This window comes from Rhizobium sp. C4 (assembly GCF_021026315.1).
GTDB lineage: Bacteria > Pseudomonadota > Alphaproteobacteria > Rhizobiales > Rhizobiaceae > Ensifer_A.
This window is the reverse complement of sequence record NZ_JAJNCX010000009.1, coordinates 164,930-217,140: the sequence shown is the minus strand read 5'-3', so window position 1 is coordinate 217,140 and position 52,211 is coordinate 164,930. Positions and strand designations below refer to the sequence as shown.

50 protein-coding genes (1 of these 50 cut by a window edge) are annotated in these 52,211 nt (G+C 62.2%); 15 read left to right on the top strand and 35 right to left on the bottom strand.

The window, feature by feature from the left end:
* Nucleotides 1-158 precede the first annotated feature (158 nt).
* Nucleotides 159-1,151, bottom strand: coding sequence for a UDP-glucose 4-epimerase GalE (gene galE / locus LQK84_RS16850; RefSeq protein WP_230829875.1), 993 nt, complete (start codon nt 1,149-1,151; stop codon nt 159-161).
* 194 nt (nt 1,152-1,345) lie between these two features.
* Here galE and LQK84_RS16845 point away from each other — a divergent pair, with 194 nt between their 5' ends.
* On the top strand, nt 1,346-1,762 hold the full coding sequence (locus LQK84_RS16845) for a beta-lactamase hydrolase domain-containing protein (RefSeq protein ID WP_230829874.1): 417 nt from the start codon (nt 1,346-1,348) through the stop codon (nt 1,760-1,762).
* Nucleotides 1,763-1,929: 167 nt separating this feature from the next.
* Entirely contained in the window at nt 1,930-3,027 is a 1,098-nt protein-coding gene (locus LQK84_RS16840; RefSeq protein WP_230829873.1) for a hypothetical protein, read from the top strand.
* Here LQK84_RS16840 and LQK84_RS16835 read toward each other — a convergent pair.
* The 7 genes from LQK84_RS16835 to LQK84_RS16805 form a co-directional block, all read right to left on the bottom strand.
* Complete coding sequence (locus tag LQK84_RS16835) at nt 2,977-4,203, bottom strand: glycosyltransferase (RefSeq protein WP_230829872.1); 1,227 nt, start codon at nt 4,201-4,203, stop codon at nt 2,977-2,979. The genes LQK84_RS16840 and LQK84_RS16835 overlap by 51 nt on opposite strands.
* A complete protein-coding gene (locus LQK84_RS16830; RefSeq protein WP_230829871.1) occupies nt 4,200-5,042 on the bottom strand; it encodes an NAD-dependent epimerase/dehydratase family protein in 843 nt (280 codons plus the stop codon). The genes LQK84_RS16835 and LQK84_RS16830 overlap by 4 nt, the downstream gene beginning before the upstream one ends.
* Before the next feature lie 191 nt (nt 5,043-5,233).
* Nucleotides 5,234-6,406: a glycosyltransferase family A protein gene (locus LQK84_RS16825; RefSeq protein WP_330166418.1), complete on the bottom strand. Its 1,173-nt coding sequence runs from the start codon at nt 6,404-6,406 to the stop codon at nt 5,234-5,236.
* A 109-nt stretch (nt 6,407-6,515) separates the two neighbouring features.
* Nucleotides 6,516-7,745 (bottom strand): class I SAM-dependent methyltransferase, encoded by a 1,230-nt coding sequence (locus LQK84_RS16820; RefSeq protein WP_230829870.1) that lies wholly within the window; start codon nt 7,743-7,745, stop codon nt 6,516-6,518.
* Complete coding sequence (locus LQK84_RS16815; protein WP_230829869.1) at nt 7,742-8,308, bottom strand: dTDP-4-dehydrorhamnose 3,5-epimerase family protein; 567 nt, start codon at nt 8,306-8,308, stop codon at nt 7,742-7,744. The genes LQK84_RS16820 and LQK84_RS16815 overlap by 4 nt, the downstream gene beginning before the upstream one ends.
* 4 nt (nt 8,309-8,312) lie before the next feature.
* Nucleotides 8,313-9,083, bottom strand: a complete 771-nt coding sequence (gene rfbF / locus LQK84_RS16810) for a glucose-1-phosphate cytidylyltransferase (RefSeq protein ID WP_230829868.1) — start codon at nt 9,081-9,083, stop codon at nt 8,313-8,315.
* A gap of 131 nt (nt 9,084-9,214) precedes the next feature.
* Entirely contained in the window at nt 9,215-10,183 is a 969-nt protein-coding gene (locus tag LQK84_RS16805) for a nucleoside recognition domain-containing protein (RefSeq protein WP_230829893.1), read from the bottom strand.
* Nucleotides 10,184-10,310: 127 nt separating this feature from the next.
* On the opposite strand from LQK84_RS16805, the gene LQK84_RS16800 reads away from it, so the two are divergent.
* From LQK84_RS16800 to LQK84_RS16785, 4 genes are read left to right on the top strand one after another with little or no spacing between them, the layout of a single operon-like run.
* A complete protein-coding gene (locus LQK84_RS16800) occupies nt 10,311-10,763 on the top strand; it encodes an Lrp/AsnC family transcriptional regulator (protein WP_230829892.1) in 453 nt (150 codons plus the stop codon).
* Nucleotides 10,764-10,810: 47 nt separating this feature from the next.
* Nucleotides 10,811-11,125, top strand: coding sequence for an ArsR/SmtB family transcription factor (locus LQK84_RS16795; protein ID WP_230829867.1), 315 nt, complete (start codon nt 10,811-10,813; stop codon nt 11,123-11,125).
* Nucleotides 11,122-11,481, top strand: coding sequence for an SRPBCC family protein (locus tag LQK84_RS16790; RefSeq protein WP_230829866.1), 360 nt, complete (start codon nt 11,122-11,124; stop codon nt 11,479-11,481). The genes LQK84_RS16795 and LQK84_RS16790 overlap by 4 nt, the downstream gene beginning before the upstream one ends.
* A 42-nt stretch (nt 11,482-11,523) precedes the next feature.
* Entirely contained in the window at nt 11,524-12,138 is a 615-nt protein-coding gene (locus LQK84_RS16785) for an ATP-dependent Clp protease proteolytic subunit (RefSeq protein WP_230829865.1), read from the top strand.
* A 34-nt stretch (nt 12,139-12,172) separates the two neighbouring features.
* Here the strand turns inward: LQK84_RS16785 and LQK84_RS16780 are convergent, their stop codons facing one another.
* The 7 genes from LQK84_RS16780 to mscL form a co-directional block, all read right to left on the bottom strand.
* The gene (locus tag LQK84_RS16780; RefSeq protein ID WP_230829891.1) at nt 12,173-12,934 is read right to left on the bottom strand and encodes an ABC transporter ATP-binding protein; all 762 of its coding nucleotides are present in this window, start codon (nt 12,932-12,934) and stop codon (nt 12,173-12,175) included.
* Nucleotides 12,935-12,939: 5 nt separating this feature from the next.
* Nucleotides 12,940-13,716, bottom strand: coding sequence for an ABC transporter ATP-binding protein (locus LQK84_RS16775; protein ID WP_230829864.1), 777 nt, complete (start codon nt 13,714-13,716; stop codon nt 12,940-12,942).
* Nucleotides 13,717-13,721: 5 nt separating this feature from the next.
* Nucleotides 13,722-14,873, bottom strand: a complete 1,152-nt coding sequence (locus LQK84_RS16770; protein ID WP_230829863.1) for a branched-chain amino acid ABC transporter permease — start codon at nt 14,871-14,873, stop codon at nt 13,722-13,724.
* A gap of 3 nt (nt 14,874-14,876) precedes the next feature.
* A complete protein-coding gene (locus tag LQK84_RS16765) occupies nt 14,877-15,902 on the bottom strand; it encodes a branched-chain amino acid ABC transporter permease (protein ID WP_230829862.1) in 1,026 nt (341 codons plus the stop codon).
* Nucleotides 15,903-16,084: 182 nt separating this feature from the next.
* A complete protein-coding gene (locus LQK84_RS16760; protein WP_269072147.1) occupies nt 16,085-17,434 on the bottom strand; it encodes a substrate-binding protein in 1,350 nt (449 codons plus the stop codon).
* Nucleotides 17,435-17,589: 155 nt separating this feature from the next.
* A complete protein-coding gene (locus tag LQK84_RS16755) occupies nt 17,590-18,756 on the bottom strand; it encodes a pyridoxal phosphate-dependent aminotransferase (RefSeq protein WP_230829861.1) in 1,167 nt (388 codons plus the stop codon).
* A 427-nt stretch (nt 18,757-19,183) separates the two neighbouring features.
* Complete coding sequence (mscL, locus tag LQK84_RS16750) at nt 19,184-19,603, bottom strand: large conductance mechanosensitive channel protein MscL (RefSeq protein WP_230829860.1); 420 nt, start codon at nt 19,601-19,603, stop codon at nt 19,184-19,186.
* 196 nt (nt 19,604-19,799) lie between these two features.
* Here mscL and LQK84_RS16745 point away from each other — a divergent pair, with 196 nt between their 5' ends.
* Nucleotides 19,800-23,294, top strand: a complete 3,495-nt coding sequence (locus LQK84_RS16745; RefSeq protein WP_230829889.1) for a PAS domain-containing hybrid sensor histidine kinase/response regulator — start codon at nt 19,800-19,802, stop codon at nt 23,292-23,294.
* Between the two features lies 1 nt (nt 23,295).
* On the opposite strand, the gene LQK84_RS16740 is transcribed toward LQK84_RS16745, so the two are convergent.
* The 9 genes from LQK84_RS16740 to LQK84_RS16700 form a co-directional block, all read right to left on the bottom strand.
* Nucleotides 23,296-23,562, bottom strand: coding sequence for a hypothetical protein (locus LQK84_RS16740; RefSeq protein WP_230829859.1), 267 nt, complete (start codon nt 23,560-23,562; stop codon nt 23,296-23,298).
* Between the two features lie 195 nt (nt 23,563-23,757).
* A complete protein-coding gene (locus tag LQK84_RS16735) occupies nt 23,758-24,195 on the bottom strand; it encodes a hypothetical protein (protein ID WP_230829858.1) in 438 nt (145 codons plus the stop codon).
* A gap of 326 nt (nt 24,196-24,521) precedes the next feature.
* Nucleotides 24,522-24,950, bottom strand: a complete 429-nt coding sequence (locus tag LQK84_RS16730; RefSeq protein ID WP_230829857.1) for a hypothetical protein — start codon at nt 24,948-24,950, stop codon at nt 24,522-24,524.
* A gap of 468 nt (nt 24,951-25,418) precedes the next feature.
* Nucleotides 25,419-25,844, bottom strand: coding sequence for a hypothetical protein (locus LQK84_RS16725; protein ID WP_230829856.1), 426 nt, complete (start codon nt 25,842-25,844; stop codon nt 25,419-25,421).
* Between the two features lie 362 nt (nt 25,845-26,206).
* Nucleotides 26,207-26,632: a hypothetical protein gene (locus tag LQK84_RS16720; protein ID WP_230829855.1), complete on the bottom strand. Its 426-nt coding sequence runs from the start codon at nt 26,630-26,632 to the stop codon at nt 26,207-26,209.
* 457 nt (nt 26,633-27,089) lie between these two features.
* Entirely contained in the window at nt 27,090-29,306 is a 2,217-nt protein-coding gene (locus LQK84_RS16715; protein WP_230829854.1) for a 3-hydroxyacyl-CoA dehydrogenase NAD-binding domain-containing protein, read from the bottom strand.
* A 46-nt stretch (nt 29,307-29,352) separates the two neighbouring features.
* Nucleotides 29,353-29,550 carry a hypothetical protein gene (locus tag LQK84_RS16710; protein WP_230829853.1) on the bottom strand — a complete coding sequence of 66 codons (198 nt, stop codon included), beginning with the start codon at nt 29,548-29,550 and terminating at the stop codon, nt 29,353-29,355.
* A gap of 26 nt (nt 29,551-29,576) precedes the next feature.
* The gene (locus LQK84_RS16705) at nt 29,577-30,785 is read right to left on the bottom strand and encodes an acetyl-CoA C-acetyltransferase (protein ID WP_230829852.1); all 1,209 of its coding nucleotides are present in this window, start codon (nt 30,783-30,785) and stop codon (nt 29,577-29,579) included.
* Between the two features lie 149 nt (nt 30,786-30,934).
* Nucleotides 30,935-32,731 carry an acyl-CoA dehydrogenase C-terminal domain-containing protein gene (locus LQK84_RS16700; RefSeq protein WP_230829851.1) on the bottom strand — a complete coding sequence of 599 codons (1,797 nt, stop codon included), beginning with the start codon at nt 32,729-32,731 and terminating at the stop codon, nt 30,935-30,937.
* 376 nt (nt 32,732-33,107) lie between these two features.
* Between LQK84_RS16700 and LQK84_RS16695 the strand changes: the two genes are divergently transcribed.
* The 3 genes from LQK84_RS16695 to LQK84_RS16685 all read left to right on the top strand — a co-directional run bounded on the left by LQK84_RS16695 (nt 33,108) and on the right by LQK84_RS16685 (nt 38,710).
* The gene (locus LQK84_RS16695) at nt 33,108-36,785 is read left to right on the top strand and encodes an SEL1-like repeat protein (RefSeq protein WP_230829850.1); all 3,678 of its coding nucleotides are present in this window, start codon (nt 33,108-33,110) and stop codon (nt 36,783-36,785) included.
* A 189-nt stretch (nt 36,786-36,974) separates the two neighbouring features.
* Complete coding sequence (locus LQK84_RS16690; RefSeq protein ID WP_230829849.1) at nt 36,975-37,898, top strand: sulfite exporter TauE/SafE family protein; 924 nt, start codon at nt 36,975-36,977, stop codon at nt 37,896-37,898.
* Complete coding sequence (locus LQK84_RS16685; RefSeq protein ID WP_442966972.1) at nt 37,895-38,710, top strand: TIGR02186 family protein; 816 nt, start codon at nt 37,895-37,897, stop codon at nt 38,708-38,710. Before LQK84_RS16690 ends, LQK84_RS16685 begins: the two co-directional genes overlap by 4 nt.
* Nucleotides 38,711-38,712: 2 nt before the next feature.
* Here LQK84_RS16685 and pdeM read toward each other — a convergent pair whose 3' ends face one another.
* From pdeM to LQK84_RS16650, 7 genes are all read right to left on the bottom strand, one after another.
* On the bottom strand, nt 38,713-39,432 hold the full coding sequence (gene pdeM, locus LQK84_RS16680) for a ligase-associated DNA damage response endonuclease PdeM (protein WP_230829848.1): 720 nt from the start codon (nt 39,430-39,432) through the stop codon (nt 38,713-38,715).
* A 39-nt stretch (nt 39,433-39,471) separates the two neighbouring features.
* Nucleotides 39,472-42,003: a ligase-associated DNA damage response DEXH box helicase gene (locus LQK84_RS16675; RefSeq protein WP_230829847.1), complete on the bottom strand. Its 2,532-nt coding sequence runs from the start codon at nt 42,001-42,003 to the stop codon at nt 39,472-39,474.
* Nucleotides 42,004-42,033: 30 nt separating this feature from the next.
* Nucleotides 42,034-42,447: a tellurite resistance TerB family protein gene (locus LQK84_RS16670; protein ID WP_230829887.1), complete on the bottom strand. Its 414-nt coding sequence runs from the start codon at nt 42,445-42,447 to the stop codon at nt 42,034-42,036.
* Nucleotides 42,448-42,566: 119 nt separating this feature from the next.
* Nucleotides 42,567-43,265: a thermonuclease family protein gene (locus LQK84_RS16665; protein ID WP_230829846.1), complete on the bottom strand. Its 699-nt coding sequence runs from the start codon at nt 43,263-43,265 to the stop codon at nt 42,567-42,569.
* An 11-nt stretch (nt 43,266-43,276) separates the two neighbouring features.
* Nucleotides 43,277-43,942 carry a S24 family peptidase gene (locus LQK84_RS16660; RefSeq protein WP_230829845.1) on the bottom strand — a complete coding sequence of 222 codons (666 nt, stop codon included), beginning with the start codon at nt 43,940-43,942 and terminating at the stop codon, nt 43,277-43,279.
* Nucleotides 43,943-44,091: 149 nt separating this feature from the next.
* Nucleotides 44,092-44,745, bottom strand: a complete 654-nt coding sequence (locus tag LQK84_RS16655; protein WP_230829844.1) for a response regulator — start codon at nt 44,743-44,745, stop codon at nt 44,092-44,094.
* A gap of 87 nt (nt 44,746-44,832) precedes the next feature.
* On the bottom strand, nt 44,833-45,255 hold the full coding sequence (locus LQK84_RS16650; RefSeq protein WP_230829843.1) for a hypothetical protein: 423 nt from the start codon (nt 45,253-45,255) through the stop codon (nt 44,833-44,835).
* 75 nt (nt 45,256-45,330) lie between these two features.
* Here LQK84_RS16650 and LQK84_RS16645 point away from each other — a divergent pair, with 75 nt between their 5' ends.
* Nucleotides 45,331-45,678, top strand: coding sequence for a DUF952 domain-containing protein (locus tag LQK84_RS16645; RefSeq protein ID WP_230829842.1), 348 nt, complete (start codon nt 45,331-45,333; stop codon nt 45,676-45,678).
* On the top strand, nt 45,675-46,766 hold the full coding sequence (locus LQK84_RS16640; protein ID WP_230829841.1) for a quinone-dependent dihydroorotate dehydrogenase: 1,092 nt from the start codon (nt 45,675-45,677) through the stop codon (nt 46,764-46,766). The genes LQK84_RS16645 and LQK84_RS16640 overlap by 4 nt, the downstream gene beginning before the upstream one ends.
* A gap of 188 nt (nt 46,767-46,954) precedes the next feature.
* On the opposite strand, the gene LQK84_RS16635 is transcribed toward LQK84_RS16640, so the two are convergent.
* The 3 genes from LQK84_RS16635 to LQK84_RS16625 are packed head-to-tail and all read right to left on the bottom strand — an operon-like array spanning nt 46,955 to nt 49,113.
* Nucleotides 46,955-48,289, bottom strand: coding sequence for an MATE family efflux transporter (locus LQK84_RS16635; protein WP_230829840.1), 1,335 nt, complete (start codon nt 48,287-48,289; stop codon nt 46,955-46,957).
* A 54-nt stretch (nt 48,290-48,343) separates the two neighbouring features.
* Complete coding sequence (locus LQK84_RS16630; RefSeq protein ID WP_230829839.1) at nt 48,344-48,847, bottom strand: CAP domain-containing protein; 504 nt, start codon at nt 48,845-48,847, stop codon at nt 48,344-48,346.
* Nucleotides 48,847-49,113 carry a DUF6460 domain-containing protein gene (locus LQK84_RS16625; RefSeq protein WP_230829838.1) on the bottom strand — a complete coding sequence of 89 codons (267 nt, stop codon included), beginning with the start codon at nt 49,111-49,113 and terminating at the stop codon, nt 48,847-48,849. Before LQK84_RS16625 ends, LQK84_RS16630 begins: the two co-directional genes overlap by 1 nt.
* Nucleotides 49,114-49,275: 162 nt before the next feature.
* On the opposite strand from LQK84_RS16625, the gene LQK84_RS16620 reads away from it, so the two are divergent.
* The 3 genes from LQK84_RS16620 to LQK84_RS16610 all read left to right on the top strand — a co-directional run bounded on the left by LQK84_RS16620 (nt 49,276) and on the right by LQK84_RS16610 (nt 51,651).
* Nucleotides 49,276-50,223, top strand: a complete 948-nt coding sequence (locus tag LQK84_RS16620) for a methyltransferase domain-containing protein (RefSeq protein WP_230829837.1) — start codon at nt 49,276-49,278, stop codon at nt 50,221-50,223.
* 122 nt (nt 50,224-50,345) lie between these two features.
* Nucleotides 50,346-50,984, top strand: a complete 639-nt coding sequence (locus LQK84_RS16615; protein WP_230829836.1) for a YitT family protein — start codon at nt 50,346-50,348, stop codon at nt 50,982-50,984.
* 22 nt (nt 50,985-51,006) lie between these two features.
* The gene (locus LQK84_RS16610; protein WP_230829835.1) at nt 51,007-51,651 is read left to right on the top strand and encodes a YitT family protein; all 645 of its coding nucleotides are present in this window, start codon (nt 51,007-51,009) and stop codon (nt 51,649-51,651) included.
* Nucleotides 51,652-51,694: 43 nt separating this feature from the next.
* On the opposite strand, the gene LQK84_RS16605 is transcribed toward LQK84_RS16610, so the two are convergent.
* Nucleotides 51,695-52,211, bottom strand: the 3' portion of a protein-coding gene (locus LQK84_RS16605) for a transporter substrate-binding domain-containing protein (RefSeq protein ID WP_230829834.1). 266 nt of this gene lie beyond the right edge of the window; the window shows 517 of its 783 coding nt (coding positions 267-783); its start codon lies off the right edge, out of view — the gene reads right to left on this strand; the stop codon is at nt 51,695-51,697.

Here is a 52,211-nt window from a genome sequence, read left to right as displayed (position 1 = left end):
CGCCACCCTGCGGCATCAGAGCATCTACAAAACTGAACTGACCTTCCCGACGAACTGACATCCCACCGCCTCCAGCCGCTGCAGAACCAGTGAATCATATCAGTGGAATTTTGCAACGGTCCCTCAAGGGGAGAGGACGAGCGGCAGTGCGCGTCACCTCAATACGAATTCTTCTTCCGCAGGTGATCTTCCCAGGCGAGCGCCGAGGAGATGATCTCTTCGAGATTGTCATGCACCGGCTGCCAGCCGAGCTCCTGCTTGGCGACGGTCGGGTTGGCGACGATCAGCACGGCGTCGCCGGCACGGCGGGGGCCGAAGCCGATGTTGAAATCGCGGCCAACGACCTTCTTCATGGTGTCGAGCACTTCGAGAACCGAGAAACCGCGACCATAGCCGCAATTGGCAACCAGCGAGTCGCCGCCGGCGCGCATGCGCTGCAGCGCCTTCAGATGTGCATTCGCCAGATCCGTCACATGGATATAGTCACGCACGCAGGTGCCGTCCGGGGTCGGATAGTCGGTGCCGAAGACGTCGATCTTCTCGCACTGGCCGGTCACGACCTGGCTTGCGACCTTGATCAGATGCGTGGCGCCGGGCGTCGACTGGCCCGTGCGCCCTTTGGGGTCGGCACCGGCAACGTTGAAATAGCGCAGCGCCGTATAGATGAAATCATGGGCTGCGGCGGTGTCGCGCAGCATGATCTCGGTCATCAGCTTGGAGCTGCCATAGGGCGATTCCGGCGACAGCCGCACGGTTTCGGAGACCGGCTCTGAGCCGTCCGGCGTGCCATAGACTGCGGCCGTCGAAGAGAAGACAAAATGCCTGATGCCCGTTTTAACCGCCCAGGCGATCAGCGCGCGCGATTTGACCGTGTTGTTCTCATAATAGCCAAGCGGATCGCTGACAGATTCAGGCACCACAATGGAGCCGGCGAAATGAATGATGGCGTCGATCTTGTTTTCCGCAGCAATCCGGTCGAGGACCGCCGTGTCTGCAATATCGCCCTCGTAGAACTTCGCCTCCGGCGCGATCGCCCAGCGATACCCGGTGGAGAGACGGTCGATCACCACGACGTCCTCGCCGGCGTCTATCAGCGCCCAGACCATGTGGCTGCCGATGTAACCAGCGCCGCCCGTGACCAGAACCGCCATGTCTATCTCCGCGTTCGATTCGATTGCGTGGCACGATAGCCTGTGAAAGCCCTCGCGCAACAGCAATTTCGGCCGCGGCTGCAATACGAAGATGCACACCGGATACCGACTTCCCATACGATGCGGCTTGAAATGGATATAAAATATTATATATAAAAAGAACCCCGCAGATACCGCGTTGAAAGTTCTCATTCATGGCAGCCAACCCCTCGCAAGCTCAGCCTGGCCTCCTCGGCCGGATCGTTGCAGCACTCTTCAGAAAAGGAAGCAGCCCCTCGATGCGCCAGATCGACAGCAACTATTTCGTCGCCGGCCAGATTTCGACGGACCACCTCGCCCCGTTGAAGGAGGCCGGCTTCTCCGCAGTCTGCTGCATGCGGCCGGACGGGGAAGGCTTCGGCCAGCCCGCCTTTTCGGAAATCGAAGCGGCCGCGAAGGCTCTGGGCATGAACGCCTACTATCTGCCCGTTGCCGGCGGATCGATGCCGATGCAGCACGCCTCGAAGCTCAAGGCCGTGCTGCGCGAGGAGAAGGGCAAGATCCTCGGCTATTGCGCATCAGGCGGCCGCTCGACCATGCTCTATCAGCTCGCCCGGCAGGCGGCGGCATAAACAGCCTCAGACCATCACTAGTTTCGCTCAAGCTAGCGAATTTAGACAGGGTTTGTTCAGGCGCGCGCCGGACACGGGACAGGACCGCACCCTCCCCGCCATCCTGGCAGCGCGCCTGAACGGTTCCGGGCCGCCCAAACCAATCGACGCCCGGCGCGGAGACGCCCATGCCTCGCCTGTCGGTTCTGATTCCGCCTCCCCAAGCGTCCGAAAGCGGTCTGGCGAACCTTGTCGGCGTTCTTCTGGCCGACACCTCGCTCGATCTCGAAATCATCACGCCTGAGCACGATGCCCTGTCCGCAATCGAGGACCCGCGCCTGCGGCTTCTGCCGGCCATGCCCGCAGGCACGCCGCAGCAAACGATTTGGTCAGCGCTCGTCGAGGCCTCGGCTGGCGAGTGGGTGACGCTGGTCAAGCCGGACGACATGCTGGAACCGGAGCTTGCCATCATGGTCGGCTTCGTCGCCGAGGCCAATCCTGTTGCCGACGCGCTTTCCTGGCACACGCTGCAGATCGACGCGACCGATCCGCCGGACAGGCGTTTCTCCGTCGGCGTGCCGAGCCAGTATGCGATCGTCAACATCGACAAGACGGTGATGCTGAAGGCGTTCTTCATGTGGGAGAACAGCCTGAATGTGCCCCGCATGCCCTTCGGGCTCTTTCACGGCGCGCTGAAACGTCCGCTCGCCCTTTCCATCGTCGAAAGCCTTGCCGCTTCAGGCCGCGTTTCACTGCTGCCTGCCGCCGAATGGTCGGCGCGGACCATTTTCATGGCCAACGAGATCGCCTTCTGCGAACGGCCGATGTCGGTCATCGCCAGGCAAGGCTTTGCCTTCGACCCGGCGGGCCAGCCGACCCCGGACTTTCCCTTCCATGCCGGCATCGGCGAGACCGCCGGTATTGCCGAAGTCCAGAATGCCGTCTTCATGGAGATGGGCGCGCCCTGGGGTCCCGGCGCTGAAGAGGCCTTTCTCCGCGCCGCCACGATCGATTGCCTTCTCGAAATCGACGAAGAGACCTTTGCCGCGAAATGCGAGGCCTATGACAAGGCCTTCCGTTCATGGGATGGCGGTCGGCACGCGCATCTCTTCCAGCCCTATTATGCCGGACCGCAGCAGCCGGATATCCGGCGCGGGCTGCACGGCAACATGCTGATGGTCGATCGCTTCATCGGCAGGGCTCGCACGGCGCAGGACTTCTACCGCGTCATGCGCTCATTTCTCGCGCCCGTCCGCCTCATCTGCGGCGCCGGCGCGGCGATTTAGCGCTTCGTCCTTCGGAAAACAGTCGAGAAAGTGCCTGAGGCTGCCTTTGGACGGCTTGCCTTCGGCAATCGTCGCCCCCTTCGGAAAGCTGCCGAGGAACCAGTCCAGCGGACCCGCGCCCAAAACGGCAGCGAAATCGGGAAGATGCCTGGGTCGCGCCATCAAATCAGCGTAAGCCACGGCGAACGCATTGCGCGAGACTTCGGGGCGGAAGCGCCGGGCGGCTTCCAGTGCTGCTGCATCGCCCAATTCTTCGCGCAGGCGTGGTTCGGCAAGAAGACGGGTGAGCGCCCCGACACATTGCTCCACGCTGCCGGCGACAAGCCCGGTGACACCATCAGTGACGATCGCACGCTCGGCCGGATTATCGAGAACGAGCGGCGTGAGGCCTGCCGACATCGCCTCGACCAGCGCATTTTCCGCCGTGCCGAAATGCTCGCGATCCAGCGGGTAGAAGAAGAAGTCGAGACCGGCCAGCGCTTCTGCCGGATCGTCCGTCTGCCCCATCATCACCACCCGTTCGGGATGGCGCATGGCGGCATGCGCGCGGGCCGGGCCACCTTCCGGGTCAAAGGCTCCATAGACGGCAATCTCGAAATCCGGCCCTTCGACGGCGTCGACGATCGAGAAGAAATCCGGGCTCATCTTCACGAAATCGACCGTTCCCAGATAGCCCCCGCGCAACGCCCCGCGCCGGCTCCTCCGCTTTGGCGGATGATCGAGCCCGAAGCCGCTGCCGATGACGCGAAGGTCACCTTTTGCCGGGCGCACAAGGGAACAGGCTGACGTATAGACGAAGATATCGGCGGCTTCCGTCAGTGCCTCCGCAATCAGCGGCGGGGCGAGGCCCGAGATATGCGACCAGAAAAGATAGCGGCCCTGCGGCAGCGGCAGGCGAGCCAGCGCTTCATAGAGCCGTGGGTGGTTCCAGAACTCGATCTGGACGATATCCGCCTCCGCAAGCAGCGCCAGCAATGCCTCCTTCGCCGGCGCTTCGATGACGCGCGCGCCGGTGGCGATGATGGCGTCGGCATAGCGACGGTCACGCGCGGGTTCCAGCAGGATATAGGCATGATCCGCCGCCCGTGGATCGACCGCGCGAATGGCCGCATGCGCCTTGCCGACGCCGCCGCCGAGATGCGCGGCAAGGTGCAAGACCCTGATCGCCCCCGTCATTGCGGGGCCTGCCAGTTGCAGACGCCGACGACGGCTGCGGGATCATGCGCTGGAACAGGATCGCTCGAGAAGATCAGCAAATCGCGCCGTCCGTACATGTCGGCGATCCGTTCGGCGAACAGACGAATGGTGGTCGGGCGGCCAGAGCAGATGTTGACGACGCCCTCCTGCCCCGTGTCGGCAATCGCCGCGATCATCCGGCCTGCATCGGATACGTGGAGATAGTCGCGCAACTGCGTGCCGGCGGAGAGCCGGGCATGCTCGCCGCGGGCGATACAGTCGTGGATATAGGGAGCAAGCCGCCCCGGCTGCTCGAACTCTCCATGGAGATGGAAGAGCCGAGCCCAGGTGAAGCGCTGGCCGGCAAGTTTCGCATGCCGTCTCAGCGCGAAATAGGTGGCGAGCTTGGCCGAAGAATAGATCGTCGAGGGGCCGAGCGGCGCATCGGGCTGGATGCGGGTGGACGGCAGGCGATATTCCATGCAGGTGCCGAGCCCGATGACGTGGCCGACGCCGGCGCGCGCGGCCGCACGCGCCATGACGATGCTGCCCACAGTGCAGATGAAGTTGTAACGCGAGCGCTGATAGGTCTGCGGATCGACATACCAGGCGGCGTGGATCAGCGTGTCTTGACCGACAAGCGCCCTCGCCCACCAGTCTTCCCGCTCGGCAAAGAGATCGCGCGTCAGAACGACGTTGACATTGCTGGTCGAAATCCCGGCGCGAAGCATGCTGCCGGGGCGGACGGCGACCGTCACGTCATGACCGGCGGCAAGGAGGTGCTTGAGGATCTGCCGCCCCACAAAACCGCTCGCGCCGGTGAGGAAGACCTTGCTCATGGGCGCCCGTCGACGGTGAGTGTCCGGCAGGGATGCGATCTGCGATCTGCAATCCGACTACCGTGTTTGCGCATGGTCCCGTCATTCCTTGGCGAAGGCCGGCGCGATCTGCATTTCCGGCCCATGACTGATCTCATGGATGGATAGTCCGCCTGTCTTGCCCGAGACTGGCACGCCCTGCTTGCAAAGCGTCACAAGGCGATCGGAATCTCCTCTGGCAGGGTCATCATCCCAGCTGCAGCATCGTAAAGCGCGCGCGGCGTTGAAGCTCCGGCGAAATGTTCGCCGACATGGACGAGAAGCGGCGTGACACCGGTGAAAGTCGGACCGGCGGTTTCACGAGGCTCAATATAAACGGGCTGAAAGAACGGTAGGAAGCGGCCGTGCTGCCAGGCTCTGAAACCCGCCTCATAGCGGGCGCGGATGATCTCGAAATCCTCCCGTGTGGCGGCCGACTGGCAATCGAGCGCACAGGAACGGGCAAAGTTTTCTTCCCAGCCATCATACTTCAGTCCGTAAGTTGTTCTGAACCAATGCTGACTGACGCCGACAGAGGCCGTGACGCCATAGGCGGAGGGGAAGGGGAAATCCGCCATGTGCGGATCGTTATCCATGTTGCGGCCGAGATCCGCCATGAACTCGGCATGGCGGCGCGCATTGTCGTCAACGCGGCCAATCGAGGCGGAATTGCTCGTCGGACAGGTGCCGAGCACGGAGAAAGGCCGCTCGGAAAAAATGAAGCGCCGCGCCGTTGCGATGATCTTGAAGGCGCTGTCCTGATCCACGACGGGATGCTCGAAATAGCGGTTGCCGAAGCGGGTGCGGTTTTTCTCGACGAGGTCGCGACGCACGGTGGCGTGATAGGCGGAGAACATGAAGGTGGGGACGCGGCCTGCGCCTTCCCAGCCGAAGGTCTTGCGCATCAGGTCGTCGCGGGCGACCTCGACGATCCGGCAGCCGGTCGGGATGGCCGTGTGCATTTCCTGTTCCCGGGCGCCCGGCCAGTGAAATGTCAGGCGGTTCCAGGCGATGGCGTCGATATCGGGCACGCGAGCCTCGATGGCTACGATCAGATCCGCGAGGTCGGGGTCGAGATAGTCGTCATCGCCGATGAAGGCCACCCAGCGGCCGGTCGCCGCGGCCATGGTCCGCTCCCAGTTGTCGACCATGGAAAGCGGCTTTTCCTGCGAGCGGAGATAGCGGATGCGGGGATCATCGGCGAGACCTTCGATGAAGGCGTCCATGATCGACGGGTCATCGGAATTGTCGGTGAGGACGAGTTCGATGTCGCGGCGCGTCGAGGCGAGAAGCGCGCGGATCGTCTCCTGAAAATAGAACTGCCGATTGCGCGAAGGAACGCAGATCGAAAGGGCGGGCGCGCTGGTCAGGCCGGAAGCTCCAATGCCACTTTGGGCGCAGCGACTGCACGCTTCTTGCGCGCCTTTGCCGGCGTAGCCACGGGCACCTCCTCGGTCAGTCGTGGATCGTCAGCGTGGGGATTGCCGTCACGAATTTCCCATCCCAGTCTCTGATAGAGGAAAGCTGACGCATGATCTCGTCCTTGAGATTCCATGGCAGTATCACGACCCTTTCCGGACGCAGCGCCATCAGCGCTTCCTCGTCCACGATGCGGATGCGGCTGCCGGGCATGTAATGACCCTGCTTAGCCGGATTCTTGTCGGCAACGGCGGCGATCAGGTCGGTTTTCACGCCCGAGAAGTTCAGGAGCGTGTTGCCCTTGGCCGCCGCACCATAGGCCGCCACGCGCAGCCCCTTGCGGCGCGCATCGATGAGGAATTCGAGCAAGGCGTCACGCACCTGCAGCGCACCCTGCTGCATAGCGGCGTAGGTTTCAGCATGATCGAGACCGGCCGCCCTCTCCTCATCAAGCACAGCCTCGACATTAGCGCTCAAGGCATGCGCGGCGCTTGCGGCCCGGCAGGCAAAGACCCGCAGCGACCCGCCATGCCACGGCGTCTTTTCGATATCGAAGACCCGCAGACCATTGGCCGCGAAGATGCGGGTGACGGCGAGAAGCGAGAGATAGGAGAAATGTTCATGATAAGCCGTGTCGAACTGGTTCTCGGCGATCATGTTGAGGATATGCGGGAACTCGAAGGTCGCCACCCCATCCGGCTTCAGCAGGCGGGCAAAGCCGCTGACGAAATCGTTGATGTCCGGCACATGGGCGAGAACATTGTTGGCTGCCATCAGGTCAGCCTGTTTGCCCTCGGCGACCAGCCTGTCGGCCAGTGCCTGCCCAAAGAAATCCTCGACGATCTCGATGCCCTTGGCGCGGGCCGCGGTCGCAGTGCTCTTCGTCGGCTCGACGCCGAGACAGGCAATGCCGCGCGCCTTCACATATTGCAGCAGATAGCCGTCATTGGCGGCGACCTCGACCACATGCGACTGCGGCCCGAGCCCGAAGCGGGCGACCATTTCGCCGACATAGCGCTCCGCATGCGACAGCCAGCTTTGCGAGAAGGAGGAGAAATAGGCGTAGGTTTCGGAGAAGAAGGTTTCGCGGCCGGCGAAGCCTTCGGTCTGGACCAGAAGGCAGTTGCGGCAGACGCGGATGACCAGTGGATACCAGAGCTCGGGCTTTTCGAGATCCGCTGCCGCCAGATAGGAATTCGACGGCGGGGCCGTGCCAAGGTCGAGGAAGGGGGCGAAATGGTCGCCGCCGCAATGCCGGCATTTCATAGAGCAATTCCTTCAAAGCCGGAGGTTATGCGTGGCAGCGCCTCATCGCGCGGCGAGCGATTGACGACCGGGAGAGGCCAATTGACGCCAAGCGCCGGATCGAGCGCGTCGAGACCACCCTCATGGGCGGCGGCGTAAGGCGCGGAATGCAGATAGATCATCCGCACATCATCCGTCAGCGCCTGGAAACCATGGGCGCAGCCTTGCGGGATCAGCAGCGCACGGCCGTTCTCGGCGGAGAGTTCGAGCGCGACCGACTGCAGATAGGTTGACGATGACTTACGTAGATCGACAGCGACATCAAGGATGCGTCCAGCGATGCAGGAGACGAGTTTCATCTCGGCATGGGGCGGGCTCTGGTAATGCAGGCCGCGCACGGTGCCGGCGCGGGTCGTGCCCGTCTCGTTGATCTGCGCGATGGGACCCGGCCAGCCGGCCTGTACCAGTTCCTCCGGCTCGAAGAGGCGCGAGAGGAAGCCGCGCTCGTCGGCCAGCCTTCGCCGGGTGACGGTGTACACGCCGGCAATCGCCGTTGGCTCGATCAGGAAACGGTTGCCCGACATCGGCTCACCAGGTCTTCCAGGGCGGCGTGCCGTTTTCCCACATGGCTTCCAGCTGGATCTTGTCGCGCAGCGTATCCATCGGCTGCCAGAAACCGTTGTGGAAGAAGGCCTTGAGCTGGCCGTCTTCGGCGAGCCCCGAAAGCGGTTCCGCCTCCCAGGAGGTCTGGTCGCCGGCGATGCGGGAGAGAACCTTGGTGGACAGCACGAAGAAGCCGCCATTGATATAGCCGCCCTCACCCTCCGGCTTTTCGACAAAGCCCTTCACGTCGTCGCCCTCGAACTTGAGCGCGCCAAAGCGGGCGGGCGGGCGGACGGCCGTCACAGTCGCGTCGCGGCCATGGGATTTGTGAAAGCGGATCGTCTCGGCGATATCGACATCGGCCACGCCGTCGCCATAGGTGAAGCAGAAGTCTTCCTCGCCCTCCAGATAGGGCGCGACGCGCTTGAGACGGCCGCCAGTCATCGAGCTCTCGCCCGTATCGACCAGCGTGACGCGCCAGTTTTCGGCGCTCTGGCGGTGGAAGACGAGGCGGTTTTCCGACAGATCGAAGGTGATGTCGGACATGTGCAGGCCGTAATTGGCGAAATATTCCTTGATCACATAGCCCTTGAAGCCGCAGCAGATAATGAAATCGCGGATGCCGTGGCTGTAATAGATCTTCATGATGTGCCAGAGGATCGGCTTGCCGCCGATCTCGATCATCGGCTTGGGCTTCAGATGCGTCTCCTCGGCAATGCGCGAGCCAAGGCCGCCTGCCAGTATCACCGCTTTCATCCGATCCCCCGAGCCAAGGCACTGCATGTCCGGCTGCCGCGGCAGCCTGATTCGCAATCTTGCGCCGAACGCGGGCAAGCGAAACCGCTAAAGCTCGGTTTTACACCGGTAAATCGGGACAGGACGGCGCCTCATCCCTCGGCCGGAGCAGCCACCGGACCACGATAGATGCGCGCGAAGAAGCGCTCGTCTGACATGCGGGCAAGCAGTGCCGCAATGATGGCTGTCGCGGCGATGGCGAAGACGACGCGGCCGACCAGTACGCCCCAGACATCGGCGCCCACGGACATGACGACCAGCGTGTCTTCGATGACGCTATGGGCAAAGCCCATGAAGACGCAGGCGAGAAAGACCTGACGCGGCGAAACGAGGCCGGACTGCGCCTCGCGGATCAGCAGCCCGCCGCCATAGGAGATGCCGAGGAAGAGGCCGACGGCCGTCAGATGTCCCGCCTCGCCCCGGATGCCGGCAAGGCGGAGCAGCGGCGACAGCAGCTTCATCATGAGGCCGAGAATGCCGCTGACCTTCAGGAGATCAAGCCCGATGGTCAGCGCGAAGAGGATGACGAGCATCCAGACCATGGTTTCGCCAAGGCCCCAGAGATAGCTCGCCCAATCGGGGGTGGCGGCAATCGGGATCCAGGTCGGGTTGACCGGAGCGGACATCCAGCCCGTCGCCGTCAGGATATGGTGCAAGATGAACGCATAGAGCAGTCCGCCACCGACGCGCAGCACAGTCGTTGCCAGCATGCCCGGCCCCGCCTTTTCGATGATCTTCTGCTCGATCGGCAGGCCATGGGCGAAGAGGATGAGGGCGGAGAAGATCGTGACATCGGCCACGCTCAGCGAGGAGACCGGAACGAGCGTGAAGATGAGCGGCACCGCGCCCCAGATGCCGACCAGCATGGCAGTGAGCCAGGCGAGGCCGAGTTCCGGCGGCAGGCCGACGAGGTTCATGACCGGTGCGAAGACCGGGGCCACGGCCTTGATGACGCCATAGCGGGAGAGGAGTTCTGTGATGATCGCAATCGGAACCGTGATCTTGACGAGAACCCAATAGATCTCGAGCGTTTCCTTCACCTTCCGGGTGATGACATCCATGATCTGCACTGCGCGGCTCCTTTGCTGACGCCGCCGTCCTAGCAAGAAGCCCTTCGCATTTGCGGTCAAAGATTGCAGCTTTGTGCAATTTTATTGCAAAGTGGCGCCGCCGCTCTATCATCCCGCCATGGACAGGATCGACCGCAAACTTCTGAATCTCATGCAGCGCGACGCGTCACGCACCAATGTCGACATGGCCGACGAGGTGGGCCTCTCGCCCTCCAGCTGTCTGCGCCGTATGCAGCGGCTGCGCACGTCGGGCATCATCGACCGCGTCGTCGCCATCCTCAATCCGGCCAAGGCGGGACGCGGGATCAAGGCGATCGTGACGGTGGAGCTGAAACTGCATGGCGAAGAACACATGCGCCGCTTCCTCGATCTCGCCAGCGCCGAGGAGGCCGTGTCACAAGCCTATGCCGTCACCGGCGAAAGCGATGTCGTGCTGATGCTGCGGCTGAAGGACATGGAAGAGTTTTCCGATCTCTGCGACCGGCTGTTCCGCGACCAGACGAATGTCGCGCGGTTCTTCACGATGATGGTGATCAAGACGGCGAAGGAGGAGACGGCATTGAGGGTTTGACTCATTCGGCCTTGCGAATCACATAAGTCTGCGCTTATGTAATTCCCATGAATGAGAGTGAGATATTCCGGGCGCTGGCCGACCCGACCAGGCGCATGATTTTCGAGAAGCTGGCTGCGGGCGGCATGAATGCCAGCGCGCTGCGCGAGGGCATGGAAATCAGCCAGCCGGCCATGTCGCAGCATCTGGCCGTGTTGAAGGCGGCGCGGCTGGTCCGGCAGGAACGCCAGGGCCGCTTCGTGAACTACGAGGTCGATCCGCATGGGCTGGGGCTCATCGCGCAATGGCTGACCAAATACAAGGCCTATTGGCCGCAGCGTGTGGACGCGTTGCAGGCTCTGCTGAAGGACATGGACCCATGAAATATGGAATGCGCCGACCGGTGGAGAGCCGTGTTGAGCTTACCTTCAATCTGGATGAACCGCCGGAAAAGGTGTGGCGGGCGATCAGCCAGCCGGAATTTCGGGCTCGATGGCTGCCGGCAGAAGCTCTTGCCTTTCAGGAGGCTCTAGCGGAAATTCCGCAGCGGGAGATCAGTTACCTGATGCGGGATGATCAGCCGCCCTTTCTGGAAAGCACGGTGACATTCTCGCTTGTGCCGAGACCGACTGGCGGAACCTGCCTTCAGATCGTTCAGGTGCTGACGAAGGAGAGCCTCGAGCGTCTGAAGCTGGCCGCTGCCAACAATGACGGGCCGCTCCTGATGTTCGCCGCCTAACAATACGTCTTATTTCAAATCTGCTCTGATTGGAGGTTGCCGATGCGCGACACGATGCAGCTCGTCCCTATTGTTGTCGAACAGTCGAGCCGGGGCGAACGCTCCTTCGACATCTATTCCCGTCTGCTCAGGGAGCGGATCATTTTCCTCAATGGCGAGGTCAACGACACTGTTGCGGCACTTGTTTGCGCACAGCTTCTGTTTTTGGAGGCTGAAAACCCCGACCGGCCGATTCATCTCTACATCAATTCGCCGGGCGGCGTGGTGACAAGCGGATTGGCGATGTATGACACGATCCAATATATCCGCGCCCCGGTTCACACACTCTGCATGGGCACGGCCCGCTCCATGGGCTCTTTCCTGCTGATGGCAGGACAGGCAGGGCAACGGGCCGCGCTGCCCAATGCCAGCATCCTCATTCATCAACCGCTCGGCGGCTTTCAGGGCCAAGCCTCCGACATGCTGATCCATGCCGAGGAAATCAAGCGGACGAAGCAGCATCTGACCGGGCTATATGCCGAGCATTGCGGCCGCAGCTACGAGGCGTTTGAAGCCGCCATGGATCGCGACCGCTTCATGACCGCGCAAGAGGCACTGGAATGGGGACTGATCGATAAAATCCTGCGCGTTCGCGAACTGGAGAGCGGCGCAGCGTGACGAGCCTTGTCCAGCTGCGACCCGCCGCCCCGCCTCAAATCGCCAGATAATCGTTCCTCAGCTGTTCGTTCTCCAGCACTTCCTTCGCGGTGCCATCAAAGACCACCTCGCCCGTATCCATGATCACCGCGCGGTCGGAGAGGCGGAGTGCCGCGACCGCGTTCTGCTCGACGATGATCGTGGTGATGCCGAGGTCGCGGATCTGGCGGACGATGCTTTCGATCTCGTGGACGATGACCGGGGCGAGGCCTTCATAGGGCTCGTCGAGGAAGAGGATTTTCAGGTCGCGGGCCAGCGCGCGGGCGACGGCCAGCATCTGCTGTTCGCCGCCCGACATGGTGACGCCTTCCTGGTTGCGGCGTTCGGCAAGGCGGGGGAAGTGGTCGTAGATCTTTTCGATCGACCAGCCCTTCTGGCCAGAGACCTGGGCCAGAACCAGATTTTCCTCGACTGTCAGGCCGCCGATGATGCGGCGGTCTTCGGGCACGAGCTGGATGCCGGCTTGGGCTGCCTGGAAGGCCTTCATCTTGTGGACCGGCTGGCCGTCGAGCCAGATTTCGCCGCTCTTCAGAACCGGGTTCGATGCCCGCGCGAGCGTGCGCAGCGTCGAGGTCTTGCCGGCCCCGTTACGGCCGAGAAGGGAGAGAACCTCCCCCTTCTTCACCTCAAAGGAAACGCCCTGGACGATATAGGATTCGCCATACCAGGCATGAATGTCGCGGACGCTGAAAAACGCCTTTTCGCTCGGGTTCACCACGGTATCGATCTCTCCCCTGAATTCTATTTTTCCGGCCATCACGTTCATCCATGCGCCTCCCCAAGATAGGCTTCCTTGACGCGCGGATTACCCCGGACCTCCTCCGGAAGACCTTCCGCAATCACGGTTCCTTGAGCCAGCACGCTGATCTTGTCGGCGAGCGAAAAGACGACGTGCATGTCATGCTCGATGATGACCTTGGTCATGCCGCGCGCCTTGATGCGCTTGAGCAGTTCGATGGTCATGTTGGTGTCGTGGCGCGCCATGCCGGCGGTCGGCTCGTCGAGAAGCAGCAGTTTCGGCTTCTGGATCAGGCACATGCCAAGCTCCAGCCGCCGCTTGTCGCCGCGCGACAGCGAGCCGGCCAGATGGTTGCGGCGCTCGTAGAGGCCGACATCATGCAGGATTTCCTCGGCCTCCTCGCGCAGCTCCTTCTCGGCGCTCACCGCCCGGATCGCGTTGAAGGTGAAGGCGCCGTCGCGCTTGGCGAAGGCCGGGATCATGACGTTTTCGAGCAGGTTCAGGTCGGCGAAGATTTCGGGCGTCTGGAAGACGCGGGAGACGCCGAGCTGGTTGATCTCATGCGGCTGGTGGCGGTCGAGCGTTTCGCCGTTGAAGACGACATGGCCGTTATCGGGCCGGATGCGGCCGATGCAGACATTGAGCAGCGTCGACTTGCCCGCCCCGTTCGGGCCGATGATGGCGTGGACCTTCCCCTCCTCCACCTGAAGATTGACATTGGTCAGCGCGCGAAGCCCGCCGAAGCTCTTGTTGACGCCGGAAACGTCGAGAACGATGTTCGACTTGGTCGTGGATGTCATGAGCCTCACTCCGCCGGTTGCGCGTGGCCGCTGACGGCCGGTTTGTTGCCATTGCCGCCCTTTTTGAAGAGCGAGGCGATGAGGCGCACGCCTTCCATGATCCCGCCGGGCAGGAAGATGACGATGGCCATGAAGACGAGGCCGAGCGTCAGGCTCCAGCCTTCGCCGACGAAGAGCGAGAGCAGCTTGACGATCGGTTCGCGCAGCGTGTCGGGCAGGAAGTTGAAGACGCTGTTCAGCGCGGTTTCGTTGAAGCCCGAGAAGATGTTCTCGAAATACTTGATGATGGCAGCCCCGATGACCGGGCCGATCAGCGTGCCGACGCCACCCAGGATGGTCATGAGAACCACTTCACCCGAAGCCGTCCACTGCATGCGCTCAGGCCCGGCCAGCGGATCGACCGCCGCCATCAGCGAGCCGGCAAGCCCGGCATAGATGCCGGAGATGACGAAGGCTGCCATCAGATAGGGCCGCGTGTTGAAGCCGGTGTAGCGCATGCGGTTCTGGTTGGACTTGATCGCCTTCAGCATCAGGCCGAAGGGCGAGCGGAAGATGCGCATCGAGATGTAGAAGCCGATGATGAGGGCGGCGGCCGTGAAATAGAAGCCGCCAAGGCCGCCGCCGCTGATTTCCAGGCCGAAGAGCGTGGTGCGCGGCAGGCCGGTGCCGGGCGTGATGAACATGGCGTCGACGATGCGCGGGTCCTTCAGCGTCAGCTGCAGGCCGGTCTCGCCGTTCGTCAGCGGCGTCAGCACGGAATAGGCCATGTTGTAGCTCATCTGCGCGAAGGCGAGCGTCAGGATCGAGAAGTAGATGCCTGAGCGGCGCAGGCTGATGAAGCCGATGATGAGCGCGAAAATGCCGGCGAAGATGATCGACAGGGCTATGGCCGGGATGACGTTCATGGTGAAGAGCTTGAACGACCAGACCGCCGCATAGGAGCCGATGCCGAGAAAAGCCGCATGGCCGAAGGAGAGATAGCCGGTGAGCCCGAAGAGAATGTTGAAGCCGATGGCGAAGAGCCCGAAAATGCAGAACTTTTCGAGGATCGCCGGATAGGCCGCACCGATCGGCTGGAAGAGGATGGGGGCAAGCAGGACCACGGCGGAAAAGCCGAGGAACATGACCCAGTCTTGTCTAGAAAGATTGCCGAACATTGATCAGTCCTCCATCACGCCCTTGCGACCCATCAGCCCGCGCGGCATCGTCAGAAGAATGACGACGGCGACGAGATAGATGATGATCTGGTCGATGCCCGGGATGATGCTCTTGATTTCATTCATGGATGCAAAAGATTGCAGGATGCCGAGCAGGAAGCCGGCAGCCACTGCGCCGCCCAGCGACCCCATGCCGCCGACCACGACGACGACGAAGGACAGAACCAGGAAGTCCATGCCCATGTGATAGTCGGGCGGCAGGATCGGCGTGTACATGACGCCGGCCAGCCCTGCGACGACAGCGGCAATGCCGAAGACGACGGTGAAGCGGCGTTCGATGTCGATGCCAAGCAGGCCGACCGTTTCGCGGTCACGCATGCCGGCGCGCACCACCATGCCGTAGGTGGTGAATTGCAGGAAGGCGAAGACGATGCCGATGATGCCGAGCGAGAAGAAGAGATAGATCAGGCGCCACCACGGATAGGGAATGGCATCGCCCATGCCGAGCAGCATGCCGACCTGTGCGGTACCGGCAAAAGCGGCGGGGGCTGCCTGCGGGATCGGGTTTGCGCCATAGAAATGCTTGATGATTTCCTGAAGCACGATGGCCAGACCGAAGGTCACGAGGATCTGGTCGGCATGCGGACGCTTGTAGAAATGGCGGATCAGGCCGCGCTCCATCACGATGCCGATGATCAGCATGACGGGAATGGCGACGATGATCGAGACCGGAACCGAATAGTTGACCAGAACCTTGCCGTACTCGCCGAGCCAGGCTTCCACGAGCGAGGTCTTGATCTCGGCCGCTGTCCCCCAGGGGGTGAGCTGTGTCGGGTCGAGTGTGACCTTTTCCAGTGTCAGGAGCTTGTTGAACGTGACGGCGCAGAAGGCGCCGAGCATGAAGAGCGCACCATGCGCAAAGTTCACCACGCCGAGCGTGCCGAAAACGAGCGTCAGGCCGAGAGCAATCAGCGCATAGGCGCCGCCCTTGTCCAGCCCGTTCAGAATTTGCAGGATTATCGCATCCATCTGCCGTCACCCTTTTCTCAACGCGCACGACAGCACAGCCGGAATCAAGCCGGCTAAAGATGCGAGGCGCATTGATTTGAGACCTATCGCCGCAAGAGATGCATCCCCGCATCCGCAAGCGGCCTTTCACCATTCAGAAGCGGCGCGGAGGCTTTCGCCCCCGCGCCGGAATGCATGCGGGCTCAGCCGCAGGTCTTGGCGTCGGCCGGGCCGAGATCGCCGCCGAAGATGGCCGGATCGTAGGTGACGTCCTTGGCCGCCACGATCTTCTTGACTTCGAGAAGGTCGTACTTGTCCTTCGGCTTTTCCTTACCCTGTACGACCAGCACGTCCTTGAAGCACTGGTGGTCGCTGTCGCGGTAAAGCGTCTTGCCGTTACCGAGACCGTCGAACTCGAAGCCTTCCAGCGCCTTGATGACGGCCGGTGCGAAGAAGGTGCCGGCGCGTTCGCAGGCATCCGCATAGAGGATCGCCTGCGCATAGGCCGTCTGGGCTGCCTGCGACGGCGGTACGCCATATTCCTTGCCGAAGGACTTTACGAAGGCCTTGGTGCCGTCATTGTCCAGCTTCCAATCCCAGTTCGCCGTGCCGTAAATGCCCTTGATGGCATCGCCGGCGCCCTGCGCCATGAGTTCGGAGAAGAGCGGAACGACGATTTCGAAGTTCTTGCCGTTCACCTGCTTGGCGCGCATGCCGAACTGCACGGCCTGGGTCAGCGAGTTGACCATGTCCTTGCCGTAGTGGTTGAGGATCAGCACGTCTGCGCCCGAGCTCAGAACCGGCGTCAGATACTGCGAGAAGTCGCCGGCGCCGAGCGGGGTGCGAACGGCATTGACCGTCTTCCAGCCCTGCGCTTCCGTGGACTTCTTCATGGACTCTTCCTGGGTCCAGCCCCAGGTGTAGTCGGCGGTCAGGTGATAGGCCTTGCGGTCCTTGCCATAGACTTCGCCGAGAACCGGGCCGAGCGCGACGCCGGACATGTAGGCGTTGAAGAAGTGGCGGAAGCCGTAGCGCTTCTTGTCCTTGCCGGTCGTGTCGTTGGAATGCGTGAGGCAGGACATGAAGATCACGCCCATGTCCTGGCAGAGGCTCTGCACGGCAATCGCTTCAGCCGACGAGGAACCGCCGGTGATCATGATTGCCTTTTCCTTTTCGATCATGCGCTTGGCGCTGTCGCGGGCAGCGTCGGCCTTGGTCTGCGTGTCGCCGCTGACGAAGGTGACCTTCTTGCCGAGAACGCCGTTGCCCTTCAGCGCCTTGGACGAGAAGGTGGGGAGCATGCCGCCATCGCCTTCGCCGTTCAGATGCTTGACGGCGAGCTGATAGGCCTTGAGTTCATCCGCACCTTCGTCGGCATAGGGGCCGGACAGCGGAATGTTGAAACCGAAGACAACGTTTGCGCCGGTTGGCATGTTGCACGAGGCGTCAGCGGCATAGGCGCCGCGCATGAAATGCATCGGCGTCGACAGTGCCAGGCCGCCAACCGCGCCAGCCTTCAAGAGACCACGGCGGTTTATGATTAGTTTCGACATCGGAATCCTCCCAGACGATGTGATCCAACGTCCCTCCTCCGGAACGTGGATCAGATGCTAGCAGGGGAGCGCTTATCCGCAATTGTTCTTAAGTGATAAGACAAAAGTCTTAAAAGCGGCGCAATATTGAAACAGTGCGCCGCAATAAAAGAGCCTCAGAGCGCCGAGATGTATTTGGCGAGCCGGTCTGCCGCGACTTCCATTTGCGCCGGATCGCGCAGGAAGCAGGCGCGGATGAAGGCGCTGCCGCCGGGGCCGAAGGCCGTGCCCGGTGCCAGGCCGACCAGCGCCTTGTCGACAATGTCGAGCGTCGTCACGCGGCTATCCTTGACGCCATCGATCTTGAGGAAGGCATAGAAGGCGCCATCCGGCTTCAGCGTCTCGACGCGGTTTGTCGCGATCAGTGCATCGCAGAGAATATCGCGGCTTTTCGCGGCCTTGGCGAAGTTCTCCCTGATGACGCTGTCGCCCTCTTCCAGCGCCACGGTTGCGCCGCGCTGCATGAATTGCGCCACGCCCGAGGTTGAATATTGGATAAGGTTTTCAACGACCTGCCCCAGTTCTTCCGGGACGACGACCCAGCCGACCCGCCAGCCGGTCATCGACCAGTTCTTGGAGAAGGAATTGACGAAAATGATCCGGTCATCGGCGCGCATGACATCGAGGAAGGAGGCCGCGCGGCCACCATTGTAATGGAAATGCGCATAGATCTCGTCGGCCATGATCCAGAGGTTTCGGCGGCGGGCGATATCGAGAATGGCGCGCAGATCCTCAAGGCTTGCCGTCCAGCCGGTCGGATTGGAGGGCGTGTTGATGAAGATGCCGCGCGTCTTCGGGCCGATGGCGCTTTCGAGCCTGTTGAGATCGAGCTTCCAGCCGCCGCCGGCAAATTCCAGCTCCAGCGGCGTGGCAATCGCGCCCGAGACTTCTAGCGCTGCGGAAATGTTCGGCCAGGAGGGCGTGAGATAGATCATCTCGTCGCCTGGGGCCGCAATCATCTCGGCGGCGATCTTGATCGCATGCATGCCCGAGGCCGTGACGATGAAATTCTCTTGCGTCAGCGTCGTTCCGAAATGGCGGGCATAGTAACGGGCGAGCGCCTGGCGCATTTCCGGAATGCCGCGCTGATATGTGTAGAAGGTTTCGCCGGCAACCAGTGCATCGGCCGCCGCGCGGCTGATGAAATCCGGCGTCGGACTGTCGCCCTCGCCCGCCCAGAGCGGGATCAGCCCCTCGCGACCACGTCCATAGTTGAACACCTCAACGATGCCGCTCTCGGGCGCATTGGCGGAACGGGGGCTCAGGGTCTCGATCAGGCGCATGCTTTTCTCCGGCTGCAATCAGGCGGAGTTTAAGGGGGATTCGGGTTGAAAGCCCAATGATAAATTATGCGGGGCGATCACGCAGGATGATGGGTCAGCCTACGACGGCCGCTCTCCCTCCCCCTTGTGGAGAGGGGCCTTCCTTGCCGCTGGCAAAAAGCGCTTGTGACAATTACCCCCTCTGGCCGCCGCCATCTCCCCCCAACAAGGTTGGTGATGGGGAGAACCGGAACGTGGCACGAGCCTCATCCTGAGGTGCTGCCCGCAGGGCAGCCTCGAAGGATCCTTGCTGAATCGCGAGAGCCCTTCGATGCCTGCGCTGTCGCGCAGGCACCTCAGGGTGAGGGCTTGAGGGTCACAGCAAATACCCTTCTCCCCTCGGGGAGAAGGTGCCGGCAGGCGGATGAGGGTGCTGCCCTCGTTCCGTTCAGCCTCGCGTCTTCAAGAGATCGCGGATTTCGGTCAGCAGCGCGATATCGGCCGGCGGGGCGGCGGGGGCGGAGGGCTTGGCCTCTTCCTTGACGCGCAGGCGGTTGATGCCCTTGACCATGAGGAAGATGATCCAGGCGAGGATCAGGAACTGGATGACGACCGTGATGAAGCTGCCATAGGCGAGAACGGCGCCCTGCTTCTTCGCCTCCACGAGGTTCGTCGCCGTGACGGCGGAACTCAGGCTGATGAAATAGTTCGAGAAATCGATGCCGCCGGTGATTGCGCCAATGATCGGCATGATGAGGTCATCGACCAGCGACGACACGATCTTTCCGAATGCGCCGCCGATGATGACACCGACTGCCAGATCCATGACATTGCCGCGCGCGATAAACGCCTTGAACTCGTCTAACATGTTTCCCCCAACTGATACTGATGGTCGGTAGACCATTTCTTAACCTTGATGCCGGGAAACATTAACACATTCCGGCCGTGCGAAAAGACCCAAAGAGATCAATGCCTGAGCCCTTCGTCTCACTTCAATTGTGACGGGACTTGACCTATGCTCGCGTCGGGGACGCGGAGGACGACGGAATATGGGAACGCAGGCCATGCTGCCGGGCTGGGTGGTTTTCGCCGCAGCGATCGGCTACCTGCTGCTTCTCTTTGCCGTCGCCAGTTTCGGTGACCGTCTCGCAAAACGGCGAAGCACGGCCAAGGGCCGCCCGGTCGTCTATGCGCTCAGTCTTGCCATCTATTGCACGTCGTGGACCTATTTCGGCGGCGTCGGGCTGGCCTCGCAGCGCGGTCTCGAATTCGCGGCGATCTATGTCGGCCCGATCCTTCTCTTCACGCTTGGCCTGCCGCTGCTGCGCCGGATCATCACGCTGGCGAAGTCGGAAAAGATCGTCTCGCCGGCCGACTTCGTCGCCGCGCGCTACGGCAAGAACCCGACGGTGGCGGCCTTTGTCGCGCTGATCTCGCTGATCGGCGCGATCCCCTATATCGCGCTGCAATTGAAGGCGATTTCCAGTTCCGTCTCGGCCATGGTCGGCACGAGCGCCTTTACCGGCACGGATGGCGGCTTTTCCTTTGCCACGCTGCCGCTGCTGGTCACGATCTTCCTCGCCTTCTTCGCCGTGATCTTCGGGACGCGCCACACGGATGCGACGGAGCATCAGGACGGGCTCATTCTCGCCATTGCGACCGAGTCCGTGGTGAAGCTTGTCGCCTTCTGCACAGCCGGCATTTTCATCACCTTCTTCCTCTTCGATGGGCCGACGGCACTCTTCAAGGCGGCGGAAACCAGCGCGCAGGCGATGGGCGCCCTGCACTACCAGACCTCGATCGGGCGCTGGGCGCTGCTGGTCCTGCTCTCGGCCTTCGCGATCATCCTGCTGCCGCGCCAGTTTCATGTGACCGTGGTGGAGAACCGCACGGCGGGCGAGCTGCGCATGGCGGGCGTGCTGTTTCCGCTCTATCTGGTCGCCATCAACATCTTCGTCATCCCGATCGCCATTGCCGGGGTTCTGCTGCTCGGCAAGGCCGGCAATCCGGATCTCTATGTGCTGAACCTGCCGCTTCAGGCGGGTGCTGACGCCGTCTCGCTGATCACGCTGATCGGCGGCTTTTCGGCGGCAACCGCGATGGTCATCGTCGAGACGGTGGCGCTGGCCATCATGGTTTCCAACGATATCGTCATGCCAGTGATCCTGCGGCGGCGGCTCGTCACGCCGAGCCTGCAAAACACCGATTACACGCAATTCCTGCTCAGGGTACGCCGCACCGCGATCTTCGTCGTGCTGCTTGCCGGCTATGCCTATTACACATCGATCGACAGCGCGGCCGCCCTCTCCTCCATCGGGCTTCTCTCCTTTGCTGCCGTGGCGCAGATCGCGCCGTCGCTCTTCGGCGGGCTCGTCTGGTCGCGCGCCAATGCGCGAGGTGCCATTGCCGGCATGTCCGGCGGCTTCTTCATGTGGCTTTATTTCCTGTTCCTGCCGAGCTTCGGCCTGTCGCAGAACGATGTACTCGCCGGACAAATCCTCGGCTTCCTGTTTCCGGGCACGGAAGTCTTCAACGGACCGGGCGCCGACAATCTGGTCAATGCGACGCTGTTGTCGCTGATGGTCAACACGGCCCTCTTCATCGTCGGTTCGCTGACCCGGCATTCCAAGCCGCTTGAGCGCATGCAGGCCGGCGTCTTCATGGCGACCGGGGATGGCCGCAGCACGCAGTGGCGGGGCGGCAAGACGCGTGTGTCTGTCGGCGATCTGAAGGCCGTACTGGCGCGGTATCTCGGCGAAGAGCGCATGCAGCGTTCGTTCAAGACCCACGAGCGGCAGATCGGCTTTGCGCTTGTCGACGCCCAGCCGGCAGACATGGGGCTGGTGCAGTTTTCCGAACAGCTGCTCGCCAGCGCCATCGGCTCGTCCTCCGCACGGCTCGTCTTCTCGCTACTGCTGCAGCGCATGGAAGAACCGTCATCGGAGACCGCGCGTCTGCTCGATCAGGCGTCGGAAGCGCTGCAATATAACCAGGACATGCTGCATACCGCGCTCTCGCAGATGGATCAGGGCATTGCCGTCTTCGATACGTCGAACCGGCTCACGATCTGGAACCGGCGTTTCCGCAAGCTGCTCGACCTGCCCGAACATGTCGGCGAAGTCGGCTTTCCGCTCGCCGATATCGTGGAAATCCTCGAGACCCGCGGCGATGTGAGTTCGTCGGGGCGCGCCGACATGCTGGCGGATTTCAAGACGCTCGACAAACCCTTTTCGCTGGCCCTGAAAAGCGGCCGGATCATCGAGGTGCGCTCCAACCCGATGCCCAGCAAGGGCATGGTGACGACCTATACGGACATTACCCAGCAGGTGGAGGCCGACAAGGCCTTGAAACAGGCGAACGAAACGCTGGAACAGCGCGTGATTGCACGCACCGGCGAACTGATCCGCGTCAACCGCGAACTCGGCATTGCTCGCGCCTCCGCCGAAGAGGCCAATATCGGCAAGACGCGTTTCTTTGCCGCCGCCGGCCATGACATCCTGCAGCCGCTGAATGCGGCACGGCTCTATTCCTCGACGCTGGTGGAGCGCTTCGAGGGCACGCCGGATCGCGACATCGTGCGCAACATCGATTCCTCGCTCGAATCGGTCGAGACGATCCTCGGGGCTGTGCTCGACATTTCGCGGCTCGACACGGGGGCGATGAAGCCGCGCTTTTCGGCCGTGCCGCTTGGCGACTTCCTCCACCGCATCGCCACAGATTTCCAGCCAATCGCCCGCGAAAAGGGGCTGGAGCTTCGCGTTCTGCCGACCAAGCTCACCGTGCGGTCCGACCCGACGCTGTTGCGCCGGCTGGTGCAGAACCTGGTCTCCAACGCGATCAAATACACACCCTCCGGCAAGGTTCTGGTCGGTGCGCGGCGGGTGGGACAGTCGGCCGTCATCCAGGTGGTGGATTCAGGGATCGGCATTCCGCAATCAAAATTCACCACGGTGTTTCAGGAGTTCGTCCGGCTCGACGAGGGCGCGCGCGCTGCGTCCGGGCTGGGGCTCGGGCTTTCGATCGTCGATCGCATCGCCCGGGTTCTCGAACATCCCGTCGAACTGAAGAGCCGTGAAGGCCACGGCACGGATTTCCGCGTTGTCATTCCGCTTGCCGAGCCTGTCGAGGCGCAGGCCGAACCCGCTCCCGCAGCAGCCGACGTGCGGCCGGCCGCGCTCACCGGTCTTTCGGTGCTCTGCATCGACAACGAACGGACGATACTCGACGGCATGGCGCTGCTGCTCCAGGGCTGGGGCTGCACCGTCTCGACCGCGCTTTCCGCCGCGGAAGCGCTTGAGCGGGCGGAAATGACGCGGCCCGGCATCATCATCGCCGATTATCATCTGGACGATGGAACGGGGATCGAGGCGGTGAGCCGGGTCAGGGCGCGCCATGGCGCCGACATCCCTGCCCTGCTGGTCACGGCCGACCGGACGCCAGAGGTGCGCGGCGAAGCCGAACTGCACGAGATCGCCGTGATGCACAAGCCGGTGAAGCCGGCCTCCCTGCGCTCCTATCTGGCGCGCACGGCAGCGATGTTGCGCCTGGCGGCGGAGTGAACTAGTCCTCGAACTTCTTCTCATACGGCATCAGCATGATGGCCGTGGACATGGACGCGCCGCCGAGCAGCAGCGAGAGGGGCGCCGCCACCAGAAGGATTGCGATCGCCGGCATGGAAGAATGCTGGACGCGCGTCCAGAAGCCGCCGATGTCGAAATAGAGAAGGGCTGCGGTCAGGACGAGGCCGATGAAAATGCCGAAGGCGGCATTGATGGCCAGAAAGCGCAGCATCTCGTGATGATCCTTGCGCGCCTCGTGCTGTGTCATTTTCGTTTTCTGGGGCATGGCAGTGCGTTTCGCGATGAAATATTGCCTCCGACATACTCCTTTTGGCCATTATGACGCAATGCGGCAATCATTCGCATCGCAGCATTTGATGTCGCGCCTGAGTCGCCCTCAAAATCAAGAAGCCCCGCAGCGGGGAGCTGCAGGGCCTCTGGGGTCATTCACAATGCAGGTCGATCAACGAAGCACGTATGCCGTCGAGCCGTCAGCGCCCTTGATCTCGCCAATCACGCTGGAGATCTGGACGTTCTTGGCCAGAAGGGCGTTGCGGACTGCCGGAGAGGCCTTGATCTGTTCCTGCAAAGCGGCAACCCGAGCCGGATCTGCGTTGGCACGGTCGCTATACATTTCGCGTTCGGCCTTGTTCAGTTCGCCGAGACGGTAGACGGCAACGTCAGAAGTCTTGGCGGAAACGCGGGAAAGCGTGCCGGCCTGATAGCCGTAGCCATAGGCTTTATGGGCGCCCTCATGTGCGGCCGGAGCGGCAGCGTAGGTGTTTTCAGACACCATCTGGGCAAAAGCCGAATTTTCATTGTCATCAGCCGAAGCCTGAACAGCAAAGAGAGCAGTGGTGGCCAGGACGCCGGCAGCGGCAAAAGCAGTAAACTTGTTCATTTTCATCTCCATACGATTTGGCGGAAAGCCGCCGATTCTTCAATTGCTAACAGATCAATTGAAAGCGCCATCAGAAGCGCATGACCTATTAACGCATTACATTTGGATTAGTTTCAGGCATACCTCATTAATTTCGCGTCATGAACGACGTATTGGATTAAAAATTGGAAACATTTTCTATCATTACAGGATGGTAATGTTCCAATCTCGAGAAAGTGTATTTCCCAGTGATCCAACTGAACTCTTGAACGTATGCTCCGAACCTTCATTCCGGTTCCTCGCGGCAGAGCCGCGAGGCATTGCGACAGTTTCCTGTCTGCTGAGACTTAACGAATGATGTAGGTCGTCGAGCCGTCCAAGGCGCTGATCGAGCCGATCACGTTATGCAGGCTGATGTTGCGTTCCTGCAGGCCACGAAGCACGGACGGGTTCTTGCTGATAGCAGCCTGAAGTGCCTGGACAGCAGCCGGGTCGGCACTGGCGCGGTCATCGTAAGACTGGCGTTCCGAACGGGACAGCTCGCTTACGTAACGGACGCTGACATTGCTTTCATGCGATGCCTTGGCAAGAAATCCCGGATTGTAGCCATAGCCGACAGCTCTGCCGTCGGAAGCGGCAGCAGTCGTGCCATACATGTTGGCGTGGACCATCTGCTCAAAGGCAGAGTTTCCATTTTCCTGAGCGAAGGCCTGGCCCGAAACCAAAGCCGAAACAGTCAGAACGCCAGCGGCGGCGAAAGCAGCAAACTTGTTCATTTAATTCTCCATTCTTCGTCTTAACTGTGCGGACCTCATCCAGATGCGAGCGTCCACGAGGATTTTCGATTTCCCGCTATTCAATCGCGCACTACGCAGTGCGCGACTGAAGGGCGGGGTTTTCGTCGGGAGACCGATCCGTCTGACTTTATGTCTCCGTCTTACACACCCTATTTGGGACATCGAACCGATCGGTTCAATATCAAAATTGGAAACGTATTGTGCACAATTCATGCCTTGAAATGCGGGATCGAACGCCAATGGTTTCGTCAAATGTGGCGATGAAATGTGAAATTAAATCATTGACTTGACAAAATCTCCGCGTCGTTCACCACGCCTTTCCCGTGTGGAGGCGTGCTGCCCTTAAGACCCGCTGGCAATGCCCTCTGGACAAACGAAATCGCCCTCTGCGGCAGGGGGGGACCGCGGAGGGCGCTGGAGGGGTATAAAGATGTCTTGTCAGACGGATTAGCGGACGATGTAGGTCGTCGAGCCGTCAGTTGCGCGCTGTGCACCGATGACATTCTTGAGGCTTACGTTACGGTCCTGAAGACCACGAACGACGTCTGCATTCTGTGCAATTTCGGCCTGGAGAGCCTTGACTGCGGACGGGTCAGCCTTGGCGCGGTCCTGAAAAGAGGACTTTTCAGCCTGCGACAGTTCGTTCGTGTAGCGGACGCTGACGTTGCCGGAGTTCGAAGCCTTGGCAAGGAAGCCCTGGTTGTAGCCGTAGCCGACAGCCTTGTTGCTAGATGCGGCAGGCGAAGACGCTTGGGTGTTGGGGTGGATCATCTGCGGGAAAGCAGTGTCGTTTTCCTGGGCAGCAGCCTGACCAGCGATCAGGGCGGAAAAGGAAAGAATGCCAGCAGCAGCAAAAGCAGTAAACTTGTTCATTTTAATCTCCATTTGAATAGCGGTTCCACGAGGGATCTAACCGCGAGGGGGTTTTGGTTTCCCGCTATTCAATCGTGCACTATTGAGTGCGCGACTGAATGGCGGGGGCCTTGTCAGTTTTCGATCGCTTCGGCGTCTTTGCCGGTGTCACTTTCATCCGCTGACAGGACTTGATATAGCTCATCGAACCAATCGGTTCAATCTCGAAATTGGAAACGCATTGTGCACAATTCGTGCATTTCTGCGGAATTTCATAAATTGAATCATAAACTTAATCAGCTCCGAAAAGCAAAAAACGCCTCCCGCGGCAGTGGAACCGCGGGAGGCGCCTGGAGGGGTGGCTTCGGATGAAACCAACCGGATTAGCGGACGATGTAGGTCGTCGAACCGTCAGCTGCGCGCTGCGCGCCGATCACGTTCTTGAGGTTTACGTTACGGTCCTGAAGACCACGAACGACGTCTGCATTCTGTGCAATTTCGGCCTGGAGGGCCTGGACTGCGGACGGGTCAGCCTTGGCGCGGTCCTGAAAGGATTCCTTTTCAGCCCTCGACAGTTCGCTCGCGTAGCGGATGCTGACGTTGCCGGAGTTCGAAGCCTTGGCAAGGAAGCCCTGGTTGTAACCGTAGCCGACAGCCTTGTTGCTAGATGCGGCAGGCGAAGGCGCGTGGGTGCTGGAGTGGACCATCTGCGGGAATGCAGTGTCGTTTTCCTGGGCAGCAGCCTGACCAGCGATCAGGGCGGAAACGGACAGGACGCCAGCAGCGGCGAAAGCAACAAACTTGTTCATTTTGATCTCCATTACAAATAGCGGTTCCACGAGGGATCTAACCGCGAGGGGGTTTTGGTTTCCCGCTATTCAATCGCGCACTACGCAGTGGGCGACTGAATGGCGGGGGCCGTGTTTCAGAGACGACCGACTGGCGTTGTTGCCGGTGTCGATGTCGTCGTCTGACACCACCTCATATGTATGACCGAACCGTTCGGTTCAATCTCAAAATTGGAGACGTATTGTTTCCAATTCGGAGACTTGAAATCAGGGATCGAACTTATACGGTTCTCTTATCAGATTTTCTCTATTTAGATATTTGTGTTCTTTTTCAATATCTTAATACATGCTTATTTGGCGCCAGTTATTTCGCCGAGCAACGATTTCGGCGGGATTTCTGCCCTATTCCGACCTCATTTGGACACGAAAAAGGCCGCTGGAAGCGGCCTTTTTTATGCGTTTTGCGATTTTTTCAGGCTCAGGCTGCCTGTTTTTTCTCACCATAGGGATTGAAGCGGGCATAGAACGTGTCGCCCGTCTTCGCCATTTCGAGCAGAAGGGGAGTCGGCTTGAAGTGCGGGCCGTACTGAGCGGCGAGCTTTTCTGCCAGATCGACAAACGTCTTCACGCCCATGCCGTCGATGTAGGAGATCGCACCGCCCGTATAGGGCGCGAAACCGAAGCCGAGGATCGAGCCGATATCGGCTTCACGCGGATCGGTGACGATGCCCTCTTCCATGGTGCGGGCCGCTTCCAGAGCGATGGTGACGAGGAAGCGCTGCTTCAGGGTCGTGACATCGATCTTGTCGGGGTCCTGCTGCGGGAAGAGATCCTTGAGGCCGGGCCACATGGATTTCTTGGCGGGCTTGGCCGGATAGTCATAGAAGCCCTTGCCGGCCTTGCGGCCAAGGCGGCCTTCCTTTTCGACCATCTCAGTGATCAGCGCCATGTGGCGCGGATCGACCGACTTCTCGCCGAGATCGGCAATCATCGCCTTCATGATCTTGTAGGAGAGGTCGACCGCCGTTTCGTCGTTCAGCGCCAGCGGGCCGACCGGCATGCCCGCCATCTTGGCCACGTTGTCGATCATGACGGCCGGGATGCCCTCGACGAGCATGTTGTAGGCTTCGTTCATGTAGCGCAGCACGCAGCGGTTCACGTAGAAGCCGCGTGTGTCGTTGACGACGATCGGCGTCTTCTTGATGGCGGCCACGTAGTCGAGCGCAACGGCCAGCGCCTTGTCGCCGGTCTTTTCGCCCATGATGACTTCGGTGAGCATCATCTTGTGCACCGGCGAGAAGAAGTGGATGCCGATGAACTGTTCCGGACGCTTGGAGTTCTCGGCCAATCCCGTGATCGGCAGCGTCGATGTGTTGGAGGCGAAGATCGCGCCGGGCTTCAGCACGGCCTCGACCTGCTCGGTGACGGTCTTCTTGATGCCGCGATCCTCGAACACGGCCTCGATGACGAGGTCGCAATCGGCGATATCGGCATAATCGGCGGTCGGGGTGATGAGGGAGAGCAGCTTCTCGCCCTCTTCCTTGCCGAGCTTGCCCTTCTTCTGGGCCTCGGTGACGAGACCTTCGGACGTTGCCTTTCCCTTGTTGGCCGCTTCGATGTCGCGGTCGATCAGCACGACCTGAATGCCGGCTGCCGCCGTGACATAACCGATGGAAGCGCCCATGAAGCCGGCACCCACGATGCCGACCTTCTTGATTTCGCTCTTTTCAACGCCGGCTGGGCGGCGGGCGCCCTTGTTCAGTTCCTGAAGGGAGACAAACAGCGAGCGGATCATCGAGAAGGCTTCGGTGGTCTGCAGGATATTGGTGAAATAGCGCTGCTCGATGCGCAGGCCCGTATCGATCGGGACCTGGAGACCTTCATAGACGCATTTCACGATGGCGAGCGCTGCCGGATAGTTGCCGGCCGTCTCGCGGCGCAGAATGCCATTGGCGGCGGAGAAGAGCTGGATGCCGTTCGGCGTCCAGACGGCGCCGCCCGGAGCCTTGAAGCCCTTCTTGTCCCAGGGCGCGACCGGATCGACGCCCTTCTTGAGCAATTCCTTGGCGGCGGAGACGAGGTTTTCCGGCTCGACGACTTCGGCAACGAGGCCGACGGCCTTGGCGCGGGAGGCCGAGAAGGACGAGCCCGTCGTCATCGCCTGAAGCGCATCCTGCGCGTTGATCAGGCGCGGCAGGCGCTGTGTGCCGCCGGCACCGGGGAAAATGCCGACTTTCACTTCCGGCAGGCCGATCTTCACCGACGGAGAGTTGGAGGCGACGCGGGCATGGCAGGCGAGCGAAAGCTCGGTCGCGCCGCCCATGCAGGTGCCGTTGATGGCCGAGACCCACGGCTTGCCGTTGGTCTCGATCTTGCGATAGAGCCAGGTCATGCGGCCTGCGGCATCGAAAAGCTTCTGGGCAGCCCCGGCAGGGTCAGCCGCGCGCTCGCGCTCGATGGTCTCGAACATGCCCTTGAGCATGGTGAGATCGGCGCCGCCGGAAAAGGCGTTCTTGCCGGAAGTGAAGACAACGCCCTTGACGTTGGCATCGGCGACGGTGGCGTCGATGATCTTGTCGAGTTCGTCCATCACTTCGACCGTGAAGACGTTCATCGACTTGCCGGGCATGTCCCAGGTGACGAGCGCAATGCCGTCGGCGTCGGTTTCGACCTTGAAGTTTACGTAATTGCTCATGATGGGATCCTCTTCCCTTCGAAATCCAGAAGCCCTTCTCCGTGCATCAGACGCCACGAAGATAGACGAATGTCAAAAACACGAGGCCGATGACGATGAGCGTCACTGCCCAACCCAGTATGGCAGACCGCTTTTCAGAGGCAGCCTGCTTCGCGGTTTTCGCAACCATCGCGGCTTCAAGAGACTTGCTCATGTCGCGCACCTGTTGCTCGAATTCGCGTTCCTGGTTGAAAAGGTCGGGCATCCGTCCTGGCCTCATTCCTCTCGCAGTCAGACGCGCTCGATGATCGTGGCCGTGCCCATGCCCGCACCAATGCAAAGCGTCACGAGCGCGGTGTTCAGATCGCGGCGTTCCATTTCGTCCAGCGCCTGGCCAAGGATCATCGCGCCGGTGGCACCGAGCGGATGGCCGAGCGCAATCGCGCCGCCGGTGACGTTGATCTTGTCATGCGAAATGTCGAAGGCCTGCATGTAGCGCAGGACGACGGCGGCAAAGGCTTCGTTCAGCTCGAACAGATCGATATCGTTGATCGTCATGCCTGCACGCTTCAGGAGCTTTTCGGTGACATCGACCGGACCGGTCAACATGAGCGCCGGTTCCGAGCCGATATTGGCGAAGGCGCGGATGCGGGCGCGGGGCTTGAGGCCCATGGCCTCGCCGCCGGCCTTGGAGCCGAGCAGTACGGCGGCTGCGCCGTCCACGATGCCCGAGGAGTTGCCGGCATGGTGGACGTAGTTGATGCGCTCGACATCCGGATGCGCGTGCAGGCCAACAGCTTCAAAGCCGCCCATCTCGCCCGGCATCTGGAAGGAGGGGTTCAGCGAGCCGAGCGACTGCATCGTCGTGTCGGGACGCATATGCTCGTCCTTGGCGAGGATCGTCAGGCCGTTGATGTCCTTCACGGCGATGACGGACTTGTCGAAATAGCCCTTTTCCCAGGAATTGGCGGCGCGCTTCTGGCTCTCGACGGCATAGGCGTCGACGTCCTCGCGGGAGAAGCCGTATTTGGTGGCGATCAGGTCGGCGGACACGCCCTGCGGCATGAAATAGCCGGGGAAGGCCACGGAGGGATCGACCGGCCAGGAACCGCCGGCCATGCCCATGCCGACGCGCGACATGCTCTCGACGCCGCCGGCAATGACGATATCGTCGGCACCGAAGGCGATCTTGGAGGCGGCGAGGTTCACGGCATCGAGGCCGGAGGCACAGAAGCGCGAGATCTGCACGCCCGGCGCCTTGAAATCGTAGCCTGCTTCAAAGGCGGCAGAACGCGGAATGACCGCGCCGGCTTCCATGACCGGGTCAACGCAGCCGAAGATGATGTCGTCGACGGTGGACGTGTCCAGCCCATTGCGGTCGCGGATGGCTTCCAGCGTGAGCGCGGCGAGACGGGGGGTCGGCACTTCGTGCAGCGCGCCGTCCTTCTTGCCGCGACCGCGCGGCGTGCGCACGGTGTCATAGATAAAGGCTTCGGTCATGATGTCTTCTCCCTTTGTGCATTTCCAGGAAAAGGTGCGAAGCGGTTTTCCTTTGGGAAATGCGAAAAAATGTGCTGGCGGGTACGCCGCCATTCCTCGACATGCAGAAAGGCCCTTGTCTTCAAGGGCCTCTCATTTCTTCACAGAACTCAGAACGCCTCGGCGGCCAGTTCCATCATCGTGTCTGCGCCGGTCTCGATGCGGGTCTTGCGCAGCGCCGTTTCCGGCATGACCTTGTCCATGTAGAAGCGCGCCGTGATCAGCTTGTTCTTAAGGTAGTCTTCGCGCGAAGAATTGCCAGCGGCAAGCTCTTCCTGAGCGACCTTTGCCATCTTCGCCCACATGTAGCCGATGACGACGACGCCGAACATGTGCATGTAGTCATAGGAACCCGCGCCGGCATTGTCGGGCTTGGCCATGGCGTTCTGCATGAACCACATGGTGGACGCCTGAAGGTCGTTGAGGCCCTTCTTCAGCGCCTTGGTGAAGCCGGAGAGCGCTTCGTTGGAGCGGTTTTCCTCGCAGAATGCGCCGATCTCGTTGAACAGCGCCATGACAGCACGGCCGCCGTTGGCCGGCAGCTTGCGGCCGACGAGGTCAAGCGCCTGGATGCCGTTCGCGCCTTCATAGATCATGGCGATTCGGGCGTCACGGACATACTGGCTCATGCCCCATTCTTCGATATAGCCATGGCCACCGAAGACCTGCTGCGCCATGACGGCGTGGTCGAAGCCCTTGTCGGTCATCACGCCCTTGAGGATCGGCGTCATCAGGCCGAGCAGATCGGAGGCGGTTTCGCGAGCCTTGGCGTCATCCGAGCGATGCGCGATGTCGGACTGCAGCGCGGTCCACAGCGCGAAGGCGCGGCCGCCTTCGTTGAAGGCGCGAATGGTCATCAGCGCACGGCGGATATCCGGATGCACGATGATCGGGTCTGCCTTGAGGTTCGGCGCCTTCGGGCCGGAAAGCGAACGGCCCTGGATGCGGTCGCGGGCATATTGCGCGGCATTCTGATAGGCGATCTCACCCATGGACAGGCCCTGAAGGCCGACGCCGAGCCGGGCTTCGTTCATCATGACGAACATGGCGGCGAGGCCCTTGTTCTCCGCACCGATCAGGTAGCCGGTCGCGTCGTCATAGTTCATGACGCAGGTGGCGTTGCCGTGAATGCCCATCTTGTGTTCGAGCGCACCGCAGGCTACGCCGTTGCGGGCACCGAGCGAACCGTCTTCCTTGACCATGAACTTCGGCACGATGAAGAGCGAAATGCCCTTCGTGCCTTCCGGCGCGCCCTCGATGCGGGCGAGAACCAGATGGATGATGTTCTCCGACATGTCGTGTTCGCCGGCGGAGATGAAGATTTTCTGGCCGGAGAGCTTGTAGGACCCGTCAGCCTGCGGAACTGCCTTGGTGCGGAGCAGGCCAAGGTCGGTGCCGCAATGGGGCTCGGTGAGGTTCATCGTGCCGGTCCACGTGCCGGCAACCATGTTCGGTACATAGGTCTGCTTCTGCGCATCCGAGCCGTGCTCGAGGATGGCGGCAATCGCGCCCTGCGTCAGGCCCGGATACATCATCAGTGCCATGTTGGCGGAGATGAGATATTCGGAAACGGCACTGTGCAGGGTGTAGGGCAGGCCCTGGCCACCGAATTCCTCCGGCATGGAGAGACCGAGCCAACCGCCCTGACAATATTGGTCGAAAGCTTCCTTGAAACCCTTCGGCGCCTTCACACTCGCGTCATCGTTGCGAACGCATCCTTCCTGGTCACCGGACAGGTTGACCGGGAACATGACTTCCTCGGCAACCTTGGCGGCTTCGGCGGTGATCGCCTCCAGAAGATCGGGGCCAACGTCGGCAAAGCCGGGCATGTTGGCGTAGCGCTCGATGCCGAGGACATCGTTGAGCACGAAAAGGGTGTCTTGTACGGGGGCTTTGAACACGGGCATGGCAGTCTCCTCGCCTTCCATTGGGTCGTCGTTGCCATTCTCATACAAAATTTTGACGTTTGCGTAAACGTCAAAATCGAACGCGCCGAAAATTTTGCGGCTCCAGCTTGCCGCAAGTCTCGTCAAGGCAAATGGTTAACGAATTATCGAGGGTGATTCTGCGCAAAAGTAAGATTTTAATCTTTGGACATCGGTTAACGGGCTGTTAACGCGGCCTCATCAAATGTAATCATCTCATGCAGGTGATTTGCGCCGATCCGGGATTTTTAAGGTCTTTCGTAGCCGGGAACATCCGCAGTTTCGCCATGACGGGCGCGGCGGGGAGATTTCCCGCGTCCGAAGTGGATCAACGCCAGACGCAATTGAAGCGAGTGGAATGATGAACAGATCAAAATCTGATACGCCTCGTCAGGGAGACCGCGCCTCGAGCGCGCCGGCAGCACCTTTGACCGAGACGGCCACAAGCCGGGTGGAGGAAGCGCGCGGTTCGCTGCTTCGCGCACCGCGGCCCGATGATGCCGGCCGTCTGGCGCGTTCCTCGCAGATCTCGGAAATTCTCGACCGGCAGAAGCTTCTGTCGCGCAATCGTCCGCCACCGCCGGCAGCCGCCAATCTTTCGCTGGCCGACCAGATCCGTGAGCGCCTCCGTTCCCCGGCTGCTCCGGCATCCGCCGCCATCAGCGCGCCGCGCAGCAGCGATCTGCGTCCGAGCGAATACAGGGCCAGCGATTACCGCCAAAGCGAGTATCGCCAGCCTTCGGCCGAACACGCAGCGATCGACATTTCCGAAGCGCTGGCCAAGCTGCGCCACGACCTGAAACAGGATCTGGCTGCCAGCTTCGCGCAGGAAATCGCCAGCCTGCGCAACGAGGTCAAGGAAATCGGCGCATCCGTCGCCGAAAACGGTTATCCGCAGGATCTCTACGCCGACCTGCAGCGGCTTGCCGAAGGCATGGAATATATCGGTGAGGCCACCGAGAACGCCGTGACCAACAGCATGCGCAGCGAGCTCGACTCGATCCGCGCAATGGTCAACGGCATGGCACGCCAGGACGATCTGGCCGTCATCATCGAGCATTTCGACGCGCTCCGCCAGGAAATGGCAGAGGCCGACAAGCGGTCGCAGACACAAAGCCTCGACGTCAAGATCGGCAGCCTTGCCGATGCCATCGAGATGCTGGTGGCGCAGATGTCGAATGCCGACCGCGACATGAACAGCCAGATGCACACGCTGGACGAACGGCTTGCCGACGTCGTGGCCGCCATTGAAGCCAATGCGCAGGCGACCGCCGAGCTTTCTTCCGGCGATGCCGGCTTCGGCTCGCTCGAGGCGCGCATTGCGCAGCTCATCCAGGAGATCGACGCCGTCAACCTGCCGGCGCACGACAATATTGTCGCCGAGCGCATCGAAGGGCTTGCCGCCAGGATGGAAGAGCTTGCCAAGCTGCAGGCCACCGAACATCTCGACCGCCGCTTCGACGAACTGGCAGCGCTTCTCGCCCAGGGTGGTGCTACACCGGCCGGCGAAGACCTCACGGCCATCGTCTCCGACATTTCGCGCAAGATCGACGACATGGCGCGCGGCACCGTCAGCAGCGACCTCGTCAACCGGTTCGACGACCTCGTCAACCGCATCGACAACCTCGATGGCATCGGCGCATCCGGCGGCCTCAGCGAGGAAATCCTCACCTGGCTCGAAGAGCGCATGAACGACATTGCCGCCCGCATTGACGGCAATGTCGCCGCCAAGGGCAATCCGGCCGCCGATCTCGGTGCGCTGGAGGAGCAGATCGCGGCTCTCACCAAGCTGCTGAGCGAACCGCGCGTTGCCGAAGACATCAACACCGCGCAGATGACCAGCCGCATGTCGGCGCTCGAAGACTACATGTCGACGAACGACGAATATATTGTCGAGGCCGCCCGCCAGGCCGCCGAGACGGCGCTGGAAGCCTATGTCCGTAACTTCGCCGGCCAGCCGAGCAGCACGAGCATGCCGCAGGCCGACATCTCGACGATCTCGGACCTCGCCTCCGATCTCCACGCGCTGGAAGCACTGACGCGTTCGGGTGAAGCCCGCAATCAGCAGACCTTCGAGACGCTGCAGCAGACGCTGATGCAGATTGCCGATCGCCTCGACAAGCTGGGTGCATCGACCGAAGCTGCCGCAGCTCCGGCCGCCTCCAAGGCTGCCGCTGCCGTTTCGAGCCGCCCGCGCCTGCGCACCGGCACGGACACGGAAATGTTCAGCAGCGATTTCGACGACGACCTGTTCGACGACGATTTCTCGATTGACAACACCACGACCCGCGATGGCGGCGAGAAGCCGCTGAAGGGCTTCCTTTCCTCGATCGGCAATCGCTTCCGCAAGAACGGTCAGGACCAGAAGGCCGAAGAGCCGCGCCGCACGCTGGATGCAGCTCCGGCCATCGACGCCGCTGACGACATCAGCCCGGATCTTGCCAACCAGCTGCTGGAGCCCGGCTCCGGTGCGCCGGACATCCGCCAGATACTCGAAAAGGTTCGTGCGGTACAGGATGGCAAGCCGGTCAAGAAGGACGGCCTGACGGCTCGCGAAGACGACAACAGCGACTATATCGCCGTTGCCCGCCGCGCTGCACAGGCTGCCGCCGCCGAGGTTCGCCCGATTGAAAGGAACGACGACGAGGCTGAGGCCTCGGTCAGCGTCATCGGCAAGTATCGCCGGCCGCTGCTTCTTGGCACGGGTCTCGTGCTGCTCGCCGTGATGTCCTGGCCGCTGGCCAACACGATGTTCAGCTCGCCGAACGCGCCGCAGGCCCAGCCCGCAGCCGTCACGCAGCCGACACCGTCTGCTGATGCTGCCGCTGACGAAAAGGCAGCCGCCGAGAAGCTCGCTGCAGACAAGGCCGCGGCCGATCAGGCTCTCGCCGACAAGGCTGCCGCAGATGCAAAGGCAGAAGCTCCCGCTGCAAGCGACGTGACGGCACCGCCGGCGAATGCCGCTGCCGCGACGCCCGCTGCCACCGTAAGCGAGCCAGCCGCTGCACCGCAGGCCGCCAAGCCTGAGGCATCTGCTTCCACGGCTGCAGCCCCGGCACAGACGGCTCCGGCTGACACTGCCGCTCCGGCAACCGAGGTCAAGCCCGAGACGCAGGCTGCTGCGACGGTGACGCCGCCGGCAAGCGCCGCACCGGCTGCCACGACGCCTGCTGCAGGCGCGCTTGCCGTACCCACCGGCATCGAGCCGCAGGCGCTGGTGGATGCCGCCAATGGTGGCGACGCACTTGCGATCTACGAAATCGGCAACCGAATCTTCGATGGCCGCGGCGTTGCCGCAAACCCGGCCATGTCCGTCGCCTGGTACACCAAGGCTGCCTCTCTCGGCTTCGCGCCGGCGGAATATCGTCTTGGCAGCCTCTATGAAAAGGGCGTCGGCGTCGGCATCGATCCGGCCAAGGCCGTCGAGCATTATACGACCGCGGCAAAGGCCGGCAATATCAGCGCCATGCATAACCTCGCCGTGCTCTACGCCACCGGCAGCCTTGGCTCGCAGGACTTCACCTCTGCCGGCAAGTGGTTCACGGAAGCCGCAAACCACGGCGTGCGTGACAGCCAGTTCAACCTCGCGATCCTTTACGCAAAGGGCAGCGGTGTGACGCAGGATCTCGTGCAGTCCTACAAGTGGTTCGGCATTGCCGCCAAGGACGGCGACGTCGATGCGGCCCAGAAGCGCGACGAAGTGGGCAAGGTTCTCTCCGCCGACCAGCTGACCAAGGCGAAGGCCGAAGTCGACGGCTGGAAGCCCGCGACCACGGACGACAAGGCGAACGCCACGATCCTTCCCGACGCCTGGGCCGGCAAGGCCCAGAAGACCAACAGCGTCGACATGAAGAAGGCGATCACCTACATCCAGGCCATGCTGAACAAGAATGGCTTTGACGTCGGCCGTCCGGATGGCGTGATGGGTGGCAAGACGGTTGCCGCGATCAAGCAGTTCCAGTCCTCCGTCGGCCAGCAGCCGACGGGCGAGATCAACGATGCGCTCGTCAAGGAGCTGATCGCGCGCAGCAAATGATGCTGAATTTGCGCGCCCTGCCCCAATTGTAGCGGAATGAATTGACACCCTTCGCCCCCGGCGCAAGGGTGTCAATGTTTTTTGGGGCATCGGCACCCGCCCAACCAGCGCAAGAAATGAAATGTTCACGGGAGACAGGTTATTGATGGTCCCCCAGCCGCACTATGAGTTGAAGTCCGAGGCCCATCGGTGACGATCTACCTGCCCATCGCCGAAATGTCGGTGAACATCCTGGTCATTCTCGGGATGGGTGCGGCCGTTGGCTTTCTTTCCGGCATGTTCGGTGTCGGTGGCGGCTTTCTCATCACGCCGCTCCTGATTTTCTACAATGTGCCGCCGGCGATTGCCGTTGCCACGGGCGCCTGCCTCGTCGTCGCCTCCTCCGTGTCCGGCGCGATCAGTCATTTCCGGCGCGGCACACTCGACATGAAGCTCGGCTCATTGCTGCTGGTCAGTGGTCTGGCCGGGTCGACCGCCGGCATCGGGGTCTTCGCGCTCTTGCGCAGCCTCGGCCTGCTCGACCTGTTCATTTCGCTCGCCTATGTTCTGCTTCTCGGCACGGTCGGCTCGCTGATGCTGATCGAGAGCCTGCGGGCGCTGCGCCGCATTGCCAAGAACAAGGCGGTCTCGCTCAACCGGCCCGGCCAGCACAACTGGGTGCACCGCCTGCCCTTCAAGATGCGGTTCAAGAAGTCGAAGATCTATCTGAGCGTGCTTCCCGTGATCGCCATCGGCTTCCTGCTCGGGATCCTGACATCCGTCATGGGGATCGGCGGCGGCTTCATCATGGTTCCGGCCATGATCTATTTCCTGCGCGTGCCGACCGGCGTCGTCATCGGGACTTCGCTGTTCCAGATCGTTTTCGTCACCGCCTATACGACGATGATCCAGGCAACGCTGAACCACACGGTCGACATCATTCTCGCCCTGCAATTGATGATCGCCGGTGTGGTGGGCGCGCAATATGGTGTACGCGTCGGCCAGAGGCTCCGCGCCGAACAGCTGCGCGCGCTCCTGGCGCTCCTCGTGCTCGCCGTCGGCATGCGCCTTGCCATCGACCTCGTGCTGACGCCGAAGGACATCTATTCGATCGTGACGGGAGGCCATGCATGAGCCCTTCCGCCGTCACGCGCGCGCTTTGCGCCCTGGTTATCGGCATGATCCTGATGGCGAGCGGCGCCCGTGCTGTCGAGAAGCCGGGCGTCAAGGTGCGCCCGCCGGAAGGCATCGAGATCGGTATGTCGACAAACGAGATCGCCATCACCTCGGATTTCACCGGGGCAGATCTGACGATCTTCGGCACGCTTACCAATGTGGACGACTATCTGCAGCAGATCGGCCAGTACGACATCATCGTCACGCTGGAAGGCCCGCGCGTCGACACGACGATCCGCCGCAAGGCACGCGTCTTCGGCATCTGGATCAACACCGAGCAGATGACATTCTCATCGGTGCCGCAGTCCTATTCGATGACCAGTACGCGCGTCATCAAGGACATCACGACACAGCAGGAGCTGGCCTCGCTCAATGTCGGGATCGACCATATTCGGCTCTTTGCCGCCAACTATTTCGGCGACATCGCGGCGCTTGACGATTTCCGCCAGGCCTTCCGGCGGCAGATGCTGAGCGGCGGGCTTTATCAGACCAATCCCGGCGGCATCCGCTTCGTCAGCCCCAGCCTCTTCCGCGCCACGCTGAAGCTGCCGGCCGACGTGCCGAACGGCGTGCACATGGTGCATGCCTATCTGTTCAAGAGCGGCGAGTTCCTGATGGAAACGAAACTGCCGCTGCGCGTCGTCAAGACCGGCATAGAGCAGTCGCTGACGGAGGCGGCCTACGGCAATTCCTTCCTCTACGGCCTCTCGGCCGTCATCATCGCGCTCACCATCGGCTGGGCGGGATCGGTGATCTTCCGCAAGGACTGATTTCAGCCCTTCAGGCCCTCGTAGCTCACCGGGTAGACACGCTCCTTGCCGATCATGTGCGCGATCAGCCGCGTGCGGTCGAAAAGGCCGCGAAAGGCGACATGCGCCAGATCCAGCCCACCGGTCGTGACGCCAAAGGAGGGCATGATGAGGCGGTCGCCATCGGTGGCGAAACACGGCCGGCGCACGGATTTCTCGCGGCGGCGGAGCGTCGCGGCCGGATGGAGATGGCCGGCGATCTCGCCTTTCTCCGCACCCTTGACCGGCTCGTGGCGGAAGGTGAGGCCGGCAAAGGCGAGGCTTTCGGCCACAGTCCCGGGCAGGCCGATGACGCCATCGGGATCGTGATTGCCGGTGATCCAGATCCAGTCGCGACCGCGTGCCATGTCGCCGATCAGCGCCCGGCAATCGGCAGGCATCAGCGCCGAGCCGACGCGGTCATGGAAATTGTCGCCGAGTGAAACGACCAGCTTCGGCCGGTAGCGGTCCATGACGCGGGCGAGGATTTTCAGTGTGGCATGCGTGTCATAGGGCGGCAGCAGTTGGCCACGGCGGGCAAAGGCTGCCCCTTTTTCCAAATGCAGGTCGGAGACGACGAGCAGCCCGTCGGCCTCGCAATAGAGTGCGCCCATCGGGTCGCAGACAAAATCGACACCGGCGACCGTGGTCACCGATGCGCCGATCTCTTCCGTCTCCATGCCTGCCAGCGCCAGCCTTGCCATTCCGTTCCTTCAAACCCTTATCCGTCAGGGCCTTGCCCGTCAGGCCTGCATCGCATCGCGGATCAGGTCTTCCGCCGCTTCTGCAAGCAGGCTTTCCGAGGCATTGCCCGCCACCGGCTCCTTGCCGATTTCGAGCAGGATCGGCACGGCGAGCGGCGAGACCCTGTCGAGCGGGCGATGCAATATGTGGCCCCTGATTCGTCTCAGCATAGCGCCGAGGCGCTGAATGTCCAAAAGCCCGGCTGCGGCTTCCTGCCGCGTCGCCTGCAGCAGGATATGGTCCGGCTCATGACTGCGCAGGACGTCATAAATAAGGTCGGCTGAGACGGTGACCTGCCGCCCGGTCTTTTCCTGACCCGGATGACGGCGCTCGATGAGGCCGGCAATCACCGCGCAATTGCGGAAGGTGCGCTTCAGCATGAAGCTTTCGTCCAGCCACGCTTCCAGATCGTCGCCCAGCATGTCCTCGTCGAACAGCGCCTGCAGATCGAGCTTCCTCGCGGCGATCATCTCGCCCATGTCATCAAGCCCCCAGACCCCGAGCGAATAGTCGGTCGCCACGAAGCCGAGAGGGCGCGCGCCCATGCGGTCGAGCCGCCGGGTGAGCAGCATGCCCAGCGTCTGGTGCGCCAGCCGGCCTTCGAAGGGATAGGCGACCATGAAAAAGCGGGAGCCACGCGGAAAGGTCTCGATCAGCATCTGGTCGCGGCGCGGCAGGACCGAGACCTCGTGCTGGATTTCCAGCCAGTCGCGCACCTGATCGGGCAGGCGATGCCATTCGCTGCTGTCGGCCAGGAGCCCCCGCACGCCTTCCGCCAGATAGGTGGAGAGCGGAAACTTGCCGCCGGCATAGGCGGGGATTTTCGGGTCCATGGAAAAGGCCTGGCTCGCCAATGCCTCATTCTCGCGGATACCTTCGAAGCGCAGCACCTTGCCGCCGAAGAGAAACGTGTCGCCCTGCGTCAGGCCTTCGAGAAAATATTCCTCGATCTTGCCCAGCACCGGCCCGCCGCGCCCGAGCGAGCCGAGCTTGTTCTTCCGGACCATGCGGACATTGAGCATCGGCATTTCGACAATGGTGCCGATGTTCAGCCGGTATTGCTGGGCGGTCTGCGGATTTGCGACGCGCCAGAGCCCGTCCGGCCGCTGGCGGATCTTGGCGTAGCGGTCATAGCTCCTGAGCGCATAGCCGCCGGTCGCGGCAAAATCGAGCACGCGGTCGAAGGTCTCTCGCGGCAGGTCGGCGTAAGGGAGCGCCGAGCGGACCTCGTCAAAGAGCGCATCGCCGGAAAAGGGCTCGGCGCAGGCCATGCCCAAAACATGCTGGGCCAGAACATCAAGCGCGCCATCGCCGGAAGGCGGCGTGTCCTGCGCATTGATATAGTTGGCGTCGAGCGCTGCCTGGCATTCCAGTACTTCGAAACGGTTGGCCGGCACGAGAATGGCGCGGCTCGGCTCGTCCATGCGGTGATTGGCGCGGCCGATGCGCTGGGCAAGCCGGCTTGCCCCCTTGGGCGCACCGACATGGATGACGAGATCGACGTCGCCCCAGTCAATGCCGAGATCGAGCGTCGAGGTGGCGACCACAGCGCGCAGCTTGTTCTCGGCCATGGCCGCCTCCACCTTGCGGCGCTGGCCGGCGTCGAGCGAGCCGTGGTGGAGCGCAATCGGCAGGCTGTCGTCGTTGACGGTCCAGAGTTCCTGAAAGACGAGTTCGGCCTGCGAGCGGGTGTTGACGAAGATCAGTGTCGTCTTGTGGGTGCGGATCTCCTCATAGACGGCCGGGATGGCATAGCGCGCCACATGGCCGGACCAGGGAATGCGATCCTCGCTTTGCAAAATGGTGATCAGCGGCCGCGCCCCGCCGGGGGCGACGACGACATCTGCGGCCGCCTCGCCTTCGGCCTGGCTGACCAGCCATTTGCGCAGGTCGAGCGGATCGGCCACCGTCGCCGAAAGGCCGATCGCCTGCATGTTGGGCGCAAGGCGGCGTAGCCGCGCCAGACCCAGCGCCAGGAGATGGCCGCGCTTGGAGGTGACCAGCGAATGCAACTCGTCGAAGACGACATAGCGCAGATCGGCGAAAAAGCGCTCGGCTTCCGTATTGGCGATCAGCAGCGCCAGCTGCTCGGGCGTCGTCAGGAGAATGTCGGGCGGGCTGAGCTTCTGGCGCTGGCGCTTGCCCTGCGGCGTATCGCCGGTGCGGGTCTCAATGGTGACGGGCAGGCCCATTTCGCCGACGGGCTTCATCAGGTTGCGCTCGATATCGACAGCGAGCGCCTTGAGCGGCGAGATATAAAGCGTGTGGACGCCCTGAAACGCCGTACCCGGTTTCTTCCGGCCGCGCTCGGCCAGTTCCGTCAGCGAAGGCATGAAGCCGGCGAGCGTCTTGCCGGCCCCGGTCGGCGCGATCAGGAGGACGGATTTGCCGTCGCGCGCCTTCTCCAGCAGGGACAGCTGATGCGCGCGGGGCTGCCAGCCCTTTTCGGCGAACCAGCGGCGGAAGGCTGCGGGAAGCAGATCAGCGCCGGGGGGATGTGGATCGCCAGAGGTTTCAGAAGGCGTCTTCACCGGCGTCCCCCTCCTCGCCGATCCCGCCCGTCAGGCAGTGCGGAAACGGGCAATCGCGCCGCGTTCGATGGCAGCACAGGTCAGCTTGTCGAGGCCGAGGCGATCGCGGATGAGGGCGAGCACGCGCAGTTCTTCCGGCGCGACCGCGAGATCGGCTGCGGCAATTTCGACGCAGAGCGCATAGGCCGTGTCATAGAGCTTGTGCGGCAGCGCATCGCGGATGACTTCGAGAACGATGTCGAGCCCTTCCGGCAGCTGCAGCAGGGCAGAGCAGTCGCGCGCGACGCTGATCAGCGCCTCTTCGTCAAAGCCCTTGAAGACAGGCAAAAAGTGCGTGAGCCGGCCGATGCGCGCCATTTCGGCGTCGGTCATGTTGCTGTCGGAGGCGGAAACCAGGATCATTCCGTAGATCAGGGCTTCGTGGGTGGTAATCTTCTTCGCCATCATGTCCTCTTCATCGCATTATCGGTCGCGGGTCAGATGCCCGCGCACATGTCTGATCTTGGCTGTTTGTGTAGGGTTTTGAGGGACGTTCGGCAAGCGGTAGCTCATGAATAACGGGCTCAGGGGTGACGCGGGTCGGGGCCGAAAATGCCGCGCCGGCCGGTTTGCGCCGCGCGGCCGGCCTCTTCATAGGGGGAGCCCGGCCTTGCCCGCGCCCAGCCGTTTTCGACGAGCCAGGCGGCAATGTCCTCCTTGCCGAGCGTGCAGCGCGCCGTCACCTCGCCCTGCCATGCCGGGTCGGGGATGTCACAGTTGACGGAGCGGCCGCGCAGGAACCGGCCGAACTGGGTGGCTGCAAGCTGGCCGCAGGGCCACGTGGAAGAGCCGGTTCCACAGGTTTCCGAGGGATCAAGCGGGTCGATTGCCGTCAGCGTCACGCGGCCGCGGGTGGTTTCGAGAATGCCGGCGGCGGCAATGGCGGGCTTGGCAACGATCTGGAAGGCGGGGGCGGCCGGCTCCGCCGGTTTCTGGCGCGACGGTTCGGCGGGCGCAGCCTTCGCCGTCTTGTCCGCAACAGCTCCGGCAGGAAGGGGCGCCAAAGCCGGATCCTTCGGCAAGTTTTCCATCGGTGGCGGTGTCGCCGGTGTCGGCAGTGCAGCCGCCTGCGGGGTGGGCATCGCCTGCGCTCTTGTTGCGTCCGGCGTTGTTGCGGCTGGCGGCGGCGTCTGTGCGGCGATCCGCGCCTGTCCCTTCTGCATCAGTATCACGGCCCCGATTATGCCGGCAATCATCAGAAGCGCGAGGAACAGGAAGCGCAAGGCAAATTTTCCTATTGGCTGGCCCAGATGATCCGCGCCACCCATTCGATCTCGGCGAGATCGAAACTGCGGTTGGGATGATCGGGATTGAGCGACATGAGTTCGATATTGCGCGAGGTCTGGCGCTGCAGGACCTTGGCCATCACCTCGCCCTCGCGCGTCTTGACGACGACGCGGTCGCCGCGACGCACCTGCGCGCCGGGCTCGACGATCAGCACATCGCCATCGCGGTAAAGCGGCATCATGCTTTCGCCCTGCACTTCCAGCGCATAGCAGCCGGCCTTGCGATCGGGGGCGGCGGGAAAATCGACGACGTCCCAGCCCTGACCGGCCGGGAAGCCGCCATCATCGAAGAAGCCGCCGGCGCCGGCCTGCGCGAAGCCCAGGAGGGGGATTGCCGATTGCTGCGGCGGGAACTGGCCCGCCGGCATGGCGTTGAAAGAACCGCCAGGATTGAGCAACCCCATGAACTCATCGAGCGTCGCGCCGGTCGCCTCCAGCACCTTGGACAACGATTCCGTCGAGGGCCAGCGCAGGCGCCCGTCCTGGCTGAGGCGTTTGGATTTGTTGAACGACGTGGGATCGAGCCCCGCCTTGCGCGCAAGGCCGGATGCGGAGAGATCGTATTTTTCCGCCAGGGCGTCGATCGCGCCCCAGATCGCGTCGTGTGATATCATGGGTCATGCCGCTCGATTGTCGCGCCGCCTGGCGCGTCTCATGCGCCAGGAACCGCAAGGCCCTCAGAAGCCCTGCCGCGACTTTAGCCAATCCGCGCGTTTGAGTAAAGCGAGCAAGGAATAAAATCCCATCCCGCTGCCGCAAACTGTCAGACCGGCTGCAGCTGTCCAAGCTTGGAGAGCTGGATGACGGCCTGCGTGCGGCTGTCGACGTTGAGTTTCAGGAGAACGGCCGAGACATGCGCCTTGATCGTGGCTTCGGAAACACCGAGTTCATAGGCTATCTGCTTGTTGAGCAGACCTTCGGACAACATGTTCAGCACGCGCACCTGCTGGGGCGTAAGCGTCTGCAGGCGGCTCAGGAGATCGGTGACTTCGGCATCCGCGTCGCCCGCCCGCGGATCGTAGCCCTCGGGTTCGGCAATACCGCCTTCGGCGACCTTGCGCACCGCATCGCGGATCTGTTCCGCACCGGAGGATTTGGGAATGAAGCCGGAGGCCCCCAGCTCGAAGACGCGTCGCATGGTCTGCTGGTCTTCGCTGGCAGAGCAGACGACGATCGCAAGGCCCGGAAATTCCGCGCGCAGCGACATCAGGCCCGTCAGCCCGTTCATGCCGGGCATCGAGAGATCGAGAAGCAGCATGTCGATGTCGAGATTTTCGGAGGCCGCCTTGCGGGCACTGTCGAAATCGCCGGCTTCGAGGATTTGCGGCACGGGCTGCATGCCGCACACCGCCTGCCGAAGCGCGCCGCGAAAGAGCGGATGATCATCCGCAATCAAGATCGTCAAGGCTGACGTCATTCCCAACCCCTCCCGGGTCATGGTTCTGGCTGGTACGACCGCTCTCTCCCCGGCCGGCCCTCCATTTTAGAACCATTATATACACGTTCAGGTCTTTTGCGGAAGAGCGCTGCCACCATGGTTTTCCTGATCCAGATCCTTGGCGATACCCATGAAGCGGCGCATGAACTTCTCCATGATCGACAGGCTGCGGTCGACCTCCGCATCGGTGGGCAGATCAGCGCCCTTGCTGCCGCTGGCCACCTGGCGTTCCAGCGCGTCGACGCGGGCTTTCAGCGCTGCGATATCGGAGGCCGCCGGCGCGCTGGCGGCAGGCGTCGCGGCAGCAGCTGCACAGGTGAGCTTGCCGGCATCGGATTTGCAAAGCGTCATCTCGCCGGTTGCCGTATCGAGCCGCACCACGCCGCCTTCAACCGGCTGCAGCTGGTAGCGCCCTGCCGGCGCGTCATCGGCGAGCGCGAAAAGAGGTGTCAACGTAATGAGGCCTGCGAGCAAAAAACGGCTGGACATGTCAATCTCCCCTTGCGTTTGCGGCCGGCTTCGCGCCAAGAGGTTTTGAAGCAACCCGGCCCCGGACATCGTCTCATGGAAAAAGCAGTCTACAAGATCGTCGCCTCCGAAATATGGCAGGCCGCTCAGGAAAAGGGCGTTTTTGAAGGTGCGGGGATCGATCTCGCCGACGGGTTCATCCACCTTTCGACCGCCGCGCAATCGGTGAAGACGGCTGAACTTTACTTCGCCGGCCAGGAGGGGCTGATGCTGGTGGCGGCCGATACGGCGAAGCTCGATGCGACGCTGGTCTTCGAGCCGTCGCGCGACAACGCCCTCTTCCCGCATCTCTACGGTCCGCTCCCGCTTTCCGCCGTCATCTGGGCAAAGCCGCTGCCGGTGGGGGCGGATGGCAGGCACATCTTCCCGGAGTTCGTGGCATGAGCTTTCTTTCCCGTCTCGGCCAGCAGGCGCTCTTCACCCTTGACCCGGAAACGGCGCATGGTCTTTCCGTTGCGGCCCTGAAGACCGGCCTGCTCCCCGCCTGCCGGGTTGCCCTCGATGCGAGGCTCAGCCAGGTGATTGCAGGGCTTTCCTTCGACAATCCGCTCGGCATGGCGGCGGGCTATGACAAGAATGCCGAAGTGCCGGCCGAGCTTGTGCGTCTCGGCTTCGGCTTTGCCGAGGTCGGCACGCTGACGCCGCGTCCGCAAGCGGGCAATCCGAAGCCGCGCCTGTTCCGGCTCGTCTCCGACCGCGCCGTGATCAACCGGATGGGTTTCAACAATGAAGGCCATGCCGCCGCATTCGAGCGGCTGAAGCGGCTGCCGAAGACGCTGATGGTCGGCGTCAATATCGGCGCGAACAAGGATAGCGAGGATCGCATCGCCGACTATGTGGCGGGCATTCGCAGCTTTTATTCGGTCGCACGCTATTTCACCGCCAATGTCTCCTCCCCCAATACGCCGGGCCTGCGCAACCTGCAGGACCGCGAAAGCCTGGATGCGCTGCTGACCGCCGTACTGGCAGCACGCGACGAGGAAGCCGCGAAGGCCGGCGGCGCGAAAGTGCCGGTCTTCCTGAAGATCGCGCCGGATATGAGCGAGGGCGGGCTGGACGATATTGCCGAGGTGTCGCTGAAGCGCGGGCTCGACGGGCTGATCGTCTCCAACACGACGATCGGCCGCAAGGGTCTCACGGACCAGCGGCAGGCGGGCGAAGCCGGAGGGCTGTCAGGACGACCGCTCTTTGCGCTCTCCACCACCGTGCTTGCCAAGATGCGCCAGCGCGTCGGCAAGGATTTCCCGCTGATCGGTGCCGGCGGCGTGGAATCGGCAGAGACGGCGGCGGAAAAGATCCGCGCCGGGGCTGACCTCGTGCAGCTTTATTCCTGCATGGTCTATGAGGGACCGGAACTGGCGGCCCGCATCGTCAAGGGCCTTTCGGCGCTTTGCGACAAGGAAAAGCTGGGCTCTATCCGCGAGCTTCGCGACAGCCGCGTCGCGCATTGGGCGAACCAGCCTCTGGCTTGAGGCCCTCCTCTCCCCTTGTGGGAGAGGATAGCCTGCCCCAAGAGCCGCAGGCGATTGGCTTGGCAGGCTTGGTGAGGGGTGAATTGCTGTCCGCGCCAAACCCAAACCCCTCACCTGCGATTTCTAACACTTAGCCTTTGGCTAAGATGTTGAAATCGCTTCCTCTCCCACAAGGGGAGAGGAGAAAATCACCCGAACATCTTCCTCATCTTGCCTGGCAGGATCGCGGCGAGCGTGAGGCCGCGCATGAGGAGGAAAAGGTTGAGGGCTGCCCAGAGGCCGTGATTGCCGAACCATTGCGGCAGTGTGAAAACGGCGGCGAGATAGGCGATAAACGACAGGATCATCATGTTGCGCATTTCCGCCGTCCAGGCGGTGCCCATGAAGACGCCATCCATCTGGAAGGCGAGCGCGCCGGTCAGCGCCGTCAGCGCCATCCAGACAAGGTAGAGCCCGGCCTCGGCGCGGACATCCGCCGCGCTGGTGAGGAAGGCGACGACCTGATTGCCGACGAGCATGGTGGCGACCGCGAGAAGCGCCGAAAGGCCGAGCGACCAGACGAGCGTGAGCCGCACGGCATCGCGAAAGGCCTGCCGGTCGCCGGCACCGAGCGAGCGGCCGCAGATCTGTTCGGCGGCGGCCGCCATGCCGTCGAGGAAGAAGGCCGTGACCATGAAGAAATTCATGAGGATGCCGTTGGCGGCGAGCGTCACCGTGCCGAGTTCCGCGCCGATGCGGGCCATGATGAGGAAGGAGCCGGTCAGGAGCAGCGTGCGGATCATGATGTCGCGATTGACCGCGAAGAGCGATTTCAGCTTGTCGAGCGCGAAGACGGCGCGCCAGTCGGTGCCGGTGCTGACCTTGCGGAAGCCGGAAAAGGCGAAGGCGAGGCCCGCCAGCGCCGTGACCACTTCCGCCGTGAATGTCGCCCAGGCAACGCCCGAAACGCCATAGCCGAACCACAGGCCCAGCGTGATGGAGAGCGCGATGTTGATGCCGTTCAGAAGCGTCTGCAGGAAGAGGCCGACGCCGGCCCGGCCCCGGCCGAGCACGAAGCCGAGAAGACAGTCGTTGATGAGGCGCGCCGGCGCCGAGAGGATGCGGATGGCGAAATAGGTCGCGGCAACCGTCGCGGCTGCGGGTTCCGGCGACAGGATGGCAAGACCGGCGGCGAGGATCGGCGAAGCGAGCGCCAGCAGCAGGAAGCCGGCAACAAGGCTGGTGCCGGCGGCGCGGAAGAAGACGGCGCGCTCTTCCGCCTCATCCATGCGCCCATAGGCCTGCGCGGTCAACGCCGTGGTCGAGGTACGGAAAAAGCCGGTGAAGGAGAAGAGAAAATCGAAGAGCACGGCCGCAATGCCGATGCCGGCAAGATCGGCCGCAACGCCCGTCTGCCCGACCACGGCCGTATCCGTCAGCCCCAGAAGCGGGGTCGAGACGAAGCCGAGCGTCATCGGCACGGCGATCGAAAGAACAAGGCGATGGGTGACGCGGAAGGAGCGGTCTTGCGTGGCGATATTCATGAAAGGTCCGGCGGGGTCGCGTTTCTTGCGACCCCGGACCGAACCCGGAATCGCTTAGTTCGACAGAACCATGGACCAGAACGGCCGGTTATCGGAAGCGCTATTTTGCGAAACCGCAACGCCGAGGCCCTTGTAGGGGCCGAGCATGTTCTTCAGGTGCTTGGGCGAATGGACCCAGGCCTGAAAGGCGCGCTCCGCCGTATCCTGGCCGGTCGCGATATTCTCCGCCGCCTGGAGGCGCACGCCCATGCGGTTCATGCGCGAGGTGAAATCGTCTTCGGATTTCAGCTCGTGGCTCATCTCGCCGGCCTTGGCCATACGGTTCGCCTGGTCGACGGCGGCGGCAGTCGCGGCCTTGTCGGCCACCAGCGGCGGAAGTTTCTTTGACGCGCGCAGCTTGTTGATCAGCGGCAGCACCGCTTTGGTGTGATCGTTGGAATTACCGGGCTCGGGCTCGAGAACGCTGACGGTTGTGCAGCCGGACAGCAGCGTCAGGCCGAGGCCGGCCAGTGCTGCGCGGCGGGTGAGCAAGGGAAGATCAAGACTGTTGGCGGGCATCAGCGGCGGTAGCTCATCAGGCGCAGGATGATGAAGGCAGGGATGACGACAACCGCGCCGAGGAGGAAATAGTTGCCGACCTCGCCAAAGGCACGGAAGCCCGTGTGCCAGAGATTGGAGAGGAAATCGCGGATCCAGTGCAGGATATCCATCGGATACCAGCCGAAGGAGCGCATGACGAAGCCGACAATGACGGAGACGACGACCAGCTTGACGATGAGACGGCCGGGGCTGTCTCCCAACATCCGGTTCATGGATTCGCTCATCTCGCTTCGCTCCTTCTCAACGGTCCGACGCCGCTTTCGCAGCGCTTTAGACCAGAGATAGGGTCCGAATCATGGCGCGGGCAAGAGGCAGCGTAAAATTCGCTTGAAATGGCGCCTCCGAAGGCAATATTGCGCGCAACCGCAACCGGAAAAACACCCGACATGACTGCGATCGACCTCACCTCCGGCGACCTCATCGCCGACCGGCGCGCCGACTATGCCCGAATGCTGGCTTCCGGTGGCGACATGGAAGCAGCAGCCGAGCTGATGGAACAGGCGCTGGAGCTTGCGCCCGGCTGGGCGGCCGGCTGGTTTCTGCTCGGTGACTATCGCGAAAAGGCGGGTCTCAAGGAGCCGGCCATAGCGGCCTATCGACAGGTTCTCACGCTTTCGAAGGACGATATTTTCGGCGCGGGGCTCAAGCTTTCCATCCTCGGCGACCGGGCGCAGCCGGCAACGCCGCCGGTCGCCTATGTCGAGCAGCTTTTCGATGATTATGCCGACCGCTTCGAGACGGCGCTGGTCGAGAAGCTGGACTACAAGGTGCCCGGCCGGCTGGCGGCGCTGATTGCGGACAAGGGCCGCGCAATTTACGCCCGCGCCATCGATCTCGGCTGCGGTACGGGGCTGATGGGGGTCGAACTCAGCGGTCGCGTCGAGCATCTGGAAGGCTATGACCTCTCCGCCAACATGCTGGCGAAAGCTGAGGACAAGGGGATTTACCACCATCTGGATCAGGCCGATCTTTCGCTGGGGCCTCGCGAGGCGCGGCTGATCGGGCCGGAGCTTGCCGCCGGCCGCGCCGATCTGGTCGCGGCGGCCGATGTGCTCATGTATCTCGGCGATCTTGAGCCGGTCCTGGCGCTGTCCGCAGCGCTTCTTGCCGATGGCGGGCACGTTGCCTTTTCAGTCGAGCATCTGATGGACGCACGCGACGATTTTCGCCTGCAGCCGTCGCTGCGCTATGCCCATTCACCGGCCTATATCGAGCGGCTTCTCGCCGCGCACGGCTTTACTCTGCTCGGGTCGGAAAAACTCGTCATTCGCATGGATGGCGGGGTGCCGGTGAACGGGATTCTGTTCATTGCCGAAAAGCGCCCGGCCGCGTAATTTTATTGCGCCGCAGCATCGAAATAGGTCAGCAATGCTTACATATTTTTATTGCGAAAATTCCGCCATTTGAGACAATCACGCTCGGGAGGAACGGCTTTTGTTTTTTGCTGGAGAGCGGCATGGCGAATATTTCCGATGTGTTTTCGCATTTGAGCGGCCGCCCGGACCGGCATTCCCTTTTTGAAGATGCGCAGGGCATTCTTGCCGGCGCGCTGATTGCCTCGCTGGGTCTCTTCTTCATGGGCAAGGCGCATCTCGTCACAAGCGGCATGGCGGGCGCTGCCTTCCTCATGCATTACGCATCCGGCCTCTCGTTCGGCCTCCTCTTTTTTCTCGTCAACCTGCCCTTTTACGTTCTTTCGTTCCTGCGCATGGGGCTTGCCTTCACGCTGAAAAGCTTTGCGGCGGTGGCCATCACCTCGGCGCTTGTCGACGTGCAGAGCCGCTATCTCACCATCGGCGAGATCAACCCGGTCTGGGCAGCCCTCATCGGCGGCCTGCTTCTCGGCTTCGGTCTGCTGGCGCTTTACCGGCATCGCGCCAGCCTCGGCGGCATCGGCATTCTGGCGGTCTATGTGCAGGATCGCACGCGGTTTCGCGCCGGTCAGGTGCAGATGGCCTTTGACACGATCGTTCTGGCCTTCGCCTTTCTGGCCGCACCGATCCCGATCGTCCTTGCCTCGGTGCTCGGCGCCGTCATATTGAATGTCTTCGTGATGGTGAACCACCGCTCCGACCGCTACAGCGTGCTCCGGTAGGCGGATAACGAGCGGACCACGGATGAACACGGCAGCCCCCGGCAAGACCTTTTCCGACTATCTGAAATCGACCAGCGACAAGCACTCCCTGCTGGAAGACGCGCAAGGGGTTGCCTCCGGCGCCATGCTTGCCTCGCTCGGCGTGCTGCTGCTCTCGTCTGCCGGCCTGCTGACGGGCGGCACCGCGGGCGTCGCCTTCCTGCTGCATTATGCGACCGGCTATTCGTTTGGCGTGGTGTTCTTCGTCGTCAACCTGCCCTTCTATTATCTCGCCTGGACGCGGCTCGGATGGGCCTTCACGCTGAAGACATTTGCGACGGTTGCCGCAACCTCGACCCTCTCCATCGTGCTCCCCAAGCTCATTCCCATCGGCCAAATCGATCCGCTGGCGGGCGCTCTCTTCGGCGGGCTTCTGGTCGGCACGGCCATGCTGGCGCTGTTTCGCCATCGCGCCAGCCTTGGCGGCTTCGGCGTGCTGGCGCTCTATCTGCAGGAGAAGCTGGGCTGGAAGGCAGGACTGGTGCAGCTCGGTTTCGATTGCTGCGTGCTGTTCTTCGCGTTCTTCATCGCCACGCCCTACATCATCATCTGCTCGATCATCGGGGCCGTGGTGCTGAATATGGTGCTTGCCATCAACCACCGGCGCGACCGCTACATCGCGATGTGACCGACCGGGCGGAAGACCCGACAGGCGCGCGTCTGGATCGGGCTCAGTAGAGCCCCGGCGGGAAGTATTTGACGAAAAGCTCGTTGAGCGTTCCCTTGCGGGCCAGCTCGAGCAGGCCGTGGTCGAAGGCGGCGGCAAGGGGTTCGCCTTCCCTCGTCATGATGGTCATGCCCTCGCCCAGGAAATCGCCGGAATAATAGGGCCCGCCGCGAAAGGCGCAGCAACTGTCAGCCTCGCCGCTTGCCGCCCAGAAGGCGAGCGCCAGACCTTCGCCGAAGACCGTGTCGACATCTCCCGCCTTCAGCGCCTTCAGCATGGCCGGACGGTCATCATAGAGCTGCGGGTTCACATTCGGGAAATAGGCCTTCAGCATGGCCTGGTGGGCGGTATCCCTGACGACGCCGACCTTGCTGGCCGCCAGCTTCATCGGTGTGATCGGCTCGCCGGATGTCTTCCTGAGTGACAGGAAGCGGGCGGAAAGCTGCAGATAGGGCCTCGAGAAATCATACTTCGCGCGGAGATCCGGCGTCACGCCGATGCCGGCAATGACGGCGTCGCCC

Coding starts and splice junctions, on each gene's coding strand:
- galE (WP_230829875.1), bottom strand. CDS start 1,151: ATGGCGGTTCTGGTCACGGGCGGCGCTGGTTACATCGGCAGCCACATG.
- LQK84_RS16845 (WP_230829874.1), top strand. CDS start 1,346: ATGGCAGCCAACCCCTCGCAAGCTCAGCCTGGCCTCCTCGGCCGGATC.
- LQK84_RS16840 (WP_230829873.1), top strand. CDS start 1,930: ATGCCTCGCCTGTCGGTTCTGATTCCGCCTCCCCAAGCGTCCGAAAGC.
- LQK84_RS16835 (WP_230829872.1), bottom strand. CDS start 4,203: ATGACGGGGGCGATCAGGGTCTTGCACCTTGCCGCGCATCTCGGCGGC.
- LQK84_RS16830 (WP_230829871.1), bottom strand. CDS start 5,042: ATGAGCAAGGTCTTCCTCACCGGCGCGAGCGGTTTTGTGGGGCGGCAG.
- LQK84_RS16820 (WP_230829870.1), bottom strand. CDS start 7,745: ATGAAATGCCGGCATTGCGGCGGCGACCATTTCGCCCCCTTCCTCGAC.
- LQK84_RS16815 (WP_230829869.1), bottom strand. CDS start 8,308: ATGTCGGGCAACCGTTTCCTGATCGAGCCAACGGCGATTGCCGGCGTG.
- rfbF (WP_230829868.1), bottom strand. CDS start 9,083: ATGAAAGCGGTGATACTGGCAGGCGGCCTTGGCTCGCGCATTGCCGAG.
- LQK84_RS16805 (WP_230829893.1), bottom strand. CDS start 10,183: ATGGATGTCATCACCCGGAAGGTGAAGGAAACGCTCGAGATCTATTGG.
- LQK84_RS16800 (WP_230829892.1), top strand. CDS start 10,311: ATGGACAGGATCGACCGCAAACTTCTGAATCTCATGCAGCGCGACGCG.
- LQK84_RS16795 (WP_230829867.1), top strand. CDS start 10,811: ATGAATGAGAGTGAGATATTCCGGGCGCTGGCCGACCCGACCAGGCGC.
- LQK84_RS16790 (WP_230829866.1), top strand. CDS start 11,122: ATGAAATATGGAATGCGCCGACCGGTGGAGAGCCGTGTTGAGCTTACC.
- LQK84_RS16785 (WP_230829865.1), top strand. CDS start 11,524: ATGCGCGACACGATGCAGCTCGTCCCTATTGTTGTCGAACAGTCGAGC.
- LQK84_RS16780 (WP_230829891.1), bottom strand. CDS start 12,934: ATGGCCGGAAAAATAGAATTCAGGGGAGAGATCGATACCGTGGTGAAC.
- LQK84_RS16775 (WP_230829864.1), bottom strand. CDS start 13,716: ATGACATCCACGACCAAGTCGAACATCGTTCTCGACGTTTCCGGCGTC.
- LQK84_RS16770 (WP_230829863.1), bottom strand. CDS start 14,873: ATGTTCGGCAATCTTTCTAGACAAGACTGGGTCATGTTCCTCGGCTTT.
- LQK84_RS16765 (WP_230829862.1), bottom strand. CDS start 15,902: ATGGATGCGATAATCCTGCAAATTCTGAACGGGCTGGACAAGGGCGGC.
- LQK84_RS16760 (WP_269072147.1), bottom strand. CDS start 17,434: ATGTCGAAACTAATCATAAACCGCCGTGGTCTCTTGAAGGCTGGCGCG.
- LQK84_RS16755 (WP_230829861.1), bottom strand. CDS start 18,756: ATGCGCCTGATCGAGACCCTGAGCCCCCGTTCCGCCAATGCGCCCGAG.
- mscL (WP_230829860.1), bottom strand. CDS start 19,603: ATGTTAGACGAGTTCAAGGCGTTTATCGCGCGCGGCAATGTCATGGAT.
- LQK84_RS16745 (WP_230829889.1), top strand. CDS start 19,800: ATGCTGCCGGGCTGGGTGGTTTTCGCCGCAGCGATCGGCTACCTGCTG.
- LQK84_RS16740 (WP_230829859.1), bottom strand. CDS start 23,562: ATGACACAGCACGAGGCGCGCAAGGATCATCACGAGATGCTGCGCTTT.
- LQK84_RS16735 (WP_230829858.1), bottom strand. CDS start 24,195: ATGAACAAGTTTACTGCTTTTGCCGCTGCCGGCGTCCTGGCCACCACT.
- LQK84_RS16730 (WP_230829857.1), bottom strand. CDS start 24,950: ATGAACAAGTTTGCTGCTTTCGCCGCCGCTGGCGTTCTGACTGTTTCG.
- LQK84_RS16725 (WP_230829856.1), bottom strand. CDS start 25,844: ATGAACAAGTTTACTGCTTTTGCTGCTGCTGGCATTCTTTCCTTTTCC.
- LQK84_RS16720 (WP_230829855.1), bottom strand. CDS start 26,632: ATGAACAAGTTTGTTGCTTTCGCCGCTGCTGGCGTCCTGTCCGTTTCC.
- LQK84_RS16715 (WP_230829854.1), bottom strand. CDS start 29,306: ATGAGCAATTACGTAAACTTCAAGGTCGAAACCGACGCCGACGGCATT.
- LQK84_RS16710 (WP_230829853.1), bottom strand. CDS start 29,550: ATGCCCGACCTTTTCAACCAGGAACGCGAATTCGAGCAACAGGTGCGC.
- LQK84_RS16705 (WP_230829852.1), bottom strand. CDS start 30,785: ATGACCGAAGCCTTTATCTATGACACCGTGCGCACGCCGCGCGGTCGC.
- LQK84_RS16700 (WP_230829851.1), bottom strand. CDS start 32,731: ATGCCCGTGTTCAAAGCCCCCGTACAAGACACCCTTTTCGTGCTCAAC.
- LQK84_RS16695 (WP_230829850.1), top strand. CDS start 33,108: ATGATGAACAGATCAAAATCTGATACGCCTCGTCAGGGAGACCGCGCC.
- LQK84_RS16685 (WP_442966972.1), top strand. CDS start 37,895: ATGAGCCCTTCCGCCGTCACGCGCGCGCTTTGCGCCCTGGTTATCGGC.
- pdeM (WP_230829848.1), bottom strand. CDS start 39,432: ATGGCAAGGCTGGCGCTGGCAGGCATGGAGACGGAAGAGATCGGCGCA.
- LQK84_RS16670 (WP_230829887.1), bottom strand. CDS start 42,447: ATGGCGAAGAAGATTACCACCCACGAAGCCCTGATCTACGGAATGATC.
- LQK84_RS16660 (WP_230829845.1), bottom strand. CDS start 43,942: ATGATATCACACGACGCGATCTGGGGCGCGATCGACGCCCTGGCGGAA.
- LQK84_RS16655 (WP_230829844.1), bottom strand. CDS start 44,745: ATGACGTCAGCCTTGACGATCTTGATTGCGGATGATCATCCGCTCTTT.
- LQK84_RS16650 (WP_230829843.1), bottom strand. CDS start 45,255: ATGTCCAGCCGTTTTTTGCTCGCAGGCCTCATTACGTTGACACCTCTT.
- LQK84_RS16645 (WP_230829842.1), top strand. CDS start 45,331: ATGGAAAAAGCAGTCTACAAGATCGTCGCCTCCGAAATATGGCAGGCC.
- LQK84_RS16640 (WP_230829841.1), top strand. CDS start 45,675: ATGAGCTTTCTTTCCCGTCTCGGCCAGCAGGCGCTCTTCACCCTTGAC.
- LQK84_RS16635 (WP_230829840.1), bottom strand. CDS start 48,289: ATGAATATCGCCACGCAAGACCGCTCCTTCCGCGTCACCCATCGCCTT.
- LQK84_RS16630 (WP_230829839.1), bottom strand. CDS start 48,847: ATGCCCGCCAACAGTCTTGATCTTCCCTTGCTCACCCGCCGCGCAGCA.
- LQK84_RS16625 (WP_230829838.1), bottom strand. CDS start 49,113: ATGAGCGAATCCATGAACCGGATGTTGGGAGACAGCCCCGGCCGTCTC.
- LQK84_RS16620 (WP_230829837.1), top strand. CDS start 49,276: ATGACTGCGATCGACCTCACCTCCGGCGACCTCATCGCCGACCGGCGC.
- LQK84_RS16615 (WP_230829836.1), top strand. CDS start 50,346: ATGGCGAATATTTCCGATGTGTTTTCGCATTTGAGCGGCCGCCCGGAC.
- LQK84_RS16610 (WP_230829835.1), top strand. CDS start 51,007: ATGAACACGGCAGCCCCCGGCAAGACCTTTTCCGACTATCTGAAATCG.